The 57,671-nt window shown below is 70.1% G+C and carries 41 protein-coding genes, 2 tRNA genes and 3 rRNA genes; 35 read left to right on the top strand and 11 right to left on the bottom strand.

Annotation, left to right across the window (positions count from 1 at the left end):
- Positions 1-139 precede the first annotated feature (139 nt).
- Positions 140-436 carry a hypothetical protein gene (locus tag ACN28A_RS05490; protein ID WP_421392993.1) on the top strand — a complete coding sequence of 99 codons (297 nt, stop codon included), beginning with the start codon at positions 140-142 and terminating at the stop codon, positions 434-436.
- 659 nt (positions 437-1,095) lie between these two features.
- On the top strand, positions 1,096-1,611 hold the full coding sequence (locus ACN28A_RS05485; protein WP_421392991.1) for a tyrosine-type recombinase/integrase: 516 nt from the start codon (positions 1,096-1,098) through the stop codon (positions 1,609-1,611).
- A 90-nt stretch (positions 1,612-1,701) separates the two neighbouring features.
- On the opposite strand, the gene ACN28A_RS05480 is transcribed toward ACN28A_RS05485, so the two are convergent.
- Positions 1,702-1,775 (bottom strand) — tRNA-Gly (locus tag ACN28A_RS05480).
- 240 nt (positions 1,776-2,015) lie between these two features.
- On the opposite strand from ACN28A_RS05480, the gene ACN28A_RS05475 reads away from it, so the two are divergent.
- From ACN28A_RS05475 to ACN28A_RS05450, 6 genes are all read left to right on the top strand, one after another.
- Positions 2,016-2,089 (top strand) — tRNA-Pro (locus ACN28A_RS05475).
- Between the two features lie 210 nt (positions 2,090-2,299).
- A complete protein-coding gene (gene tig, locus ACN28A_RS05470) occupies positions 2,300-3,658 on the top strand; it encodes a trigger factor (protein WP_421392989.1) in 1,359 nt (452 codons plus the stop codon).
- A gap of 269 nt (positions 3,659-3,927) precedes the next feature.
- Positions 3,928-4,548: an ATP-dependent Clp protease proteolytic subunit gene (locus ACN28A_RS05465; protein ID WP_421392987.1), complete on the top strand. Its 621-nt coding sequence runs from the start codon at positions 3,928-3,930 to the stop codon at positions 4,546-4,548.
- Between the two features lie 12 nt (positions 4,549-4,560).
- Entirely contained in the window at positions 4,561-5,229 is a 669-nt protein-coding gene (locus tag ACN28A_RS05460; protein WP_421392985.1) for an ATP-dependent Clp protease proteolytic subunit, read from the top strand.
- A 218-nt stretch (positions 5,230-5,447) separates the two neighbouring features.
- Entirely contained in the window at positions 5,448-6,740 is a 1,293-nt protein-coding gene (gene clpX / locus ACN28A_RS05455) for an ATP-dependent Clp protease ATP-binding subunit ClpX (RefSeq protein WP_421392982.1), read from the top strand.
- A 139-nt stretch (positions 6,741-6,879) separates the two neighbouring features.
- Positions 6,880-7,677 carry a carbon-nitrogen hydrolase family protein gene (locus ACN28A_RS05450; protein ID WP_421392980.1) on the top strand — a complete coding sequence of 266 codons (798 nt, stop codon included), beginning with the start codon at positions 6,880-6,882 and terminating at the stop codon, positions 7,675-7,677.
- Positions 7,678-7,816: 139 nt separating this feature from the next.
- Here ACN28A_RS05450 and ACN28A_RS05445 read toward each other — a convergent pair whose 3' ends face one another.
- The gene (locus ACN28A_RS05445; protein WP_421392978.1) at positions 7,817-8,041 is read right to left on the bottom strand and encodes a hypothetical protein; all 225 of its coding nucleotides are present in this window, start codon (positions 8,039-8,041) and stop codon (positions 7,817-7,819) included.
- 611 nt (positions 8,042-8,652) lie between these two features.
- On the opposite strand from ACN28A_RS05445, the gene ACN28A_RS05440 reads away from it, so the two are divergent.
- The 3 genes from ACN28A_RS05440 to rrf all read left to right on the top strand — a co-directional run bounded on the left by ACN28A_RS05440 (position 8,653) and on the right by rrf (position 13,830).
- Positions 8,653-10,169 (top strand): 16S ribosomal RNA (locus ACN28A_RS05440).
- A 337-nt stretch (positions 10,170-10,506) separates the two neighbouring features.
- Positions 10,507-13,619: ribosomal RNA gene (locus ACN28A_RS05435) — 23S ribosomal RNA — on the top strand.
- Between the two features lie 94 nt (positions 13,620-13,713).
- Positions 13,714-13,830 (top strand): 5S ribosomal RNA (gene rrf / locus ACN28A_RS05430).
- The 16S, 23S and 5S rRNA genes sit together here, the layout of an rRNA operon.
- 93 nt (positions 13,831-13,923) lie before the next feature.
- Here the strand turns inward: rrf and ACN28A_RS05425 are convergent.
- The gene (locus ACN28A_RS05425; RefSeq protein WP_421392975.1) at positions 13,924-14,706 is read right to left on the bottom strand and encodes a hypothetical protein; all 783 of its coding nucleotides are present in this window, start codon (positions 14,704-14,706) and stop codon (positions 13,924-13,926) included.
- A 69-nt stretch (positions 14,707-14,775) separates the two neighbouring features.
- Here ACN28A_RS05425 and ACN28A_RS05420 point away from each other — a divergent pair, with 69 nt between their 5' ends.
- The 3 genes from ACN28A_RS05420 to ACN28A_RS05410 all read left to right on the top strand — a co-directional run bounded on the left by ACN28A_RS05420 (position 14,776) and on the right by ACN28A_RS05410 (position 19,312).
- Positions 14,776-17,418: a valine--tRNA ligase gene (locus ACN28A_RS05420; protein WP_421392972.1), complete on the top strand. Its 2,643-nt coding sequence runs from the start codon at positions 14,776-14,778 to the stop codon at positions 17,416-17,418.
- A 215-nt stretch (positions 17,419-17,633) separates the two neighbouring features.
- Positions 17,634-18,905, top strand: a complete 1,272-nt coding sequence (locus tag ACN28A_RS05415) for a bifunctional folylpolyglutamate synthase/dihydrofolate synthase (protein ID WP_421404165.1) — start codon at positions 17,634-17,636, stop codon at positions 18,903-18,905.
- The gene (locus tag ACN28A_RS05410; RefSeq protein ID WP_421392969.1) at positions 18,902-19,312 is read left to right on the top strand and encodes a DUF4233 domain-containing protein; all 411 of its coding nucleotides are present in this window, start codon (positions 18,902-18,904) and stop codon (positions 19,310-19,312) included. Before ACN28A_RS05415 ends, ACN28A_RS05410 begins: the two co-directional genes overlap by 4 nt.
- A 23-nt stretch (positions 19,313-19,335) precedes the next feature.
- Here ACN28A_RS05410 and ACN28A_RS05405 read toward each other — a convergent pair whose 3' ends face one another.
- The gene (locus tag ACN28A_RS05405) at positions 19,336-21,036 is read right to left on the bottom strand and encodes a VOC family protein (RefSeq protein WP_421392967.1); all 1,701 of its coding nucleotides are present in this window, start codon (positions 21,034-21,036) and stop codon (positions 19,336-19,338) included.
- A 256-nt stretch (positions 21,037-21,292) separates the two neighbouring features.
- Entirely contained in the window at positions 21,293-22,078 is a 786-nt protein-coding gene (locus ACN28A_RS05400) for a hypothetical protein (protein WP_421392965.1), read from the bottom strand.
- Between the two features lie 385 nt (positions 22,079-22,463).
- On the opposite strand from ACN28A_RS05400, the gene ileS reads away from it, so the two are divergent.
- Positions 22,464-25,610, top strand: coding sequence for an isoleucine--tRNA ligase (gene ileS, locus ACN28A_RS05395; protein ID WP_421392962.1), 3,147 nt, complete (start codon positions 22,464-22,466; stop codon positions 25,608-25,610).
- A gap of 133 nt (positions 25,611-25,743) precedes the next feature.
- Positions 25,744-26,430: a lysophospholipid acyltransferase family protein gene (locus ACN28A_RS05390; protein ID WP_421392959.1), complete on the top strand. Its 687-nt coding sequence runs from the start codon at positions 25,744-25,746 to the stop codon at positions 26,428-26,430.
- Positions 26,431-26,492: 62 nt separating this feature from the next.
- Here the strand turns inward: ACN28A_RS05390 and ACN28A_RS05385 are convergent, their stop codons facing one another.
- On the bottom strand, positions 26,493-28,355 hold the full coding sequence (locus ACN28A_RS05385) for a hypothetical protein (protein WP_421392956.1): 1,863 nt from the start codon (positions 28,353-28,355) through the stop codon (positions 26,493-26,495).
- Between the two features lie 238 nt (positions 28,356-28,593).
- On the opposite strand from ACN28A_RS05385, the gene ACN28A_RS05380 reads away from it, so the two are divergent.
- The 8 genes from ACN28A_RS05380 to ACN28A_RS05345 all read left to right on the top strand — a co-directional run bounded on the left by ACN28A_RS05380 (position 28,594) and on the right by ACN28A_RS05345 (position 39,068).
- Complete coding sequence (locus ACN28A_RS05380) at positions 28,594-30,582, top strand: TIGR03960 family B12-binding radical SAM protein (protein WP_421392953.1); 1,989 nt, start codon at positions 28,594-28,596, stop codon at positions 30,580-30,582.
- Positions 30,583-30,718: 136 nt separating this feature from the next.
- On the top strand, positions 30,719-31,465 hold the full coding sequence (locus ACN28A_RS05375) for a TIGR03936 family radical SAM-associated protein (RefSeq protein WP_421404163.1): 747 nt from the start codon (positions 30,719-30,721) through the stop codon (positions 31,463-31,465).
- A gap of 109 nt (positions 31,466-31,574) precedes the next feature.
- The gene (locus tag ACN28A_RS05370) at positions 31,575-34,922 is read left to right on the top strand and encodes an Rne/Rng family ribonuclease (RefSeq protein WP_421392950.1); all 3,348 of its coding nucleotides are present in this window, start codon (positions 31,575-31,577) and stop codon (positions 34,920-34,922) included.
- 304 nt (positions 34,923-35,226) lie between these two features.
- Positions 35,227-35,760, top strand: a complete 534-nt coding sequence (locus tag ACN28A_RS05365; RefSeq protein ID WP_421392948.1) for a hypothetical protein — start codon at positions 35,227-35,229, stop codon at positions 35,758-35,760.
- Between the two features lie 330 nt (positions 35,761-36,090).
- Positions 36,091-36,405 carry a 50S ribosomal protein L21 gene (gene rplU, locus ACN28A_RS05360; RefSeq protein WP_278063662.1) on the top strand — a complete coding sequence of 105 codons (315 nt, stop codon included), beginning with the start codon at positions 36,091-36,093 and terminating at the stop codon, positions 36,403-36,405.
- A 29-nt stretch (positions 36,406-36,434) separates the two neighbouring features.
- A complete protein-coding gene (rpmA, locus tag ACN28A_RS05355) occupies positions 36,435-36,692 on the top strand; it encodes a 50S ribosomal protein L27 (protein ID WP_278063661.1) in 258 nt (85 codons plus the stop codon).
- A 183-nt stretch (positions 36,693-36,875) separates the two neighbouring features.
- Positions 36,876-38,354 carry a GTPase ObgE gene (gene obgE / locus ACN28A_RS05350; RefSeq protein ID WP_421392945.1) on the top strand — a complete coding sequence of 493 codons (1,479 nt, stop codon included), beginning with the start codon at positions 36,876-36,878 and terminating at the stop codon, positions 38,352-38,354.
- A gap of 264 nt (positions 38,355-38,618) precedes the next feature.
- Positions 38,619-39,068, top strand: a complete 450-nt coding sequence (locus ACN28A_RS05345; protein WP_421392943.1) for a GNAT family N-acetyltransferase — start codon at positions 38,619-38,621, stop codon at positions 39,066-39,068.
- Positions 39,069-39,193: 125 nt separating this feature from the next.
- Here the strand turns inward: ACN28A_RS05345 and trpS are convergent, their stop codons facing one another.
- The 4 genes from trpS to ACN28A_RS05325 form a co-directional block, all read right to left on the bottom strand.
- Positions 39,194-40,234 carry a tryptophan--tRNA ligase gene (gene trpS / locus ACN28A_RS05340; RefSeq protein ID WP_421392940.1) on the bottom strand — a complete coding sequence of 347 codons (1,041 nt, stop codon included), beginning with the start codon at positions 40,232-40,234 and terminating at the stop codon, positions 39,194-39,196.
- A gap of 263 nt (positions 40,235-40,497) precedes the next feature.
- A complete protein-coding gene (locus tag ACN28A_RS05335) occupies positions 40,498-40,881 on the bottom strand; it encodes a hypothetical protein (protein ID WP_421392937.1) in 384 nt (127 codons plus the stop codon).
- Positions 40,882-41,118: 237 nt separating this feature from the next.
- Positions 41,119-43,842: a PQQ-dependent sugar dehydrogenase gene (locus ACN28A_RS05330; RefSeq protein ID WP_421392936.1), complete on the bottom strand. Its 2,724-nt coding sequence runs from the start codon at positions 43,840-43,842 to the stop codon at positions 41,119-41,121.
- A 345-nt stretch (positions 43,843-44,187) separates the two neighbouring features.
- Positions 44,188-44,406: a DUF397 domain-containing protein gene (locus tag ACN28A_RS05325; protein WP_101371446.1), complete on the bottom strand. Its 219-nt coding sequence runs from the start codon at positions 44,404-44,406 to the stop codon at positions 44,188-44,190.
- A gap of 71 nt (positions 44,407-44,477) precedes the next feature.
- Here ACN28A_RS05325 and pepN point away from each other — a divergent pair, with 71 nt between their 5' ends.
- The 11 genes from pepN to ACN28A_RS05270 all read left to right on the top strand — a co-directional run bounded on the left by pepN (position 44,478) and on the right by ACN28A_RS05270 (position 56,167).
- Positions 44,478-47,048 (top strand): aminopeptidase N, encoded by a 2,571-nt coding sequence (gene pepN / locus ACN28A_RS05320; RefSeq protein ID WP_421392934.1) that lies wholly within the window; start codon positions 44,478-44,480, stop codon positions 47,046-47,048.
- 127 nt (positions 47,049-47,175) lie between these two features.
- Positions 47,176-47,772, top strand: a complete 597-nt coding sequence (gene nadD / locus ACN28A_RS05315) for a nicotinate-nucleotide adenylyltransferase (protein WP_421392933.1) — start codon at positions 47,176-47,178, stop codon at positions 47,770-47,772.
- A 99-nt stretch (positions 47,773-47,871) separates the two neighbouring features.
- Positions 47,872-48,270: a ribosome silencing factor gene (rsfS, locus tag ACN28A_RS05310; protein ID WP_421392931.1), complete on the top strand. Its 399-nt coding sequence runs from the start codon at positions 47,872-47,874 to the stop codon at positions 48,268-48,270.
- Positions 48,267-48,896, top strand: coding sequence for a histidine phosphatase family protein (locus ACN28A_RS05305; protein ID WP_421392928.1), 630 nt, complete (start codon positions 48,267-48,269; stop codon positions 48,894-48,896). The genes rsfS and ACN28A_RS05305 overlap by 4 nt, the downstream gene beginning before the upstream one ends.
- Before the next feature lie 70 nt (positions 48,897-48,966).
- Positions 48,967-49,827 (top strand): DegV family protein, encoded by an 861-nt coding sequence (locus ACN28A_RS05300; RefSeq protein ID WP_421392925.1) that lies wholly within the window; start codon positions 48,967-48,969, stop codon positions 49,825-49,827.
- A gap of 137 nt (positions 49,828-49,964) precedes the next feature.
- Positions 49,965-51,110 carry a PucR family transcriptional regulator gene (locus ACN28A_RS05295; RefSeq protein WP_421392923.1) on the top strand — a complete coding sequence of 382 codons (1,146 nt, stop codon included), beginning with the start codon at positions 49,965-49,967 and terminating at the stop codon, positions 51,108-51,110.
- A 70-nt stretch (positions 51,111-51,180) separates the two neighbouring features.
- Positions 51,181-51,966 (top strand): hypothetical protein, encoded by a 786-nt coding sequence (locus ACN28A_RS05290; protein ID WP_421392921.1) that lies wholly within the window; start codon positions 51,181-51,183, stop codon positions 51,964-51,966.
- Between the two features lie 312 nt (positions 51,967-52,278).
- The gene (locus tag ACN28A_RS05285) at positions 52,279-53,166 is read left to right on the top strand and encodes a helix-hairpin-helix domain-containing protein (RefSeq protein WP_421392918.1); all 888 of its coding nucleotides are present in this window, start codon (positions 52,279-52,281) and stop codon (positions 53,164-53,166) included.
- On the top strand, positions 53,163-54,032 hold the full coding sequence (locus ACN28A_RS05280; RefSeq protein WP_421392917.1) for a ComEC/Rec2 family competence protein: 870 nt from the start codon (positions 53,163-53,165) through the stop codon (positions 54,030-54,032). Before ACN28A_RS05285 ends, ACN28A_RS05280 begins: the two co-directional genes overlap by 4 nt.
- A 23-nt stretch (positions 54,033-54,055) precedes the next feature.
- Positions 54,056-55,519, top strand: coding sequence for a recombinase family protein (locus tag ACN28A_RS05275; RefSeq protein WP_421392914.1), 1,464 nt, complete (start codon positions 54,056-54,058; stop codon positions 55,517-55,519).
- Between the two features lie 84 nt (positions 55,520-55,603).
- On the top strand, positions 55,604-56,167 hold the full coding sequence (locus ACN28A_RS05270; RefSeq protein ID WP_421392912.1) for a hypothetical protein: 564 nt from the start codon (positions 55,604-55,606) through the stop codon (positions 56,165-56,167).
- Positions 56,168-56,561: 394 nt separating this feature from the next.
- On the opposite strand, the gene ACN28A_RS05265 is transcribed toward ACN28A_RS05270, so the two are convergent.
- Complete coding sequence (locus tag ACN28A_RS05265) at positions 56,562-57,239, bottom strand: hypothetical protein (protein ID WP_421392911.1); 678 nt, start codon at positions 57,237-57,239, stop codon at positions 56,562-56,564.
- Positions 57,240-57,671: the final 432 nt, after the last annotated feature.

Raw genomic sequence — 57,671 nt, 5'->3', positions numbered from 1 at the left:
CCGGCCTTCGGGCCGGGGCGGAAAGCCGTGGCGTCGGGTCACCGCGCGCCCGTACCACGCAGGTCGGTGGCAAGCGGCGAAGCGGGGCGGCCACCTCTTAAGGCTGGGTCGAGTACGGCGACCTCACTAGGCTGGTCCTGTGATCGATCTTCAGGTGCGGACCGAGGTCGGGGACATCGTGGCGCGCGGTGATCGCGGGTTCGAGTGGACGCAGGAGTTCATCGACCTCGACAGGTCCGCATATCCGCTACTGAGTGGCGTCTGTGCCTACTTGGACACCGTCTTCAATCAGCGCCAGGTCCCGATGCTGGCAGAGGAACTGGACCGGCTACCGCAGGGCCGCGTGCTGAGCGAGGCGAGTAGGACTGAGATCCGGAGGCTCTGCGCCGTGGTTAGCGAGCGTTCTCACCACTACCTGTGGTTTCTTGGGGACTGACTTACCCGCGACTGGTATGGACCGTTACCGCCGGTCGGGGCCTGCCGTGGGGGTCGGCGCCCGACGCAGCCGGACCTCGTACTGCCGCGGCGCGGCAGCGATCGCCCGCCCTCGACGGCGGCCAACCACCCTCGCGATCGGCACGGCCCCACTCGGGACGTGCCCCATCGTCCCCGACGCCGTGCGACCATGGGCAAATGCCGACCATCAGAAAAGGCCGTGGCTCGTAGATCAGCAGGTCAGGTCCGGGCGGGCCTTCGGCGCCGCCAGCGACCAAGAGAACTTATCGCCGTGGTCCCCGGTATTCCTGCCCGGGGTCAGGCCGAGATAGCCCGGTTAGAGCGGTCACGCCTACACCCTGGCTCGATCGCAGAGGCCCTACGTGGCTGGAAGCTGTTCGTTCGCGCGTCTCGGCAACAGCGGTCGGAGATGATCGGTTGTGGGGTGCCCTCCTGCTGCCCGGACCCGCTCGATCACCGCAGGATTCTGAACCTTGCCATACATGCCCTACCGCCGGTTGCTGCCAGAGTGCTCCGACGACGTACACAAGAGCTGGATGCCCTCATCGACGACTGGGATGAGACACCAGATCTGTAGCTCGTGCCGGCCGCGCCGGCCGATGCCGGACGGAGGCCGCCAGCAGGCCGAGCGCGGCGGCGGTGCGCCGCGGCGCTTCGCAACCGGATGGAGTTCGGCGCTCCCAAGTCGGAGGCCAGCAACCGGACTGTCACGCTCCCGTCGGCTCCCCGCGCCGCACTCGCCGCGCATCTAACCGACTACGTGGGAAGGGGCTGGACGCGATCGTCTTCACCGGCGAGAAGGGTGCCGTCCTGCGTACCGGGAACTTCCGTCGGGCGGTCGACTGGTCGGCGGCCCTGCGGGCGGCCGGCATGCCCGCCGGCTTTCACTTCCACGATCTCCGGCACACGGGCAACAACCGGGCGGCGGCAACCGGCGCCAGCACCCGGGACCTGATGCACCGGATGGGCCACGCCAGCATGCGAGCCGCGCTCATCTACCAACACGCGAACAGCGAGCGGGACCGCGAGATCGCCGCCGGCATGGACCGCCGGATCGCCAAGGCCCAACCGAAGCCCAAGAAGGCGACCCGCAGGCGCCGTAACGGCACCGACCCGGACGACGGGCCAGCCGCTGTACCGGCCCGCGCCGGCTAATGGCCCGCGACTGGCCCGCAAGATCGATCAGAGCCGGAAACAGAACGGCCCAGACTCGGCGATCATGCCGCTGACCTGGGCCGGAAGGTGTGGAGCGGGCGACGGGAATCGAACCCGCACCGTCAGTTTGGAAGACTGAAGCTCTGCCATTGAGCTACGCCCGCGCTCGGCCCCGATCATCTCGGGACGCGACCGACAGCCTAACGGGTCGCCCCGCCCACTGGATACCGGTATCCCGCCGGACGCCCCCGCACCCCCTGCAACCCGCCAGCCGAGCAGCCATCCGACCGGGAGCACCGCTCCCTTCGTACCCAAGATCAAGCTGGATCGGGACGACACGGCGGCCGGCGGCGGAGACCGGGCGGGCGGGACCCGGACCGGACGGCATAGACTCTTCACCGCCACGGGGTGTGGCGCAGCTTGGTAGCGCACTCGCTTTGGGAGCGAGGGGCCGTGGGTTCAAATCCCGCCACCCCGACTGTCGCCCGCCGTTGCGGGGGAGCCCGCGTTCGCGAGCCAGCCCGCGCCGGCGGGGGCCCGCGGCGGCCGGGGCGCCCTCGGCGGTCGCGGGACGAGTCTCGACGAGGCTCGCACACCGCGCCGTCAGGCGTGTCCGCCGGCTCGCCTACACTCGATGGGCTGAATACCGGCCCAGAATCAAGATCGAGATCCGTCAAGGAGTACGCCTGTGAAGAGCACCGTCGAGACTCTGAGCCCGACGCGCGTGCGGCTCGCCATCGAGGTGCCGTTCGTCGAGCTCGAGCCGAGCCTCAAGAAGGCGTACCGGGAGATCGCCTCGCAGGTCAGCATCCCGGGCTTCCGGCGGGGCAAGGTGCCGGCGGCGGTCATCGACCAGCGGGTCGGCCGCGGCACGGTGCTCAACGAGGCCGTCCAGGAGGCGATCCCGGAGAACATCCTCGCGGCGGTACGCGAGCACGACGTGAAGACGCTGGGTCGGCCCGAGGTCGAGATCACCGAGTTCAACGACGGTGACGCGCTGAAGTTCACCGCCGAGGTGGACGTCCGCCCCGAGATCACGCTGCCGGACCTCTCCACCGTCGAGGTGACCGTCGACGAGCTCCAGATCGACGAGGCTGACATCGACACCCAGGTGGCCAGCCTGCGGGAGCGGTTCGCGACGCTGAAGACCGTCGAGCGGGCCGCCCAGGAGGGCGACTTCGTCCAGCTCGACCTGGCGGCGACCGTCGACGGCCAGGAGGTGCCGGGCGGTTCGGCCACGAACATCTCGCACGAGGTCGGCAGCAAGCAGCTGCTGCCGGGGCTGGACGAGGTGCTGGTCGGACTCTCCGCCGGCGACGCGACCACCTTCCAGACGCAGCTCGTCGGCGGCGACTTCGCCGGCCGGGACGCCGACGTCTCCGTGACGGTCCGCACCGTCAAGGAGAAGGAACTGCCCCCGCTCGACGACGACTTCGCCCAGCTCGCCAGCGAGTTCGACACCCTCGACGAGCTGCGCGGCGACCTCCGCGAGCGGGTCGGCAAGTCGAAGAAGGTCGAGCAGATCTACGCCGCCCGGGACCGCGCCCTGGAGCAGATGGTGGCGGCCGCCGACGTGCCGGCCCCGGAGGGGGTCGTGCGCGAGGAGGTCGAGCACCGCAAGCAGGCCATGGTCGACCAGCTGGAGCGGATCGGCGCCTCCCTGGAGGAATACCTCGCCTCCGAGGAGAAGACCGAGGAGCAGATCGACGCCGAGCTGAAGGACGCGGCCACCGAGGGGGTCAAGATCCAGCTTCTGCTGGACACCCTGGCCGACGCCGAGCAGGTGCAGGTCTCCGACGACGAGTTCGGGCACGAGATTGTGCACCGGGCGCAGCGCGCCGGGATGGCCCCGCAGCAGTACTACGACCAGCTCGTCCGCTCCGGCGCGGCCGGCGCGGTCTTCGGGGACGTCCGGCGCGGCAAGGCGCTGGCCATGGTGATGGAGCGGATCAAGATCACCGACTCGGCCGGCAACCCGATCAGCCTGGACGAGCTGCGCGCGGCAAGTGACGAGGAGCACGACCACCAGCACGACCACGAGCACTGAGCGGAGCGCTGGACCGCGCGGTGTCGCCACCGCCGGGCCCGGACGCGCCGCTTCCGGGCCCGCCCGGGACGAAACCCCATCGGGTACGCCCCGGGCGGTCAGCGCGCCGCCGCCGGTGACAGCGGGGGAGCACCCCCGGCGCACCGGCAACTGCGCTGTTAGCGAACAGTGCCCGGACCGGGACGTTACGACCCCGGCCAGCGGTTAATGTCGGGCGTAAGACGCACGGAGAGCGAAGGGCTGCCATGACTGGTTCAGACTTCTCAGCTATGCCCCTGCGGGTGACCCAGGCCCGCGGTGCGGACGCACTTGGTGGCAACCTCGACGACTCGGTCTACAACCGGCTGCTCAAGGAGCGGATCATCTTCCTTGGCAGCGAGGTGACCGACCAGGTCGCCAACCGCATCTGCGCACAGCTGCTGCTACTCGCCGCCGAGGACCCCGGCCGCGACATCAACCTGTGGATCAACTCGCCGGGTGGTTCGGTCTACTCCGGCATGGCGATCTACGACACCATGCAATTCATCGACAACGACGTCTCCACCGTCGCCATGGGCATGGCCGCCTCGATGGGCCAGCTCCTGCTCTGCGCCGGCACCAAGGGCAAGCGCTACGCCCTGCCGCACGCGCGGATCATGATGCACCAGCCCTCCGGCGGCATGGGCGGCACTGCCTCGGACATCGCGATCCAGGCCGAGCAGATGCTCTACACCAAGCGGATGTTCCAGGAGCGGGTGGCCCACCACACCGGCCAGGACCAGGCCCAGATCGAGGCCGACTCGGACCGGGACCGCTGGTTCACCGCCACCGAGGCCAAGGACTACGGCTTCATCGACAAGGTGATCACCGGGGCCGCGCAGGTTCCGGAAGGCGCCGGGACCCTGAGCTGAGGAGCGGAAGAGATGACTGACCCGACCCTGCTTGCCGGTGGCGGCTTCCAGCCCGTGCACAACCGGTACGTTCTCCCCTCCTTCGTCGAGCGCACCTCGTACGGCGTCAAGGAGTCGAACCCCTACAACAAGCTCTTCGAGGACCGGATCATCTTCCTCGGCGTGCAGGTGGACGACGCGTCGGCAAACGACGTGATGGCCCAGCTGCTGACGCTGGAGGGCACCGACCCGGACCGGGACATCATCATGTACATCAACTCGCCCGGCGGCTCGTTCACGGCCATGACGGCGATCTACGACACGATGCAGTACGTCCGGCCGGACATCCAGACCGTCTGCCTCGGGCAGGCGGCCAGCGCCGCCGCCGTGCTCCTCGCCGCCGGTACTCCCGGCAAGCGGATGGCGTTGCCGAACTCCCGGATCATCATCCACCAGCCGGCCACCGAGGGCGGCTACGGGCAGGGCTCGGACATCGAGATCCAGGCCCGGGAGATCCTCCGGATGCGTACCCAGCTCGAGGAGATGATTTCCCGACACGCCAACCAGCCGATCGAACGGGTCCGCCGCGACATCGACCGTGACAAGATCATGACGGCCGAGGAGTCCCGGGAGTACGGCCTGGTCGACACCATCCTGAGCAGCCGAAAGAAGGGCCTGCTCGCGGCCAACGCCTCGAGCTGATCGTCGTGGTCCGGGGGTCGGCCGACCGGTCGTACGGCGGCCGGCCCCTGACACACCCGTTTTGGGGGTCGGAGAAACCTCGGGTAGCGGGTAACGTCGGTTCTGCACCGCCCACCGCCGGTCGGGACCGGCCGGCGAACATGACCGACGGGGTGGACCGTCCGCAGGCCAGTGCCTCTGCTCAGACAGGCTGGCCGATGAGCGCAGGGAGAACGTAGGTGGCACGGATCGGTGACGGTGGCGACCTACTGAAGTGCTCCTTCTGCGGCAAGTCGCAGAAGCAGGTCAAGAAGCTCATCGCGGGCCCCGGGGTCTACATCTGCGACGAGTGCATCGACCTCTGTAACGAGATCATCGAAGAGGAGCTGGCCGAGACCGGCGAGGTGAAGTGGGAAGAGCTTCCCAAGCCGATGGAGATCTGCCAGTTCCTCGACCAGTACGTCGTGGGTCAGGACCAGGCCAAGAAGGCCCTCGCGGTGGCGGTCTACAACCACTACAAGCGGATCCAGGCCGAGGCAGCCGGTGGGCCGGGCTCCGCCGACGGGGTGGAGCTGTCGAAGTCCAACATCCTGCTTATCGGTCCGACCGGGTGTGGCAAGACACACCTGGCCCAGACCCTCGCCCGGATGCTCAACGTGCCGTTCGCGATCGCCGACGCGACCGCACTGACCGAGGCCGGCTACGTCGGCGAGGACGTCGAGAACATCCTGCTCAAGCTGATCCAGGCCGCCGACTACGACATCAAGCGGGCCGAGACCGGCATCATCTACATCGACGAGGTCGACAAGATCGCCCGTAAGTCGGAGAACCCGTCGATCACCCGGGACGTCTCCGGCGAGGGTGTGCAACAGGCGCTGCTGAAGATCCTGGAAGGCACGGTGGCGAACGTGCCGCCGCAGGGCGGCCGGAAACACCCGCACCAGGAGTTCATCCAGATCGACACCACGAACGTGCTGTTCATCTGCGGTGGCGCCTTCGCCGGCCTGGACCAGATCATCGAGGCCCGCACCGGCCAGGGCGGGCTGGGTTTCGGCGCGCACCTGCGTTCGGTCTCCGAGCGTTCGACCGACGACATCTTCGGCCGGGTCATGCCGGAGGACATGCTCAAGTTCGGTCTGATCCCCGAGTTCATCGGCCGACTGCCGGTGATCACAAACGTCCGGAGCCTCAACCGCGAGGCGCTGGTCCGGATCCTCACCGAGCCACGCAACGCGCTGGTCCGGCAATACCAGCGACTCTTCGAGCTCGACGGCGTGGAGCTGGAGTTCGAGACGGCCGCCCTGGAGGCGATCGCCGACCAGGCGATGTTGCGCGGCACCGGCGCCCGGGGCCTGCGCGCCATCCTCGAAGAGGTCCTGCTCTCGGTGATGTACGAGGTGCCCAGCAACCCCAACGCGGCCCGCGTCCTGATCACCCGGGGTGTGGTGCTGGAGAACGTCAACCCGACGATCGTGCCGCGTGAGTTCACCGGCCGCCGCGCCCGCCGCGACCGCGAGGAGCGCTCGGCCTGACCGGAGCGCTCGGCCTGATCTGCCGCCGCCGCGCGCCGGTCGGCCCGAGTGGCGACCGGCGCAGGCACCCCGGCAAGCCTGGTGTCCGGACGTCCCGGCAAGCCTGGCCACCCGGAGATCGTCGCCGTAGGCTCACCGCATGCGCGTTGCCGTCTGTCAGCTCAACGCCCGCGACGACCGGAAGGCCAACCTGACCGTCGCCGGCGAGCTGTTGGCCCGGGCCGCGGCCGCCGGAGCCGACCTGGCGATCCTTCCGGAGTACGTCGACTATCTCGGCCCGTCCCGCGGGCTTCCGTCGCCGGAGCCGGTCGACGGCGAGTTCGCCGGGTTCTTCGCCGCGGCGGCCCGGCAGCACGGCATGTGGGTGCACGCCGGCTCGTTCCACGAGATCGGCCCGGATCCGGAACACACCTACAACACCTCGCTGGTCTTCGACCGCACCGGCGCGCTCGCCGCGACGTACCGGAAGATCCATCTCTACGACGTGGAGATTCCCGGCCGGGTCTCCTACCTGGAATCCAGGACCGTCGCCGCCGGCTCCGAGCCGGTCACCGTCGACGTCGACGGCGTACGCGTCGGATTGTCGATCTGCTACGACCTGCGTTTCCCCGAGCTGTACCGGCAGCTCGCCGTTGCCGGGGAGGCCGAGGTGCTGGTGGTGCCGGCCGCCTTCATGATGCACACCGGCCGGGATCACTGGGAGGTGCTGCTGCGCGCCCGGGCGATCGAGAACCAGTGCTACGTCGCGGCGGCGGGGCAGATCGGCGACCATGATCCGGGACGCACCTGCTACGGCCGCAGCATGGTGATCGACCCCTGGGGCACCGTACTCGGCCAGGCGCCCGACATCGTCGGGATCGCGGTCACCGATCTCGACCTCGACCGGCTGCGCGAGATCCGCACCGAACTGCCCAGCCTGGCCAACCGCCGCCTCTGACGGATCGGGTGGGCCGGGAGTGCCGCCGGATCCGTCCGTCGCTGGAACTGCCAGCGCGCCTTCTGGCGGTTGGAGCTCCCAGGATCGCGCGGTCGCCGGCCGTCCCTACGGTCAGGTCACCGTCACTGCCTTGCCAGGGTCACTGCAGCAGCATGCCCAGGACGGCCAGGCCGATGATCGCCGAAGCGGTCACCAGTAGTCCCGTGGTCATCCGTGACGGGCCCCGGCGGGCCAGTCGGCGCACCGAGGCGACCACGGCCAGCAGCACGAGGCCACCGATCACGAGCTGCCAGAACGGCAGCAGGAGTGCCGTGAGGCTGTCCTGCGCGAGGGTGGTCCCGATGGAGCTCGCGAACGCGGCCATGCCTGCCACTCTGACACGCCCGCCCGGCTCTGACACGGACAACCGGGGCACGGTCGGGTCACAGCGGCACGGGCAGGAGGGGAACGTCGATTTGCGTCGGCGTGGGCCGGCGGCGTACCTTTCTCTCTGCGCGCGGCGCCCCGGACGACAGGCCGGGCCGCGAGCACCTCGATCTCCACCGGGCAGCTGTCCGAGGGGGAGACCGGGGCCGGGTGGTGCGCTCGACCGGGTGACATTCAGGTTGAGATTGCGAGACCAACCGGGTAGAGTAGCTGAGGCCGGCAGGAGCCGGGCAGATGTGCCGCGAGCGGCCATCGGCCGGTCTGCGGGCCTTCCCTCGACAGAAGCGACCACCATCCATTGGTGTGCGTGCGTACGGGGAATCCTTCGGGCCACGCGAGAAAGCCAGAAGTTGGGGCTTGACACCGCAAGGCCAGACGGGTAGGTTGGGCAAGTTGCCCCGAGGGCGATCCCCCTGGTGAGGATTGTGTTCGGTGTGTGGTTGTTCTTTGAGAACTCAACAGGGTGCTTGATAAGCCAGTGCCAAATGTTTGTTTGTTTGGCAGCAAGTGTTTTTGTTGTTGCCGGGTTATTCGGATTTTCCATGGTTTTTGTTGGAGAGTTTGATCCTGGCTCAGGACGAACGCTGGCGGCGTGCTTAACACATGCAAGTCGAGCGGAAAGGCCCTTCGGGGTACTCGAGCGGCGAACGGGTGAGTAACACGTGAGTAACCTGCCTCAGGCTTTGGGATAACCCTCGGAAACGGGGGCTAATACCGGATATGACCTTCGGCCGCATGGTTGGGGGTGGAAAGTTTTTCGGCCTGGGATGGGCTCGCGGCCTATCAGCTTGTTGGTGGGGTGATGGCCTACCAAGGCGACGACGGGTAGCCGGCCTGAGAGGGCGACCGGCCACACTGGGACTGAGACACGGCCCAGACTCCTACGGGAGGCAGCAGTGGGGAATATTGCACAATGGGCGGAAGCCTGATGCAGCGACGCCGTGTGAGGGATGACGGCCTTCGGGTTGTAAACCTCTTTCAGCAGGGACGAAGCGGAAGTGACGGTACCTGCAGAAGAAGCGCCGGCCAACTACGTGCCAGCAGCCGCGGTAAGACGTAGGGCGCGAGCGTTGTCCGGATTTATTGGGCGTAAAGAGCTCGTAGGCGGCTTGTCGCGTCGACTGTGAAAACCCACGGCTCAACTGTGGGCTTGCAGCCGATACGGGCAGGCTAGAGTTCGGTAGGGGAGACTGGAATTCCTGGTGTAGCGGTGAAATGCGCAGATATCAGGAGGAACACCGGTGGCGAAGGCGGGTCTCTGGGCCGATACTGACGCTGAGGAGCGAAAGCGTGGGGAGCGAACAGGATTAGATACCCTGGTAGTCCACGCTGTAAACGTTGGGCGCTAGGTGTGGGGGGCCTCTCCGGTTCTCTGTGCCGCAGCTAACGCATTAAGCGCCCCGCCTGGGGAGTACGGCCGCAAGGCTAAAACTCAAAGGAATTGACGGGGGCCCGCACAAGCGGCGGAGCATGCGGATTAATTCGATGCAACGCGAAGAACCTTACCTGGGTTTGACATGGCCGCAAAACCTGCAGAGATGTGGGGTCCTTCGGGGGCGGTCACAGGTGGTGCATGGCTGTCGTCAGCTCGTGTCGTGAGATGTTGGGTTAAGTCCCGCAACGAGCGCAACCCTTGTTCGATGTTGCCAGCACGTTATGGTGGGGACTCATCGAAGACTGCCGGGGTCAACTCGGAGGAAGGTGGGGATGACGTCAAGTCATCATGCCCCTTATGTCCAGGGCTTCACGCATGCTACAATGGCCGGTACAATGGGCTGCGATACCGTGAGGTGGAGCGAATCCCAAAAAGCCGGTCTCAGTTCGGATCGGGGTCTGCAACTCGACCCCGTGAAGTCGGAGTCGCTAGTAATCGCAGATCAGCAACGCTGCGGTGAATACGTTCCCGGGCCTTGTACACACCGCCCGTCACGTCACGAAAGTCGGCAACACCCGAAGCCCATGGCCTAACCCCTTGTGGGAGGGAGTGGTCGAAGGTGGGGCTGGCGATTGGGACGAAGTCGTAACAAGGTAGCCGTACCGGAAGGTGCGGCTGGATCACCTCCTTTCTAAGGAGCACCATCCGTCGAAGGACGGTATGGAGCCCGCGTCGCCCGGATGTGGTGGCGGGGTGCTCGTTGGCGGAGACACTGGCGAAGTTCACGGCTGGCAACGGCTGACCATGGCGAGTACGGCCCTTCGGGGTGTGGAAAGTTCGGGTTGGTGCGGCTGGTGGTGGGTGTAGAGCATCCTGTTGGGTCCTGAGGGAACAACCGTGTGGTTGTTGTCTTGTGCCAGGCGCGCCTGGCCCCGCATACGGTCGGACGTGGTTCCGGGTTGGTGTGGGGTGGTGGGTGTGGGTTGGTCGTTTGTTGAGAATTGCACAGTGGACGCGAGCATCTTTGTGGTCAAGTTGTCAAGGGCGGACGGTGGATGCCTTGGCACCAGGAGCCGATGAAGGACGTGGGAGGCCGCGATAGGCCTGGGGGAGCTGTCAACCGAGCTGTGATCCCAGGGTGTCCGAATGGGGTAACCTGGCACCAGTCATGTGGTGTCACCTGCACCTGAATTCATAGGGTGTGTGGAGGGAACGCGGGGAAGTGAAACATCTCAGTACCCGTAGGAAGAGAAAACAATAGTGATTCCGTGAGTAGTGGCGAGCGAAAGCGGATGTAGGCTAAACCGGTTGCGTGTGATACCTGTCAGGGGTTGCGTGGTCGGGGTTGTGGGACCTCATGGGGGAAGCTGACACTTTCCCGGAGAGTTATAAATACCAGGTGTTAGCTGAATGGTGTGGAAAAGCCAACCGTAGGCGGTGATAGTCCGGTAGGTGAAAGCATCTGGTCTTTCTTGTGGGTGTTCCCGAGTAGCGGCGGACTCCTGAAATCTGCCGTGAATCTGCCAGGACCACCTGGTAAGCCTAAATACTTCCTGGTGACCGATAGCGGACGAGTACCGTGAGGGAATGGTGAAAAGTACCCCGGGAGGGGAGTGAAATAGTACCTGAAACCGTTCGCCTACAATCCGTCGGAGCCTGCTTTTGTGGGTGACGGCGTGCCTTTTGAAGAATGAGCCTGCGAGTTAGTGGCATGTGGCGAGGTTAACCCGTGTGGGGTAGCCGTAGCGAAAGCGAGTCTTAATAGGGCGTGTAGTCGCGTGTTCTAGACCCGAAGCGGGGTGATCTAGCCATGGGCAGGCTGAAGCGTGGGTAAGACCGCGTGGAGGGCCGAACCCACCAACGTTGAAAAGTTGGGGGATGACCTGTGGTTAGGGGTGAAAGGCCAATCAAACTCCGTGATAGCTGGTTCTCCCCGAAATGCATTTAGGTGCAGCGTCGTGTGTTTCTTGCCGGAGGTAGAGCACTGGATGGTCTAGGGGCCCTACAAGGTTACTGAAATCAGCCAAACTCCGAATGCCGGTAAGTGAGAGCGCGGCAGTGAGACTGCGGGGGATAAGCTTCGTAGTCGAGAGGGAAACAGCCCAGATCGCCAGCTAAGGCCCCTAAGCGTGTGCTAAGTGGAAAAGGATGTGGGGTCGCATAGACAACCAGGAGGTTGGCTTAGAAGCAGCCATCCTTTAAAGAGTGCGTAATAGCTCACTGGTCAAGTGGTTCCGCGCCGACAATGTAGCGGGGCTCAAGTACACCGCCGAAGCTGTGGCATTCACATATTAACTCGGTGATGTCTTCGGATGTCATCCAGGTGTGTGGGTGGGTAGGGGAGCGTCGTGCCGGGGGTGAAGCAGCGGGGTGACCTAGTTGTGGACGCGGCACGAGTGAGAATGCAGGCATGAGTAGCGAAAGAAGGGTGAGAAACCCTTCCGCCGGATGACCAAGGGTTCCAGGGCCAGGTTAATCCGCCCTGGGTGAGTCGGGGCCTAAGGCGAGGCCGAGAGGCGTAGTCGATGGATAACGGGTTGATATTCCCGTACCCGTGTAGGAGCGCCCGTGATGAACCTCGTTGTGCTAACCATCCGAGCCTGTGGCGGTCTTCGGACCAAGACAGGGGAGCGTGGGAACCTGGCGGGTAGTAGTCAAGCGATGGGGTGACGCAGGAAGGTAGCTGAGCCCGGCCGGTGGTTGTGCCGGGGTAAGCGTGTAGGCCGGTGTGTAGGTAAATCCGCACACCATGTGGCTGAGACGTGATGCCGAGCCGATTCAGGTGAAGTCAGTGATCCTATGCTGCCGAGAAAAGCCTCTAGCGAGTTCCGAGCGGCCCGTACCCTAAACCGACACAGGTGGTCAGGTAGAGAATACCGAGGCGATCGGGTGAACTGTGGTTAAGGAACTCGGCAAATTGCCCCCGTAACTTAGGGAGAAGGGGGGCCGGAGACGTGAAGCCACTTGCTGGTGGAGCGTTGTATGGCCGCAGAGAGCAGGGGGAAGCGACTGTTTACTAAAAACACAGGTCCATGCGAAGAAGTAATTCGATGTATATGGACTGACGCCTGCCCGGTGCTGGAACGTTAAGGGGACCGGTTAGTTCCTTTTGGGGCGAAGCTGAGAACTTAAGCGCCAGTAAACGGCGGTGGTAACTATAACCATCCTAAGGTAGCGAAATTCCTTGTCGGGTAAGTTCCGACCTGCACGAATGGCGTAACGACTTCCCCACTGTCTCAACCACAGGCCCGGCGAAATTGCAGTACGAGTAAAGATGCTCGTTACGCGCGGCAGGACGGAAAGACCCCGGGACCTTTACTATAGCTTGACATTGGTATCTGAATTAGCTTGTGTAGGATAGGTGGGAGCCGGTGAAGCTTGCACGCCAGTGTAGGTGGAGGCAATCTTGAAATACCACTCTGGTTGGTTTGGGTATCTAACTTCGGGCCCTTATCGGGTTCAGGGACAGTGTCTGGTGGGTAGTTTAACTGGGGCGGTTGCCTCCTAAAATGTAACGGAGGCGCCCAAAGGTTCCCTCAGCCTGGTTGGCAATCAGGTGTTGAGTGTAAGTGTATAAGGGAGCTTGACTGTGAGACTGACGGGTCGAGCAGGGACGAAAGTCGGGACTAGTGATCCGGCACTTGCGTGTGGAAGCGGTGTCGCTCAACGGATAAAAGGTACCCCGGGGATAACAGGCTGATCTTCCCCAAGAGTCCATATCGACGGGATGGTTTGGCACCTCGATGTCGGCTCGTCGCATCCTGGGGCTGTAGCAGGTCCCAAGGGTTGGGCTGTTCGCCCATTAAAGCGGTACGCGAGCTGGGTTTAGAACGTCGTGAGACAGTTCGGTCCCTATCCGCCGTGCGCGTAGGATACTTGCGAAGGGCTGTCCCTAGTACGAGAGGACCGGGACGGACGAACCTCTGGTGTGCCAGTTGTCCCGCCAGGGGCACGGCTGGTTGGCTACGTTCGGGAGGGATAACCGCTGAAAGCATCTAAGCGGGAAGCCTGCTTCAAGATGAGGTATCCCACCCCGTTTGGGGGTAAGGCTCCCAGTGAGACGACTGGGTTGATAGGCCGGAGATGTAAGCCAGGTAACTGGTTGAGTTGACCGGTACTAATAGGCCGAGGACTTGACTACAAAGCTGCTACGCGTCCACTGTGTGATTCACAGCAAACGAACGACGGTTTGCCCTGCGTGTGGGTGGGGTTGTTGTTTGTGTTGTTGATAGGGTTACGGCGGTTATGGCGGAAGGGAAACGCCCGGTTACATTCCGAACCCGGAAGCTAAGCCTTCCAGCGCTGATGGTACTGCACTCGGGAGGGTGTGGGAGAGTAAGACACCGCCGGACATCTTTACAGGAGTGGCGCCACCCGGTTACGGGCGGCGCCACTCCTGTTTGTATGCCCATTTGCCGAGCAACGTCGGGCAGCGCCGTGACCCTTCAGTCGCGGCTCTGTACCGTGTCGCGGATGTCGCGGAGCAGCGCCGCGGACTCGTCGACGGAACGGCCCGCGAACATGCCCATCGTGATGCTGCCGTGGTCGGCCCAGCCGCAGAAGACCAGCTCGCCGTCCTGGATCGGCGCCGTTCCGCACTTCATGGTTCCGCCGAGCGGGCCGGCGTCCACCTTCCGGATGCCGGCGACCGGGGTGTCCTCCTCCGCCGCCAGGTCGAAAATCAGGTCCAGGTCCCGCTCCGGCTGCCAGACCAGCGCCGTACCGCCGAAGAGCAGGACGCTGCGGTCCGGGCTGGCCGGGTCGGTGTAGGCGGCGCCGAAGCTCTCGGTGAAGTCGACCTCGGCGTTGACGGCGGTCCGGAGGTACTCGATCGTCGCCTGCGCGCTCTCGCTCTCGTCCCGGGTCAGGCCGGCGACCTCGACCGGTGTGGCGAGGGTGGCGTCCTTCTGTTGCATGATGCGCCAACCCGCGGTGCCGAAGACGGCGGCGCCGGCGAGGCTGACCGCCAGGACCGAGCCGAGGACGATTTTCCGACGCCGCGACGGCCGGCCGCCACCCGGGCCCCCGGCGCCCGGACGCCCAGCGCCCGGACTGCCGCCATCGGGCTCGCCGGATCCCGGCTCGGCATCGCCCGCCGGGCTGCCGTGCACCGCCCCGGCGTCCCGCTCGCCCGACCGGTCAAGCACGATCGGCTGCGAACTGATCTCGATCGGGGAGCCGGAATCAGCCGGGGCGTGTGGGTCGGCACGGGGGGCATCGGACGACATAGCCGCCACCGTACGCGAGCCGGAGGTGGCGCACGACGGCGCCGGCGGCCAGGCTCGTAGACTTCCAGGGTGACCGAGACTCTGGATGCGAACCGCGCCCCGGCCCCGACCCTTTCCGCCCAGTACCAGCCGGGCGAGGTAGAAGGTCGGCGGTACGAGGAGTGGGTAGCGGCCGGGCGTTTCCGGGCCTCGGCCGACAGCGACAAGCCCCCGTTCACCATCGTCATCCCGCCACCGAACGTCACCGGCTCGCTGCACATGGGCCACGCCTTCGAGCACACCCTGATGGACGCCCTCACCCGGCGCCGGCGGATGCAGGGCTACGAGGCACTCTGGCTGCCCGGCATGGACCACGCCGGCATCGCCACCCAGAACCTCGTCGAGCGGCAGCTCGCCGGTGCGGGGCTGTCCCGGCACGACCTCGGCCGGGAGAAGTTCGTCGAGCGGGTCTGGCAGTGGAAGGCCGAGTCGGGCGGCAAGATCCTCGGCCAGATGCGCCGGCTCGGCGACTCGGTCGACTGGGACCGCGAACGCTTCACCATGGACGAGGGGCTGTCCCGGGCGGTACAGACGATCTTCAAGAAGCTGTACGACGACGGCCTGATCTACCGCGCCGAGCGGATCATCAACTGGTGCCCGCGCTGCCTCACCGCGCTCTCGGACATCGAGGTGGAGCACACCGACGACGACGGCGAACTCGTGTCGATCCGGTACAGCGACGACGTGGTGGTCGCCACCACCCGGGCCGAGACGATGCTCGGCGACACCGCGGTGGCGGTGCACCCGGACGACGAGCGGTACAGGCACCTGATCGGGACCGAGGTGGAGCTGCCGCTGACCGGGCGGCGGATCCCGATCGTCGGTGACGAGCACGTCGACCCGAGCTTCGGCACCGGCATGGTCAAGGTGACCCCGGCGCACGACCCGAACGACTTCGAGATCGGCCAGCGGCACGACCTGCCGTCGCTGACGGTCATGGACGAGCGGGGCGTCATCACCGCGCACGGCCCGTTCCAGGGACTCGACCGGTTCGAGGCCCGGCCGGCGATCGTCGCCGCGCTCCGCGAGCAGGGCCGGATCGTCGCGGAGAAGCGGCCGTACGTGCACGCGGTGGGGCACTGCTCGCGGTGCCGTACGACTGTGGAGCCGCGACTGTCGTTGCAGTGGTTCGTCAACACCGGACCGCTGGCCCGGGCGGCCGGCGACGCGGTGCGGGACGGCCGGGTGAAGATCGAGCCCGCCGACATGGCGAAGCGGTACTTCGGCTGGGTCGACAACATGCACGACTGGTGCATCTCCCGGCAGCTCTGGTGGGGGCACCGGATCCCGGTCTGGTACGGCCCGGACGGCGAGGTCCGCTGCGTCGGCCCGGACGAGCAGCCGCCGACCGGCGACGGCTGGACGCAGGACACGGACGTGCTGGACACCTGGTTCTCCAGCGCGCTGTGGCCGTTCTCCACCCTCGGCTGGCCCGAGTCCACCGCCGACCTGGCGAAGTTCTATCCGACGAGCGTGCTGGTGACCGGATACGACATCCTCTTCTTCTGGGTCGCCCGGATGATGATGTTCGGCCTGTACGCGATGGACGGCCGGCAACCCTTCGACGTGATCGCGCTGCACGGCATGGTGCGCGACCAGTACGGCAAGAAGATGTCGAAGTCCTTCGGCAACGTGGTCGACCCGCTGGACTGGATCGAGCGGTACGGCGCCGACGCCACCCGGTTCACCCTGGCCCGGGGCGCCAACCCCGGCCAGGACGTCCCGGTCAGCGACGAGTGGTGCCAGGGCTCCCGCAACTTCTGCAACAAGCTCTGGAACGCCACCCGGTTCGCCCTGATGAACGGCGCACACGTGGCCGGCGACCTGCCGGAGCCGGCCCGGCTCTCGACCGTGGACCGGTGGATCCTCTCCCGGTTGCAGCAGGTCACCGCCGAGGTGGACGAGCAGTTCGAGGCGTACGAATTCGCCAAGGTCTGTGACGTGCTCTACCACTTCGCCTGGGACGACGTCTGCGACTGGTACGTCGAACTGGCCAAGCCGGTGCTGGCCGGTGGCGGCGAGCCGGCCGAGGTCACCCGCCGGGTGCTCGGACATGTGCTGGACCAGCTGCTGCGGCTGCTGCACCCGGTGGTGCCGTTCGTCACCGACGAACTCTGGACCGCGCTGGCCGGCACCGAACACGCCGGCTCGGGCCCGGCCGGTCCGTCGGTGATGACCGCCGCCTGGCCGGTCGCGGTGCCGGGGCTGCGCGACGGGACGGCCGAGCGGGAGGTCGCCGAGTTGCAGCGGGTGGTCACCGAGATCCGCCGGTTCCGTTCCGACCAGGGGCTGCGGCCGGCGCAGCGGGTGGCGGCCCGGCTCGACGGGCTGACCGCCGCCGGTATCGCCGCGCACGAGCCGCTGATCCGTTCGCTGGTCCGGCTGGACGAGGCGGGACCGGACTTCGCCGCCAGCGCCACCCTCGCGGTCTCCGGAGCGGTGACGGTGGCCCTGGACACCCGGGGCTCGATCGACGTCGCCGCCGAGCGGGCCCGGCTGGCCAAGGACCGGGCCGCGGCCGTGAAGGAGATCAACCAGGCGCGGGCGAAGCTCGACAACCCGGCCTTCCTGGCCAAGGCGCCGGCACCGGTGGTCGACAAGATCAAGAGCCGGCTGGCGGGCGCCGAGGCGGACCTGGAGCGGATCGCCAGCGCCCTCGCGGCGCTGGGCTGAGCGGTGACCGGGGGCGGATCGAGGTCCCCGACGGCGGGGCGGTGCGGCATTGTCGACGGTGGAGCCGGCGGCGGTGCGGTGCGGGTTGTCGCGGTGGACCGGTGGGACAGGGGGCGTACGGTGCGGGGGCGAGGGTCGCGGTGAGTGGACGTACGGAGCGGGCGGCGGAATTCGCCCGGGTCGAGGCGGAACTGGCCGCCCGCGGGTACACCCGGATGGTCTTCGACCTCGGGCGGATCGAGGAGCTGCTGGACCTGCTGGGCAGCCCGCAGCGGGCGTACCCGGCGATCCACCTGACCGGCACCAACGGCAAGACGTCGACGGCCCGGATGATCGATTCGCTGCTCCGGGCGTTCGGGCTGCACACCGGCCGGTACACCAGTCCGCACCTGGAGACCGTGCGGGAGCGGATCAGTCTGGACGGCGAGCCGATCGGCGAGGAGCGGTTCGTCTCCGTCTACGACGAGGTGGCGCCGCTGGCCAGGCTTGTCGACGAGCGCGCCGACGAGCCGCTGACGTACTTCGACATGACCACCGCGCTCGCCTTCGCCGCCTTCGCCGACGCCCCGGTCGACGTGGCGGTGGTGGAGGTCGGGCTGGGCGGGGCGGAGGACTCCACCAACGTGCTCAGTGCCGGCGTCGCGGTGATCACCCCGATCGGGCTCGACCACACCGAGTGGCTCGGCGACACCATCACCGACATCGCGCTGCACAAGTCCGGGATCATCCACAAGGGCGCGACCGTGATCTCGGCGGTCCAGCCGGAGGAGGCCGCCGAGCCGATCCTGGAACGCTGCGCCGAGGTCGGCGCCACCATCGCCCGGGAGGGCGGGGAGTTCGGGGTACTGCGCCGGAGCATGGCCGTCGGCGGCCAGGTGCTCTCGTTGCAGGGCCTCGGCGGCGTCTACGACAACGTCTTCGTCCCGCTGCACGGGGCACACCAGGCGCAGAACGCCGCGATCGCGCTCGCCGCCGTCGAGGCGTTCCTCGGTGCGGGGGCGTCCCGCCAGCTCGACGTCGAGACCGTCCGGCAGGGCTTCGCCACCGCCGACTCGCCGGGCCGGCTGGAGCGGGTCCGGTCCGCTCCGACGATCCTGCTGGACGGGGCGCACAATCCGCAGGGCATGGCGGCCACCGTCACCGCCCTCCAGGAGGAGTTCGCGTTCAGCAAGCTGATCGCGCTGGTCGGGGTACTCGCCGACAAGGACGCGCCGAGCCTGCTCGAACTGCTCGAACCGGCGGTCGACGCGGTGGTGGTCACCCGGAACAGCTCGCCCCGGGCGATGCCGGCCGCCGAACTCGGCGAACTGGCCGTCGAGGTCTTCGGGCCGGACCGGGTCGAAGTGGCCGCTGAGCTGCCGGACGCGATCGAGGCCGCCGTGGCGCTGGCCGAGTCCGACGTGCAGGGCGAGTTGAGCGGGGTCGGCGTGCTGGTCACCGGCTCGGTGGTCACCGTGGCCGACGCCCGACGACTGCTGAAGCGATGAACGCTCCCGACGGCAGCGGCGGGACCGGCACGTCCGGCGGGGGTGCGGCGGGTACGCCCGGTGGCGGTCGGCCCTCGGGACTGCGGGACCCGAACCGGGCCGTGCGTGGCCTCGGCGCGCTGACGCTGAGCGTCGAGACGCTGGTGCTGCTGCTCGCCATCCAGCCGATCCGACTGCTCGGCGGCGAACTGGGCGGTACCGCCATCGGCGTGGTCGTCGGGCTCGCGGTGCTGGCGGTCGTACTGGCCGGCTTCCTGCGCCGGAACTGGGCCTGGCAGGCCGGCACCGTACTCCAGGGGCTCCTGCTGCTCGCCGGCTTCCTGCACTGGTCGCTCGGCGCGCTGGGGCTGATCTTCGCCGCCGTCTGGGCGTACGTGCTGCACGTCCGGCGGGCGATCCTCGGCTAGCGGGTTCGGAACGGCCGGCCGGCTCAGCCGGTGGTCCGGCTCCGCCACTGGGTGAGCGCGATGCCGTGCCCGTCCGGGTCCCGGAAGGCGGCGGCCCAGAGTTCGAGCTTGGCGCCCCGGTTCACCGCCCGGGGTGCGTAGGTGAACTTCACACCCTTGGCGAGCAGCTCCTCGTAGAACGCGGAGACGTCGTTCACCTCGAGGTTGAGGTGGACCAGCCGCCGGTTGATCGGAGCCACCTCGCGGATCGCCCGCAGCACCAGCCGGGTCGCGCCGGAGGCGAGGATCGCGTTGCCCTCGCCGCCGTCGATCTCGAAGAAGCCGAGCAGGTCCCGGTAGAACGCGATCGACCGTTCGAGATCGGTGACCAGCAGGGTGATCCCGACCCCGGCGATCGGACCGGAACCGCCGAGCCGCGCGGGCGGCTGCGTGGCGATCAGGTCGGCCAGGATCGCCTCGTCGTCCGAGGCGCCGGCGAGGCCGTCGGGGGTGTCGGCGAGGTCGTCGGGGGCCGCCGAGCCGAACGGGGTGCCGAAGCCCGGCTCGGGGTCGTCCAGCTGAATGTCGATCTCGTCGTCCGAGGTGCCGGAGCGGGCCTCCGGAACCGCCGCCGCTGGCCCCGCTGGCCCCGCCGCCGCTGGCCCGGAGTCGGCGCGGGTGCGGAGCCCGGTGTCGCCGCCCTCCGGTCTGTCCACGCCGTCCCCAGACCTGTGCGGCCGGTCGACGGCGTCTTCCGGGGCGTCCACGCCCTCCCACGGCGTTTCTCCGGCTTCTTCCGGTCCGCCCAACCCGGTCGCCGGCCGGTCGCCGGTGGCGCCGAACTCATCGTCGGAGCCGGTCGGCGGGGCGTCCGACTCGGCCGGGCGGGCGGCCGGCGGCACGTCGGTGACCGGTGCCTCGGCGGACGGGGACGGCCGTGGCCGACGCTTCCGGCCCCCCGGACCGGGGGTGGGGCGGGGCCGGCGCGGCAGTGGGGCGGTGGACGGCGGTTCCACCAGGGTGCCCTCCAGCACGATCGTCCCGCCGGGGGTCTGTCGCATCACGACCGGCTCCTCGCGGGCCGTGCCCCGGTCGTCGCGGAGCGGTTCGAGGTCGCGCCCGAGCGGGGCGAGGTCGTCCTCGGTCAGGTGCTCGTCGACCGGTCCGCCGCCGGGGGGCTGCGGGGCGTACGGGTCGTCCCGGCCGGTCCGGACCCACGGCGGCGCCTCCTGCTCGATCAGGATGTCGTCGTCGACCGGGTCGTAGTCGTGGAACTCCGGCGGCAGGTCGCCGCTGGCGGCCGCCTCGGCGTGGGTCAGCACCTCGTCCCAGAGGATCCGGACGTGCCGCTGGTCGTCGATGGCCACCATGATCGGCAGGGTGGCACCCGGATCCGGCCACTTCGACACCGGTACCCGGGGATCGCGGATCCGAACCGACCGGCCCGGCACCCCCGGAGCGTCGATCACGATCTGGAGTTCACACCGGCCGAAGGTCGACGCGGCGGGCGGCTCGGTGACACTGTGCACGTGTCCGATCCCGGTCACCCAGGCCCGCGGACCGCTGCGTACGGCGGTGAAGGCGACCAGCGCGATGGCCAGGGCGAGCAGCGCCACCCCGAGTACGGCAACCGCCCAGCTGCGCATCCCCAGCCCGAACAGGACGACGAATACGGCGAAGGTGCCCAACACGGCGGCGACCAGCTTGCGCACCGGTGCGACCTGGCGGCGACGACCATCTGCCACAGTGGACCTCCCTGGTTAAGGCCAGGCTAGGCCGGATTCGACGGGAATGGAACGACCCGGGGCCGGTGTGCGGTCCTCCCCACCGGATCAGATCGGCCGAGCTGGCCGAACGCGCCGATCAGCCCCGCTCTGACCGACGACCGACGACCGACGACCGCGACGGGTACCCGGCCGGCCGGGACGGACCGGTGGCGGGCCGGGCGGGCGGCTGGCCGACGACCGTGACGGACTGTGGCTGGCCGCGACGGGCTGGTGGTCAGGAGGGGCTGGTGGCCGGTGCGGGCGATGGGCTGTCGTTCGGCGGAAGTGCCGCGAGGGCGGCCGAGGCGACCTCCAGCGCGGTCTGCCGGGCCAGCGAGGTCACCTTCGGGCCGTTGTCGCCCGGCCCCAGCTTGAGCACCCCGACGGTGAGCAGTAGCGGCCCGTGCGCGAGGACCAGGAGCGCCTCGCCGGGCAGGTACCCCAACTCCGGGTCGGGGCGGGCGCCGGGCACCGTACCGGTGGTCAGTCGGGCCCGGACCCCGTCGACCCGTACCACGGTGCTGGCCCGGCGGGCCTTCGTGTCGGTGTAGCTGAGCGTGAAATCCGCTGGGCAGCGGGCCGACCGGGCCCGCTCGGCGGTCCGCTCCGCCACGGTCGCGCTGGCGAACCCGGTCACCGTGATCTCGATGACCGTGGTCGGCAGCGTGACCCCGGCGAACGAGGGGACCGGGTTGACCTCGACCAGTCCGGCGAAGGTCGGCTCCGGCGGCGTGAACGACTCCCCGGGGCGGGGCTCGGCGGTGAGCATCCGGCAGGGCTCGATCTGCACCGAGCCGAGATCCCGCTCGGCGAGCAGCTCCGGCGGGGCTACCTCGCCCCGGGACCGGACCGCCGTCGCGAGGGCCGCGAGCACCGCCTCGGGTCCCTCGGGCGCCGCGGGTGTGACGCTCGGCGCTGCCGTCGGGGTCGAGGTCGGGGTCGGCGGCGGGGGTGGCTGCGGCGTACAGGCGGTGAGGGCGAGCAGCGCGGTCACGCCGGCCAGCAGTCTTCTGCTACGCATCCGATCCCCGTTCCGTGTGTCGTCGCGGCAGGCTAACCCGGGCGGCCCGAGCCACGCTTCCCGATTCCCGTCGGGCCAGCACCTCCGCCGGAGGTGTCCGGGCCGGGGATATCGGGTGGGGGCGGGTTGGCAGGTCGAGTATCGTTGACGGGCACAGGCGTCGACCCGGCCATCACCGGCGAGCCTCCGGAAGAACAGGTGGAAACACCCCAGTAGAACCGGACGGGACCGGCCCGTCACAGCCGGCCAACGAGCGGGTGGTCGATCTCCGGCCGCCAAGCGGGGTGGTACCGCGGGTCCACGCGGCGCGCCGGTTCCCGGCGTACCGGAGGGCTCGTCCTCGCAGACCACGAACGGTGAGCTGCGACGAGGAGAACGACCCGCGATGGCGTACCCGAAGAACGCCCCCGCCGGCACGGGCGTGCCGGCCAGTCCCGACCTGCCGGCGGTCGAGCAGCGCGTGCTCGAACACTGGGCGGCCGACAAGACCTTCGAAGCCAGCGTCGAGGCCCGCGACCCGGGCCCGGACGGCGGCAACGAGTACGTCTTCTACGACGGCCCGCCGTTCGCCAACGGGCTGCCGCACTACGGCCACCTGCTGACCGGCTACGTCAAGGACCTGGTGCCGAGATACCAGACGATGCGAGGCCGGCGGGTGGAACGCCGCTTCGGCTGGGACTGCCACGGCCTGCCGGCCGAGGTGGAGGCGGAGAAGCAGCTCGGCATCACCACCAAGGCGGAGATCCTCGACCTCGGCGTCGGTCGGTTCAACGACGCCTGCCGCAGCTCGGTGCTGGCCTACACCCGGGACTGGGAGCGGTACGTCAACCGGCAGGCCCGCTGGGTCGACTTCGGCAACGACTACAAGACGCTCGACCTCAGCTACATGGAGAGCGTCATGTGGGCGTTCCGCCAGCTCCACGACAAGGGGCTGGTCTACGAGGGGTTCAGCGTGCTGGCGTACTGCTGGCGTTGCGAGACCCCGCTGTCGAACACCGAGACCCGGATGGACGACGTCTACCGGGACCGGCACGACCCGACCCTGACGCTCTGGTTCGAACTGACCCCGGACGAGAACGCCCCGGAGCCGCTGCGCGGGCCGGTCCGGGTCGGCGTCTGGACCACCACCCCGTGGACGCTGCCGTCCAACCTGGCGCTCGCGGTCGGCCCGGACATCGAGTACGCGGTACTGGAGCGGGACGGCCGGCACCACGTCGTCGGCGCCGCCCGGCTCGGGGCGTACGCGAAGGAGCTGGACGGGTACACGCAGGTCGGCACCGTGCACGGCCGGGACCTGGTCGGCCGCCGCTACACGCCGCTCTACGACTTCCTGGTCGAGCGGGGCGGGCCGAACGCCTACCAGGTGCTCGGCGCGGAGTTCGTCACCACCGAGGACGGCACCGGGGTGGTGCACCTGGCCCCGGCCTTCGGCGAGGACGACCAGAAGGCGTGCAACGCGGCCGGCATCCCGACCGTGGTGACCGTGGACGACCACACCCGGTTCACCGCGCTGGTCCCGCCGTATGTCGGCGAGCAGGTCTTCGACGTGAACAAGTCGGTGATCAGGGAGCTGAAGGAGCGCGGGGTGGTGCTCCGGCAGGACACCTACACGCACGCGTACCCGCACTGCTGGCGCTGTGACACCCCGCTGGTCTACAAGGCGGTCTCCTCCTGGTTCGTGGCCGTGACCAAGGTCAAGGACCGGATGCTGGAGCTGAACCAGCAGATCAACTGGACGCCGGGACACGTCCGGGACGGCTCGTTCGGCAAGTGGCTGGCGAACGCCCGGGACTGGTCGATCAGCCGCAACCGGTTCTGGGGCTCGCCGATCCCGGTCTGGAAGTCGGACGACCCGCAGTACCCGAGGGTCGACGTCTACGGCTCGCTCGCCGAGCTGGAGGCCGACTTCGGGGTCAGGGTCACCGACCTGCACCGGCCCGGCATCGACGAGCTGACCCGGCCCAACCCGGACGACCCGACCGGGCGTTCCACCATGCGCCGGGTGCCGGAGGTGCTGGACTGCTGGTTCGAGTCCGGTTCGATGCCGTTCGCCCAGGTGCACTATCCGTTCGAGAACCGGGAGTGGTTCGAGCACCACTACCCGGGGGACTTCATCGTCGAGTACGTCCCGCAGGTGCGGGGCTGGTTCTACACCATGCACGTACTGGCGACCGCGCTCTTCGACCGGCCGGCGTTCCGGAACAGCGTGGTGCACGGCATCGTGCTCGGCTCGGACGGGCGCAAGATGTCCAAGAGCCTGCGCAACTATCCGGACGTCTACGAGATGTTCGACAGCTACGGCTCGGACGCGATGCGCTGGACGCTGATGTCCTCGCCGGTGCTGCGCGGCGGCGACGTGGTGGTCAGCGAGACGACGATCCGGGACTCGGTACGCCAGGTCCTGCTGCCGTACTGGAACGTCTGGTACTTCTTCTCGCTCTACGCCAACGCGGAGGGCTACCAGGCGAGGCGGCGGACGGACTCGGCGCACCTGCTCGACCGGTACGTGCTGGCCAAGACCCGGGAGCTGGTCGAGACGACCCAGGCGCAGCTGGACGGCTACGACATCTCCGGCGCCTGCGGCACGGTCCGGTCCTTCCTGGACGCGCTGACCAACTGGTACGTCCGGCGGTCCCGGGACCGGTTCTGGTCCGGCGACCGCGACGCCTTCGACACCCTCTACACGGTGCTGGAGACGGTCAGCCGGGTGCTCGCCCCGCTGGCCCCGCTCACCGCCGAGGAGGTCTGGCGCGGGCTGACCGGGGAACGGTCGGTGCACCTGGCCGACTGGCCGGACGCCGCCGAGTTCCCGGCCGACCACGAGCTGGTCGCCGCGATGGACGCCATCCGGTCGGTCGCCTCGGCGGCGCTGTCGCTGCGCAAGGCGAAGGGCCTGCGGGTACGGCTGCCGCTGTCGTCGCTGACCGTGGCCACCCCGGCCGCGGCCACCCTGCGCCCCTTCGCCGACCTGGTCGCCGACGAGGTGAACGTCAAGGCGGTCACGTTCAGCGAGGAGCTGGCCAGCTACTGCGAGCAGGTGCTCACGGTGGTGCCCCGGGCACTCGGCCCCCGGGTCGGCAAGCAGGTGCAGGCTGTGATCAAGGCGGTCAAGTCCGGCGACTGGGCGCTTGTCGACGGCGTACCGGAGGCGGCCGGGGTGCGGCTGGAGCCGGGCGAGTACGAGCTGAAGCTGGTGCCCGCCGACGCCGAGCACTCGGCTCCGCTGCCCGGCGCGGAGGGGGTGGTGGTGCTGGACACCACGGTCACCCCGGAACTCGCCGCCGAGGGGCTGGCCCGGGACGTCGTACGGGTGGTGCAGCAGGCGCGTCGGGACGCCGGGCTGGACGTCTCGGACCGGGTCGAGGTGCGGCTGGCCGCCGGGGCGGAGGTGGTCGCGGCGGTCGGCGCGTACCGGGACTTCGTGGCCCGGGAGGTGCTGGCCGACTCGGTCGACTTCGCCGACCAGCTCGACGGCTTCGCCGGTGAGGTCGGCGACGGCGACCGGGTGACGGTGACGGTACGCCGCAGCTGAGCCGGCCCGGGGGCGGGGCCGTCGGGGCATTGTCCGGCCGGTCCGGGTGGGTGATCGAGACGGTCAGCTACGCGGACCGGCCGGGCGTCGGTTAACGTGACACCGCCCGATCACCTCGACCGCCGGAGGTCCCGTGCCGCTGCTCTACACCATCGGCCAGTACACCGTGGGCACCGCGATGCGGGTTGGCTGGCGTCCGACAGTGGATGGCCTGGAGAACGTCCCGGCGACCGGCGGGGCGATCTTCGCGGGCAACCACCTCTCGGTCGCCGACGAGTTGTTCCTCGGTTCGGTGGTGCCCAGGCACATCGCCTTCTGGGCCAAGTCCGAGTACTTCACCGGCACCGGACTGCGGGGCTGGTTCACCCGTTCCGTGATAAGCGGGCTGGGCGCGATCCGGGTGGAGCGGGCCGGCGGCCGGGCCGCGCTCTCCGCGTTCGACGGGGCGATCCCGGTGCTGCGCGCCGGTGACCTGGTGGCGATCTATCCCGAGGGCACCCGGTCGCCGGACGGGCGCCTCTACCGGGGACGTACCGGGGTGGCCAGGCTGGCGTTGGCCGCCGAGGTGCCGGTGATCCCGGTCGGGATGATCGGCACCGAGCGGGTGCAGCCGATAGGTGTCCGGGTGCCCCGGCTCGGCACCGGCAAGGTGACGGTCCGGTTCGGCAAGCCGATGGACTTCACCGGCCGCCCCAGCGACCGGACGTCGCTGCGGCAGATCACCGACGAGATCATGACGGGGATCCAGGAGCTGACCGGGCAGGAGTACGTGCCCCGGTACGCTCCGGCCCGCAACGCGGCCGAGAACGGCGGCTCCTAGCCGCTCGGAGCGGGCGGCCTCCTGACCGTCCCGGGGCGGGGCCGTGCGGACGGCCCCGCCGGTCAGCTCGTGCCGGCGTTGTCGGTCCCCGAGCCGACCGGGTCCCGGACGATGATGTTGTCCCGCAGCGTGCTCAGCAGCTCGGAGCTGTCCGCGATCGACAGCCGGGTGAACAGGGCGGTGGCCAGGCTGCCGTGGTCGGCCCAGGTGCAGATCACCACCTCGTCGCCGTTGACGGTGCCGGTGCCGCAGCTGCGGTACTCGCCGCGTACCCCGGTCGGCACCGGCTCGACCGAGGTGACCGCGTACTCGTCCTGGAGCCGGGTGAGTTCGTCCTGCACCGCCGACTCGGGACTGAGCTGGAAGCCGGTGCTGCCGAAGATCACCACCCGCTTGCCGTTCGAGGCCCGGTAGACCCCGGCGAACGCCTCGCCACCGCTGAGCCAGTTCCGTGCCCGAACCTCCTGCTTCAACTGCTCGGCGGTCTGCCGGCCGTCCGCGTTGTCCAACAGCCGCAGGTCGAGTACCTCGCTCGGCAGCGGATCCACGGGTGAGGCGGGGTACTGGTCCCAGATCGGCTTGGCGTAGTACGCCGGGATGCCACAGCAGCAGACGATGGTGAGCAGGGTCAGCGTGAACATCACCCGGGGCCAGCGCCGCCGACGGCGTACCGGCGGAGCGGGAGCGGGCGGCGCCTTGCGGACCGGCGGCGCCTCCGGCCGGCGCCGCTGCTTCGCCGGTCGGGGCGGGGCGGCCGGTGGTGGCGGCTTCCGAGGCGCGGGCGGTGCCGGGGGCCGGGCCGACTGTGCGGGCGGCCGGGCCGACTGTGCGGGCGGCCGGGCCGGCGGGGGAGGAGGTGGTGGTGCCGGCTGCGCCGCGGGTCCCGGGCGCGGCGCCGGGCCACCGTGCGGTCGTGGTCCTGGATGCGACGGTGGCGGCGGCGGTGGGACGGGTGGCGCGGGGAAGCGGCGGGTCACCGGCAGTTGCCGGGCCGGGGGCGGGCTGACCGGCGCGTCGTAGCCGACCGGCGGGTGCTGGGGGACCGGCTGTGCATGACCACCGACCGGCGGGTGGGGTGCCGGCTGCGGATGGCCGTGCCCACCGGGCGGCGGGTACGGCTGGTGCGCCTCCCACGGGTCGTCGGCGGCGCCCGCCCACGGGTCGACCGGGGTGGGAATCTCGTCCTCGTCCAGCTCGACCTCTGGCATCCGCAGGGTCGGGTCCACCGGTTGGGTCCGGGCCGTCGGTGCCGCCGGAGCCTCGACCTCCTCGGCCTCGCCCCGGAGCCAGCGACGCTTACCCGGCGGCCGGGGCGGTGGTACGGCCGCCGAGCCGGTCCAGCGCGGCGCGGCCACCCGGGTCGGCGCCGGCCCCTCGTCGTCGGCGGACGGTGCCGGTGTCTCCGTTCCGGTGGGCGGTGCCGGTGTCTCCGTTCCGGCGGACGGTGCCGGTGTCTCCGTTCCGGTGGGCGGTGCGGGCGTTCCGGTCCCGGACGGATCCAGGGCGGCGGTGGCCCCGGGCGGCGGGGTGGGCCGGGTCGGCAGGTCGAGGTCGACGTCGGAATTCTCGGCGAGGTCGGTGTCGGTGTCGGTGCGCGGGGAAGCGTCCGGTTCCGCCGGTGCCACGTCCACGGTCCGCGCCGAAACCTCTGCGGACTTCGGAGGGACCGGCACGGCCGGATCGGCCGGCTCGGCCGGCTCACCGACCCGGGCCTCCGGCTGCTCGCCGCCCTGGTCGTCCGGCTGCTCGCCGCTCCGGTCGTCCGGCTCGACGGCTCGGCCGTCCGGCCGGTCACCTGTCCGGGCGGGCTGGTCGCCGGCCGCCAGCGTCGCCGTTCCGTCGGCCGGGGGTGGACCGGCCGGAGCTGGACCGGCCGACGTGGCTCGGCCCGCCGGTGCGGTCTCCTCCGGCTGCGGTTGGGGCATCGTGCGGATCTCCTCTCGCGCCCGTCCGAGGTTAGTACCGCCCGACCAATCGGTCGTTGCCCGCCGGATCGTACGAGGGTCGGCGACGGCGGGGAAATTCCGGCGAGCCGGCGAGCGGGGAGGTGCCCGGCGAAACCACGCAACCGGCCACCGGCGGGGACTACCGCAGCGGGTCGCGAGCGTGCCGCGTACTCTGGATGGTTGGTCGGTGTTCCAGCACATTGTCCCGGGAGGTTCCATGAGCGCCGCGTCGTCCGCCGCGGGGAAGTCTGCGGCGATGACGGTCTGGCCGCAGCTCGAGCAGCTGCTGCCCCAGGTCAGCAAGCCGATCCAGTACGTCGGCGGTGAGCTGGGCGCGGTGGTCAAGGACTGGGACTCGGCCGTCGTCCGATGGGCGCTGATGTATCCGGACGCCTACGAGGTGGGGCTGCCGAACCAGGGCGTGCAGATCCTCTACGAGGTGCTCAACGAGCAGCCGGACGTACTCGCCGAGCGGACGTACGCGGTCTGGCCGGACCTGGAGCGGCTGATGCGGGCGCACCGCGTGCCGCAGTTCACCGTCGAGGCGCACCGGCCGGTCGGCGCGTTCGACCTGTTCGGGATCTCGTTCGCCACCGAACTCGGCTACACCAACCTGCTCACCGCGATCGACCTGGCCGGCATCCCGCTGCTGTCGGCCGACCGCACCGACGCGGACCCGGTGATCGTGGCCGGCGGGCACGCCGCGTTCAACCCCGAGCCGATCGCCGACTTCGTCGACGCGGCGGTGCTCGGCGACGGCGAGGAAGCCGTACTGGAGATCACCGAGATCGTCCGGGGCTGGAAGGCCGAGGGCAGCCCCGGCGGGCGGGACGAGCTGCTGCTCCGGCTGGCCCGGACCGAGAGCGTCTACGTGCCGCGCTTCTACGACGTCGACTACCTGCCCGACGGCCGGATCCAGCGGGTCGTGCCGAACCGGGCGGACGTGCCGTTCCGGGTACACAAGCGGACGACAATGGACCTGGACGCCTGGCCGTACCCGAAGAAGCCGATCGTGCCGCTCGCCGAGACGGTGCACGAGCGGTACGCGGTGGAGATCTTCCGGGGCTGCACCCGGGGCTGCCGGTTCTGCCAGGCCGGCATGATCACCCGTCCGGTACGGGAGCGTTCGATCACCACTGTCGGGCAGATGGTGCGGGACGGGCTGGAGTACTCCGGCTTCTCCGAGGTGGGGCTCCTGTCGCTCTCGTCGGCCGACCACTCGGAGATCGGCGACATGTGCTCCGGCCTGGCCCAGCAGTACGAGGGCACGAACGTCTCGCTCTCGCTGCCGTCCACCCGGGTCGACGCCTTCAACATCGACCTGGCCCAGGAGCTGTCCCGCAACGGCCGGCGTACCGGGCTCACCTTCGCCCCGGAGGGCGGCTCGGAGCGGATCCGCAAGGTGATCAACAAGATGGTGTCGGAGGAGGACCTCATCCGCACCGTGGTCACCGCCTACACCAACGGCTGGCGGCAGGTGAAGCTCTACTTCATGTGCGGGTTGCCGACGGAGGAGGACGAAGACGTCCTGCAGATCGCCCGGCTCGCGCACGAGGTGATCAAGGCCGGACGGGCGGCCACCGGCTCCAGGGACATCCGTTGCACGGTGTCGATCGGCGGCTTCGTACCCAAGCCGCACACCCCGTTCCAGTGGGCCCGGATGGAGCGGCCCGAGGTGATCGACAACCGGCTCAAGCTGCTCAAGCAGGCGATCAACTCCGACCGGTCGCTCGGCCGGGCGATCGGCTACCGCTACCACGACGGCGAGCCGTCGCTGATCGAGGGACTGCTCAGCCGGGGCGACCGGCGGGTCGGTGCGGTCATCCGGCGGGTCTGGGAGAACGGCGGCCGGTTCGACGGCTGGAGCGAGCACTTCTCCTACCAGCGCTGGGTGGACGCCGCCGCCGAGGTGCTGCCGGCCCTCGGGGTGGACCTCGACTGGTACACCGTCCGGGAGCGGGAGCAGGCCGAGGTGCTGCCCTGGGACCACCTCGACTCCGGGCTGGACAAGGACTGGCTCTGGCAGGACTGGCAGGACGCCCTGACCGGCTACGAGCAGGACGACTGCCGGTGGACCCCGTGCTTCGACTGCGGTGTCTGCCCGTCCATGGACACCGAGATCCAGATCGGCCCGACCGGCAGGAAACTGCTGCCGGTGACGCCGGTGAACACCGGCCTGCGGATGCCCGCCGGCGCCGGACACTGACCCAGGCCGTCCGGCGGAACACCCGGTTCCGCCTCGGACGGCCCACCCCCTGCACCTTCGGTACCCGAGGAGCGGCACGATCAGCAGGAAACCACAGCCCGAGGGCGGCCAGGCGCCGGTCGTACAGCGGATCCGGATCAGGTACGCCAAGCGTGGGCCGCTGCGGTTCACCTCACACCGGGACTTCGCCCGGGCCTTCGAGCGCGCGTTGCGCCGGGCCGGCGTACCGGTGGCGTTCTCCCAGGGCTTCACCCCGCACCCGAAGATCTCCTACGCCAGCGCCGCCCCGACCGGGGTGGCCAGCGAGGCGGAGTACCTCGAAATCGGGCTCCAGCAGCCGGTCGAGCCGCACGTGTTGCTCACCGCCCTGGACGCCGGGCTGTCGCCCGGACTCGACGTACTCGATGCGGTGGTGGCCGGCAGCGGCAGCCTGGCCGACCGGATCGACGCGTCCCGCTGGCGGATTGAACTGTCCGGTATCGAGCCGGATGTCCTCCGCATCGCTGTCTCGTCCTTTATGGCCGCCCCGGAAGTGCTGGTCGAGCGGATGACCAAGCAGGGGCGACGGGTCTTCGACACGCGGGCCGCCGTGGCGACCATCGATGTGATCGAGAGGACCGAGGCACCTTCCGGGGTCGCGGGCGTACCGTGTGCGATACTCGAGGTGGTCGTGCGGCAGGTCACCCCGTCCGTACGACCCGATGACGTCCTTTCCGGCCTCCGCGTGGTGGCCGACCTGGAGCCGCCGGTGCCGCCGCAGGCGACCCGGCTGGCGCAGGGCACGCTGACCGCGCAGGGGGAGATCGTGGATCCGTTGGAGGCGGATCGCGACGGGACCGCCATCGACGAACGCCAGCCGGAAGTCCGGCCGGCGGTCAGGTAGGCAGACTTCGGCGACCCGGTCTCCTTGACGCGTCACCGGAAACACTTTGCGGCAACCCTGCGTGGCAGCGCTCACCCGCGCCCGGGGACGCCAGAACTGGAGAACGTCCATGCTCGAGAACGAGCCAGAGGGCGGAGAACGGACCGGCGCGGAGCCGACCGTCGACGCCACCACCGCAAGCGACAGCACCGAGCGCACGAACCCGCCGGACGCCCCGGCGCAGGCCGGCACCGCGCAGGGCGGTGCCGCGCAGAGCGCCTCCGCACAAGGTGCGACCGCGGAGGACGGTGCCGCGCAGAGCGGCACCGCACAGGACGGTGCCGTGCCGGGGGCGACCGCGCAGGACGGTGTCGCGGAGGCGCCGGCGCGGCGGCGTACCACCCGGCGCCGAACCGCCAGCACGGCGAGCGAGCCGGCGCCGACCGGGATACCGGCCGAGGCGCCCAGCAGCACCCGGGCGACCAGCGGCGAGGCCACCGACGCCGAGGTACTGGCACCGATGGCCGCCGGCATCGAGCCGGCGCCGAAGGCGACCCGGCGGCGGCGCAAGGCCACCACGGCGGACAGGAAGGACGACACCGGACTTCCGGCCACCGGGACCGCTCCGATCGGTGGGACGGCTCCGGCCGCCGAGACGACTGCGGGGGCGACCCCGGCCGCCGAGCCGGCCCCAGTTGGTGGGACCGGCGCGACTCCGACCGGCGCGGCCGCTGGTCCGGGCAGCTCCGCTGCGGGTGTCGAGGACGCGGCGGCCGGCGAGCCCGTACCGCCGGTGAAGGTGACCCGGACCCGGCGGAAGAAGGCGGCGTCGCCCGCCGCGCCGACCGAGGCCGCCGGCAACCCGCCGACGGCTGCCGAGAGTGTCCCGGCGGTGGCCGAGAGCTCCTCGGTGGCTGCCGAGGGTGTTCCGGCGATGGCCGGCGAGATGCCGGTGACCCGCGCCGATGCCGATGCCGATGCCGATGCTGGCACTGGTGCCGGTGTGTCCGGCCGGTCTGAGCTGACCGGCGGGGCCGGCCTGCCGGCGACCGCCGAGGCGGCCGAGGACGAGCCCGGGGCAGCGGTGGTGCCCCGGGGGCGTCGACGCCGCGCCGCGCTCTCCGCGCCCACGGTGCTGTTCATGGCCCCCGAGGCGGAGACGGAGACCGCGCCGGCCCGGGTCGCCCCGGTCGCCGAACCCGTTCCGACGGCCCGGCCGGCCGAGGCAGAGGCCGAGGGCGAGCCGGTGGAGCCGGTCGAGGGCACCCGGCGGCGCCGCCGGGGACGGCGCGGGGCCGAACCGGCCGTGCCGGACGCCGAGGCCGAGGCCGGGACGGCGGCAGTCGTCGCCGACCAGGAGGCCCCGGACCTGACGGACTCCGAGGCGGAGATTGACTCGGACGCCGACCTCGACTCGGACGACGAGAGTGCGGCGGCCCGGCGCCGGCGTCGACGCGGTCGCCGGGGACGCGGCCGGGGCAAGGGCGGCGCGGACGACGTCGACGACGCCGAGGAGAGCGACGAGCCGGCGGCACAGGTCGAGACCGCTGCCGACGATGACGAGGACGACGAAGGCGAGAACGGTGACGGGGTGACCCGGCGCCGCCGTCGACGTCGGCGCAAGGGTGCCGGCGACACCGACGGCACGGCCGAGGACGGCGTACACACCGTCATCAAGATCCGCGAGCCTCGCAAGAGCGCGGACGAGGTGCAGGGCGTCTCCGGCTCGACCCGACTGGAGGCCAAGCGGCAGCGCCGCCGGGACGGTCGCGAGCAGCGGCGTACCCGCCCGCCGATCCTCAGCGAGTCGGAGTTCCTGGCCCGCCGGGAGGCGGTCGACCGGGTGATGGCGGTACGCCAGCGCGGCGACCGCACCCAGATCGCCGTACTGGAGGACGGGGTGCTGGTCGAGCACTACGTCACCCGGGCCTCCGCCGGCACGATGGCCGGCAACGTCTATCTGGGCAAGGTGCAGAACGTGCTGCCCAGCATGGAGGCGGCCTTCGTCGACGTCGGGCGGGGCCGCAACGCGGTGCTCTACGCCGGCGAGGTCAACTGGGACAGCAGTGGCCTGGAGGGGCGGGCCCGCTCGATCGAGCAGGCGCTGCGCTCCGGCGACTCGGTGCTGGTGCAGGTCACCAAGGACCCGATCGGGCACAAGGGCGCCCGGCTGACCAGCCACATCGCGCTCTCCGGGCGGCACCTGGTCTACGTACCCCACGGCAACGCCTCCGGGATCAGCCGCAAGCTGCCGGACACCGAGCGCAAGCGGCTGCGCGACATCCTGAAGAAGCTGGTGCCGGACGGTGCCGGCGTGATCGTCCGGACCGCGGCCGAGGGAGCCAGCGAGGACGAGCTGGCCCGGGACGTGAAGCGGCTCCAGGCGCAGTGGGAGGACATCCAGGCCAAGGCGGCCGAGGGTGGCGCCCCGGTACTGCTCTACGAGGAGCCCGACCTGGTGATCCGGGTGGTCCGGGACCTGTTCAACGAGGACTTCCGCGAGCTGGTCGTGCAGGGTGACGAGTCGTACGAGATGGTCGAGTCCTACCTCTCGCACGTCTCGCCGGACCTGGTGCCCCGGCTGCGCCGGCACACCGGTGCCGGGGACGTCTTCGCCGAGCGGCGGATCGACGAGCAGATCCTCAAGGGGCTGGACCGGAAGGTCTTCCTGCCCTCCGGCGGTCACCTGGTGATCGACCGTACCGAGGCGATGACGGTGATCGACGTCAACACCGGCAAGTACACCGGTGCCGGCGGCAACCTGGAGGAGACGGTCACCCGGAACAACCTGGAGGCGGCCGAGGAGATCGTCCGGCAGCTCCGGCTCCGCGACCTCGGCGGCATCGTCGTGATCGACTTCATCGACATGGTGCTGGAGTCGAACCGCGAGCTGGTGCTGCGCCGGCTCACCGAGTGCCTGGGCCGGGACCGGACCAAGCACCAGGTGACCGAGATCACCTCGCTCGGCCTGGTCCAGATGACCCGGAAGCGGATCGGTGCCGGGCTGCTGGAGGCGTTCAGCGAGACCTGCGACTGCTGCAAGGGCCGCGGCCTGATCATCCACACCGAGCCGGTGCCGGAGAAGTCCCGGCCGGGCGGCGGTGACAAGGTCAAGGCGGTCGCCTCGGCCACCGGTACCCCGACGTCGGCCGGGAACGCCACCCCGGAGGCGCCGGCCGGTGGCGGTCGACGCCGGGGCCGCAAGGCGGCCGCACCGGAGCGGGTCGTCGTCGAGGTCTCGGAGTACGAGGACACCATGGGGTACGACCTGTCCCGCTACGAGGTGGACAGCGACGGCCCCGGGGCCGGAGACGTCGCCGAGGCCGGGCCGGCCGAGTCGATGCGGCTGGCCGGTGCCGGTGACCCGGACGGTATCGAGGACGGCGGTGACCCGGACGCGGAGGCCGACGGTGCGGAGGTCGGCGGCGGCCGTCGCCGGGCCCGGCGCGGTGGCACCCGCCGCCGTACCCGCCCCTGACGGCGTGCTGTGGCCCGTCCGCGCCGTACCCGGCCCTGACGCCGTACTGATCCTTCCGCGTCGTACCCGGCCTGCACGCTGACGCCCGCCCGGACCTGACGTTGTCGTCAGGTCCGGGCGTTGCCGGGTACGGGATGGTGGCGGGTACGGGATGGTGGCGGGCCTTGGACTTGGGTTTCTGGCGCCGGGGCTGGCTAGGCTGGTCACTCCCTCGCGATCCCCCGATCGAGCCCTGACCGGTCGCCGGCCACCGCCGGTACCTCCTCGCGGGGGACCAGCCGCACCCCCGGAGGAGACGAAGACGATGCGACGCCTGCTGGTGACCGCCGCTATCACCGCCGCGCTGTTCGCGGCGGCCGGCTGCTCGGGTGAGCGCGACGGCGCCGCGCCCGGCCCGTCCGGCACCCCGTCGAGCGGGACGGCACCGTCCCCGGGTGCCGGGACGCCGGGCAGCAGCCCGGGGGGCCCGTCCGGATCGCCGGCGGTGGCGGACACCAGGCCGGCGGTCGGCAATGGTAAGGAGGTCTGCGAGGCCGCCACCAAGGCCGCCACCTCCTCGGTGCAGACCTTCGTCTCGGAGCTGGGCAAGTCGCTCCAGGCGGCCGGGGCCGGTGACACCGCCGGAGCGCAGACGGCGCAGCGCAAGGCTGAGGCGGCCCTGCGGACCTGGGGCGACGCGATGCGGGAGCAGTCCGCCCGGGCCACCGACGAGCGGCTCAAGACGGTACTCGCCGAGATCGCGACCGAGGTCGGCACGATGAAGGCCACCGTCGAGTCCGTGGACGAGAACAGGCTCGAACAGTTGCAGCAGCGGCTCGACCAGCTCTGCGCGACCTGACCCGACCCAGCCGGCATGCCGGGAGCCGGCACGGCGGTGCGGCGGTGCGGCGGTGCGAGGGCATGACGGCACGGCGGTGCGAGGGCACGACGGCACGGCGGTGCGAGGGCACGACGGTGCTCCGGGCGGCGGGCGGCGGGGCTGGTCACCGGCTCACGCAGCGACCCCGGGCGTGGGGCCGGTTTGGGTGACGGGCCCGCCATGGCGTACGCTAGCCTGCGGCGCAGATTACGCGCCACGTTCTCGCGTGCCCGTCCCCGCACCCCGTGCGGTCGAGCGGGCCGTCGCGAACAACCACCCGCAGCCTCAACGACAGGGAGTCCGCGTCCGATGTACGCGATCGTCAAGACCGGCGGCAAGCAGTACAAGGTCGCCGAGGGCGACGTGATCGAGGTCGAGAAGCTGGTCGGCCAGCCGGGCGACGCGGTCAAGCTCGCCGCCGTCCTCCTCGTCGACGGGGACAACCTGGTGACCGACGCCGGGCAGCTGGCCAAGGTCGCGGTGTCCGGCGAGATCGCCGAGCACACCAAGGGTCCGAAGATCCGGATCCACAAGTTCAAGAACAAGACCGGCTACCACAAGCGCCAGGGTCACCGCCAGCCGTTGACCAAGGTCAAGGTGACCGGCATCTCCAACGGCAAGTAAGCCCCAGCGGAAAGACAGGTCGTCCTCAGATGGCTCACAAAAAGGGTGCGTCCAGCTCGCGGAACGGTCGCGACTCCGCGGCACAGCGGCTCGGCGTCAAGCGGTTCGGTGGGCAGGTCGTCAACGCCGGCGAGATCCTGATCCGGCAGCGGGGCACCAAGTTCCACCCCGGTGACCTGGTCGGTCGCGGCGGCGACGACACGTTGTTCGCGCTGGCCGCCGGTGCGGTCCAGTTCGGCACCAGGCGCGGCCGCAAGGTCGTCAGCATCGTGCCGTCCGAGCGGTAACGTCAGCTTTCCGGCGGAGCGGGCCGCGGACCTGGTGTCCGGGCCCGCTCCGCCGTTTCTCGTCCGTACCCGTCGACCGGACCCGGCCTCCTCGGCCGGCTGGCGGGGGGCGGGCCCGGGCCGGCGGGCGGACCTGGGTCGTATCCGGTGCCGACGACCGGCACCGATGAAAGGATTGGCAGCGTGACCACGTTCGTTGACCGGGTCGTACTGCACCTGCAGGCCGGTGACGGCGGGCACGGTTGCGTCTCGATCCATCGGGAGAAGTTCAAGCCGTTCGGCGGGCCGGACGGCGGCAACGGCGGGCACGGCGGAAGCGTCTCCCTGGTGGTCGACCCCCAGGTGCACACCCTGCTCGACTTCCACTTCCGGCCGCACGTCAAGGCCGAGAACGGCAAGGGCGGCGCCGGTTCCAACCGGGACGGCGCGAACGGGCAGCACCTGGTGCTCAAGGTCCCGGACGGCACGGTCGTGCACGCCATGGACGGTACGGTGCTGGCCGACCTGACCGGCGCCGGCACCACCTTCGAGGTGGCCCGGGGCGGTCGTGGCGGCCGGGGCAACGCCTCCTTGGCCAACGCCCGTCGCAAGGCGCCAGGCTTCGCCGAGCTGGGCGAGCCCGGGGACCGGCTGGACGTCGTACTCGAACTCAAGAGCGTGGCCGACGTCGGCCTGGTGGGTTTCCCGTCTGCCGGCAAGTCCTCGCTGATCTCGGTGCTCTCGGCGGCCAAGCCGAAGATCGCCGACTATCCGTTCACCACGCTGGTGCCGAATCTCGGTGTGGTCCGGATCGACGAGCACACCTTCACGGTCGCCGACGTACCGGGGTTGATCCCGGGGGCGGCCAGCGGCAAGGGGCTCGGGCTGGCGTTCCTGCGGCACATCGAGCGCTGTGCGGTGCTGGTGCACGTGGTGGACGCGGCCACCCTGGAGCCGGGGCGCGACCCGCTGGCCGACATCGACGCCATCGAAGCCGAGTTGTCCGAGTACGGCGGGTTGACCGACCGGCCCCGGCTGGTCGTACTCAACAAGATCGACGTACCGGACGGGCGGGACCTGGCCGAGATCGTCCGGCCTGACATCGAGGCGCGTGGCCTGCGGGTCTTCGAGGTCTCGGCGGTGACCCGGGAAGGGCTGCGCGAGTTGACCTTCGCACTGGCGGAGCTGGTCGAGCAGTCCCGGGCGGTGGCGCCGGACCTGGAACCGACCCGGATCGTGATCCGGCCGACAGCTGTCGACGACGCCGGCTTCACCGTCGAGGCGGCACCGGACGGCGCGTACGTGGTGCGTGGGCAGCGGCCGGAGCGCTGGGTCAAGCAGACGAACTTCGACAACGACGAGGCGGTCGGCTATCTGGCGGACCGGCTGGCCCGGCTCGGCGTCGAGGACCAGCTCGCCAAGGCCGGTGCCGAGCCGGGCAGCCTGGTCCGGATCGGCGAGCGGGAGTTCGACTGGCAACCGACGCTGTACGCCGGTGCGGAGTACGTGCCGAGCGCCCGGGGCACCGACAGCCGGTTGGCCGAGCAGGTGACCCGGCCGACCGCGGCGGAGCGGCTCGCCGCCCGCAAGGCCCGGCGGCAGCGTCCGTCCGGCGAGCCGGTCGAGGAGTCGGGGCCGGACGGCAGCGTCCCGCCGCCGGTCGACCGCCTCGACGAGGACTGACCGCGCCAGACCGTCATCTCCCTGCGGAGCGGCGTCATCTGTCCACGGGGCGGCGTCACCTGCCCCGTGCAGAGGCGTCGTCTCCGCACGGGGGGCGTCATCTGTCCACGGGGCGGGCGGCGTCGTCTCCGCACGGGGCGGCGTCACCTGCCCGCGACAGTCGTCGGCGATTACGACAGGTGCGGATGATTGGTCCTCTACGCTCCGTGTCGGGGCCACCTGGCCGAAACCTTGCCGCAACGGCCGGTGGTTAGCGTCCGTGCTGTGCTGATCGAGTCGCGTGCGTCGTCGGATCCCGAGCTGGCCGCCCTGGTGGTGGCCCAGCAGCGTGAGCTTCGGGAGGCCGACGGCAGTCCGGGCGGGCACGTGTTCGTACCGCACGACGACGCCCGCTATCTGGTCGGGGTGCTCGGCGGCCGGGCGGTCGTCTGTGGGGCGATCCGGGCGCTGGACCGGGACACCGCGGAGATCAGGCGGATGTACGTGCGGCCGGCGTACCGGGGTCAGGGCCTCGCCCGGCAGCTGCTAGGCGCGCTGGAGGAACTCGCTCTGCGCTCCGGGCACACCGTGCTGCGGCTGGAGACCGGCAGCCACCTACCCGGTGCGATCCAGCTCTATCTCTCGTCCGGCTACGCGGAGATCCCGGTCTACGGCGACTACGCCGGCAACCCCTACAGCGTCTGCTTCGAAAAGCGACTCCCGGTCCCGGCCTGACCCCGCCCCGCCCCGCTCCGCCCCGCAGGGGAAGATCGCGCTCTTTCCCTGGAAGAGTGGTCTCGGGACGGGCCGAGGCCACTCCTTCGCCGAAGTAGTGCGATCTTCCCCGAGGGCGGCGCTCTTCAATGGCTGAGCAGGCCGATCGCGTGTCTGGCCCGGTGCACCGTGTCGGCGGCGTTGTCCCGGGCGCGTTCGGCGCCGTCGGCGAGTACCCGCCGGACGTAGCCAGGATCCCGGGCCAGCTCGGTGTGGCGGAGCCGGATCGGCCGGAGCATCGCCTCGACCGCCTCGGCGACCGCGTTCTTGAGTTGGGCGTACGAGCCGTAGTCGGCGGCCAGGACGTCGGGCGGGCTGCCCAGGCAGGAGGCCAGGATCTCCAGCAGGTTCGCCACGCCGGGGCGGCGGATCGGGTCGTAGCCGACGGTGCGCGCCGGATCGGTCACCGCCCGCAGCACCTTGCGGCGGATCACCTCGGGCGGGTCGAGCAGGAAGATCGTCCCCGCTCCGCTCGCGTTGGTCTTGCCCATCTTCGCGGTCGGGTCGGCCAGGTCCATCACCCTGGCCGAGACCGCCGGTAGGACGCCCCGGGGCACCGTGAAGGTCTCGCCGTACCGGGCGTTGAACCGGGTCGCCACGGTCCGGGTGAGTTCGAGATGCTGGCTCTGGTCCTCGCCGACCGGCACCTCGTGCACGTCGTGCAGCAGGATGTCGGCGGCCATCAGCACCGGATAGCTGAGCAGGCTCAGCCGGACGCGGTCCCGCTGCGCCGACTTCTCCCGGAACTGGATCATCCGGTGCGCCTCGCCGTAGCCGGTGGCGCACTCCAGCAGGTAGTGCAGCTCGGTGTGCTGCGGCACCTGGGACTGCACGTAGAGCAGTGCCCGGTCCGGGTCGAGGCCGGCGGCGAGCAGCACGGTGGCCTGTTCCAGGGTGAGCTCGCGGATCCGTGCCGGTTGGTGGCTGACGGTGAGCGCGTGCAGGTCGGCCAGGAAGACGATCGTCTCCGTCCGGTACTGGCCGGCGACCATCGGCCGGATCGCACCGACCAGGTTGCCCAGGTGCAGGTGACCGGTCGGCTTGAGCCCGGTGATCCGGCGTACCACCGGGGTGCTCGGGGTGGCGAGTGCGCTGGGTGCCGGGAGTGGTGTGCTGCTCGGGGGCATGGCAGGTGCTCCTTACCGGTTCGGCCGCCGCCTCCGGGAGCACATCCGAAACGGCCGCCCGGAGGCGGCCGCTGGCTGTTGATCGGGTACGCGGATGCGTGGGCCGCCCGTCAGGGCAGCCACCAACCGTTCGAGGTCATCCGCACGCGTCCACGGTAGCAGGACCGGCAGCCGACGGAGCGTGCCGAAGAGGGTCGGTTGTCGTCGGGGCCATCGGGGGCCGGTCCTTCGTCGCCGTCGCAGCCGCAGTCGGTCGGGGGTGATCAGGTCAACCAGTCGACGAGGAGCTGTACCGGAATCGAGGCGAGCACACCGAGTGCGAAGAACAGCAACTGGTCGCGTCGGCTGACCCGTCGCAGCCGGTTGTGCCGTACGTCGATCGCCGAGGCGACGAGGCGGGTGATCACGCGTACGTCCGCCGTGCTCACCGCGGCGATCCGCTCCTGGCTCGCGATCCGGGCCTGCAGCGATTCCAGGGTCTGTGACTGCCGGCGTACCTCCGCGTCGAGCTGTGTGGCCAACTCGGCCGCCTGTCGGAGGGCGTCGAGCACCTGGGCGACGGAGTTGGCACTGGGCGGCGGGACGACCGGCACGGCCGCGCGGTCGGAGGAGCGGACGTTTCGCACCGGAAACCCGAAACGGGGCACGGGCACTCCTCAAGAGAGAGGGTGCCCGTGATGACGACACAGCCATTTGGGGCGACTCCCCCCAAGGTTCTGGGGTCTTGCCCACCTTGCCGGTGGATCGGCAGAGGTTGACCGTGCCGGGACAACGCTAAGTACCTTCATGGTAACTCCGCGATGCTCGTCCCGGCAAGCGGCGGTGGGCGTTGGCGCTCCCGCGACCGGCGGTGGCAGGGCCCCGCCGGTCGCGGGATCTCCGGATCAGCCGTTCGGCACCACGCCGACGTTGAGTTCGGCCACCGAGGTCCACCGGTTGCCGCCGACCTCACCGAGGGCGCGGAGCCGGACGTACCGGCCGCTTGTCGGCGGGATCGTCACCGTCTGTTCGGCCGCGCTGTTCGGGAAGGTGCCGGTGGCGACCGGCGTGCCCCAACTGCTCCGGCTGTTCGAGACGTACACCTCGTAGCCGGTGATCCGACCGCCGGTGTTCGAGCCCTGCCGGGGCAGGTAGTACAGCCGGTTGACCGTCCGGGCGCTGCCCAGGTCGAGGTCGATCCAGTGCGGGTGCGCCGGGTTGGAGAGCAGCCGCTGGGTGTGCCAGATCGACGAGCTGTTGCCGTCGCGTACGTTGTTGCCCCGGCCGTTGACCAGCAGTGTCTCCTGGCTGTCCACCCCGGCGACGCTCCACGCCGACTGCGGCAGCCGGACGCTGCCCGCCTGCGGGTTGAAGGTCGCGGTGTAGCTGACCGGGGTGGCCGGTGCGGTGACGACGTGGGTCTGCGCGCCACCGTCGGACCAGGAGCCGAAGACGTACGTCACGCCGCCCTGGCTCTGCGGGGTGACCGCGCTTATCGTGTTGCTCGACCCCTGGATGACGGTACGGGTGAACGGCGCCGCCTGTGCCGTGCCGCCGAAGACCAGTTGCAGGCCCGCCGGGCTGGAGTTGAAGGTCAGGTCGACGGTCTTCGGGTCGAGCCGCACGCTCGTGCTGTGCGACAGCCCGCCGTTGTCCGTGGCGGTGAGCACCAGCTCCAGGTAGGACGGATACTCGTGGTCCGGCCCGAGCATGCTGCCGCTGCTGCCGGTGAAGTCCTGCAACGTGTGGGTGTGGCAGTTGTCCAGCGTGTAGCAGTGGTGCAGCAGCATCCGCCAGTGCAGCGCACTGGCCGGCAGGGTGCCCTGGTCGGGGTCGGTGGCGTGCCCGGTGAAGCTGATCGGGTCGTTCACCGCCCAGGTGAAGTCGTCGCCCGGGGTGTCGATCACCGCGGTCGGCATGCTGTTGCCGGTCTGGATCGGCACCGTCTGGGTGCCGGAGGCGTTCAGCGTGTCGTAGACGGTGAGCCGGGCGGTGTAGGGGCCACCGGCCGGATAGGTGTGCGTCGCCGTCGCCGTGGTGGCGTCCACGGTGCCGTCGTCGGTGAAGTCCCACTCGTAGCGCAGCCGGCCGGCGTCGGCCGGGTCGGCGTCGGTGGAGCCGGTGCCGTCGAAGTTCACCGTCAACGGCGCGCTCCCCGAGGTGGGGGAGGCGGCGATCGACGCGACCGGCGGCTGGTTGCCGGGGAAGTAGCGGATCCGGCGTACCGAACCGGCGTGGTCGACGTAGTAGAGGTCGCCACCGGGCCCCGTCGCCAGGTCGACCGGGTTCGCCGCCGCGCTGCCGAAGGTACGCCGGTTGGCCGCCACCGGCACCCCGCCGGGTGCGCTGGGCAGCATCGCCCAGATGCAGTCCCGGGAGTAGTCGGAGAAGAAGAGCGCACCCGCGTACTCGCCCGGATAGCTGCCGCCGGCCGCCGGGTAGAACGCGGCACCGGAGACCGAGGAACCGCCGGTCGGGCACGCCTCGTTGGCCACCACCCGCTCCGCGTGGTCGTACGCGTAGAACGGCGCCGTCTGCCCGGCACCTGAGTAGAGGCTCTCGCACAGGTCGAGGTTGGCGCTGTCGTAGCCGCTCTGCCGGCCGGTCCCCTCGAAGCAGGGCCAGCCGAAGTTCGTCACCCCGGCGGTCGGGTCGACCACCCGGTTGACCTCCTCCCAGCGGTTCCAGCCGACGTCGCCGGCCCACACCTCGTTGGTACCGGGCCGGATGGCGAACCGGAACGGGTTGCGCAGCCCCTGCGCGACGATCCGCCGGACGTTCGGGTCGGGGCTGGCCGCCGACGGGTTGCCCGGGGCGGCGGCGCCGGTCAGCGGGTCGAGCCGGAGCACGGTGCCGTCCAGGCTGGTCGGGTCGGCCGTGGTCCGGGAGTCCTGCGAGCGCAGCGCGCCGCCCTCGGCGGTCGGCGGGCTCATCGTGCCGCCGGGCGGGTCGGCGCAGGGGTTCGGCGGGCTGCCGAGCTGTCCGTAGTCGACCCGGTCGTAACTGGCGCCGTCCCCGGCGGTGGCGTAGAGCATGCCGTCGGCACCGAACCGCAGGTCGCCGGTGGCGTGGCTGGCATACTGCTGGCACCAGTCGTCGATGAAGACCTGTTCGGTGCCGGTCATCGTGTTGCCGGCGGCGGTCAGCCGGGAGAGCCGGCCGGTGATGATGCACCGCCCGCTGTTGGTGCCGCCGACCGAGGCGCAGTTGTCGTTCCAGTACGGCGCGGTCTCGCCCGGTGGCGCGTCGTAGGCGTAGAGCACGTAGACGTACGGCTGGGTCGGGAAGTTCGGGTGCAGGGCCAGCCCGAGCAGTCCCCGGTCGTGCTGGTTGTGCACGTTCGCGGAGAGGTCGGCGAAGACGGTCGCGGTGGTGTCGGCGAGGTCGTCGTACACCTTGATCCGGCCGCCCTTCTCGGCGACGAAGACCCGGCCGTCCGCGGCGAACTCGATGTTCGTCGGCTGGTTCAGTCCGGTGAAGACGACCTGTTCCTGGAAACCGGTCGGCAGCACCACCGCGGCGGCGGGTGCCGTACCGGAGATCGGCGCCGCCAGCGCGGCGACCAGGCCGACCGCGACTCCTGTCCTCAGTAGACGGCTCAGCGGTGACGGTCGTGCGGATGATGGCATTCGTTCCCCCAACTTGGCGCAGCTCCAAGTAGTGCACTGTGCGACCCGCGCACCGGTCCGGGACCGGTGCACAAAGGATCTGTCACGCTAGGGGGCAAGGCGGGGGCCGGCAGCTCGACCCCGCCCGTACTGAACATCTCGTGACTACGGGCTAACCGTACGTCGTCTCATGTTTGCGGATGATGCCGCCCGGATCATGACGCAGCGCCTCGCCGGTTCATCGGAGAGTGCCCGGCCGGTCGGGCGAACCGGTCCCGTCCGACCGGCCGGGCACCGGCACCGCGCCGGTCGGGTCGCCGGCACCGCGCCGGTGGGCTCAGGGCGCCGGCTCCGTGGTCAGTACAGCTAGTCGAGGTCGAACTCGCCGTCCTGGGCGCCGGCCACGAAGGCGTCCCACTCCGCCTGGGTGAAGACCAGCACCGGACCGTCCGGCTCGGCGGAGTTGCGCATGCCGATCAGGTCGTCGACGAACGCGATCTCGACCGCGCCCTCGGAGTCGTCGCCCTCGGCCCGCTGCCACACGGCACGCGAGAGGTCGAAGTCGCCCTTGGGGTGCTGCGCCATCGTCGGTTCCTCCATCGGTGGAATCTGCCTGGGACCGAGCCGCCTGCGGGCTCATCGTGCAGGATAAGCGGATGCCGAGCCTGACCCGGGTAGCGGCGGCGGAACGCGCCGCCCTGCTCACCGTCGAGTCGTACGACGTCGAACTCGATCTCACCGGCCCGGCGGAGCGGTTCCGTTCGGTCAGCACCGTCCGGTTCCGCGCGGCCATCCCGGGGGCCGCCACCTTCGTCGAGGTCCGGCCGGCCCGACTGCTCGGCGTACGCTGCAACGGCGTCGACCTCGACCCGGCCGCGCTGGCCGACAACCAGTACCCGCTGACCGGGCTGGCCGCCGAGAACATCCTGGTGGTCGAGGCGGAGATGGCGTACTCGAACAGCGGGGAGGGGCTGCACCGGTTCGTCGACCCGGCCGACGGCGAGACCTACCTCTACGCGATGTCGGGGATGGACAACGCCCAGCGGATCTTCGCCTGCTTCGACCAGCCCGACCTGAAGGCGCCGGTGAGCCTGACCGTCGTCGCTCCGGAGGGGTGGACCGTGGCCGGCAACGGTCGGCTGGCCGCCGGCCCGACGTCCGGATCGACGTCCGGATCGACGTCCGGATCGACGTCCGGATCGAGCTGCGGCCGGTGGGTCTTCGCCCCGACCCCGCCGCTGGCCACCTACTTCGTGACCCTGGTCGCCGGGCCGTACGCGGTGCTCCGGGCCGAGCACGACGGCATCCCGCTCGGCCTCTACTGCCGGCGTTCGATCGCCGAGGTCCTCGACCGGGACGCCGACGAGATCCTCACGGTCACCCGGCAGTGCCTGGACCGGCTGCACGAGCTCTTCGGGGTGCGTTACCCGTTCGACAAGTACGACCAGGCGTTCGTGCCGGAGTTCAACATGGGCGCGATGGAGAATCCTGGCCTGGTCACCTTCCGGGACGAGTTCCTGCACCGCTCGGCGGTGACCGACGGCCAGCGGGAACACCGGGCGAACGTGATCGCGCACGAGATGGCGCACATGTGGTTCGGCGACCTGGTCACCCTGCGCTGGTGGGACGACCTGTGGCTGAACGAGTCGTTCGCCGAGTACTTCGGCAGCCGGGTCACCGCCGAGGCGACCCGGTTCGACCGGGCGTGGACCACCTTCGCGTTGCAGCGCAAAGCCTGGGGGTACGCCGCCGACCAGCGCCCCTCCACCCACCCGGTCGCCCCGGCCGAGGTGGTCGACGCCGCCGAGGCGCTGGCGAACCTGGACGGCATCTCGTACGCCAAGGGTGCCGCCGTGCTCCGCCAGCTCGTCGCCTGGGTCGGCGACGACGCGTTCCTGGCCGGGCTGCGCGGCTATTTCGCCGCACACCGGTTCGGCAACGCCACCCTCGCCGACCTGCTGGCGGCGCTCGCCACCAGCAGCGGTCGGGATCTGACCGGCTGGGCCGAGGTGTGGCTGCGCCGGCCGCGGACCAACACCCTGCGCGTCGAGGTGCGGCGCGACGACGCCGGGCGGTACGCCGAGGTGGCCCTGGTGCAGAGCGCGCCACCGGAGCATCCGGTGCTCCGCCCGCACCGGATCGGGGTCGGACTCTACGATCCCGACCCGGCCGGCGCCGGGACCGCGCTGCGGTTGCGGCAGCGGATCGAGGTGGACGTCGACCCGGCGACCGACGGGGGTCGTACCGTGCTGGACGGCTTGACCGGGCTGCCGGCGGCCCGGTTGCTGCTGCCCAACGACGGCGACCTGACCTTCGCCAAGGTGCGCTTCGACCCGGACTCGGTCGCCGCCGTACCGGCGATCCTGCCCGAGTTGGCCGACCCGCTGGCCCGGGCGCTGGTCTGGGCCGAGGCGCTGGACGCGGTGACCGACGGCGAGCGGCCGGTGGCCGGCCTGGTGGCACTGGTGGTGGCCGCCCTGCCGGCCGAGACCGAGGTGGTCGTGGTGCAGGACGTGCTGAACCGGGCCCGTGACCTGGTCGACCGCTACCTGGACCCGCAGGTGCGCGGCGCAGCCCTCGAGCAGCTTGCCGGGGCCTGTGCCCGGCTGCTCGCGGTGGCGCCGTCCGGCGGTTCGGGGCAGCTCGCCGCGGCGCGCGGGTGGATCGGGTCGACCGTGGACGCCGCCGGACTGGCCGGCTGGCTGGCCGGCAAGGAGGTGCCGGACGGGCTGGCCGTCGACGCCGAGCTGCGCTGGGCGGTACTGCACCGGCTGGTCGTACTCGGCGAGGCGGGGGAGCCGGAGATCGCCGCCGAGCAGGAGACGGACCGCAGTGCCAGCGGGGCGGAGTGGGCGGCGACCTGCCGGGCGGCGCTGCCGGACCCGGCCGCGAAGGAGCGCGCCTGGGCACTGCTGGTCGGCGAGACCGGCCTGTCGAACCGGCTGCTGGAGGGGAGTGCGCGCGGGTTCTGGCAGCCGGAGCAGGCGGAACTGGTCGACTCCTACGTGGAGCGGTACTTCGCCGAGATGCCGGCGGCGGCGCTGCGGCGTACCCCCTGGGTGGCCGACCGGGTCGCCGGGCTGGCCTATCCGCGGTACGCCGTCTCGGCGCGGACCCGGGAGCTGGCGGCGGCGCTGCTGGATCGGGCGGAGCTGCCGCCCGGCCTGCGTCGGGTGGTCGTCGACGCCGACGACGACCTGCGCCGGGCACTCGCCGCCCGGCGCTGACCGCCGCCCCTGGCCGGTGCGCCCGGCTCCGGATGCCTGGCGGGCCGGTCCGGCAGGGCGGGTGGGGAAAGTGCGATCTGGCTCATGCTCCCGGATCGGGTGGCGGTTCCGGGCCTACCATCAGGTGGTGGAGGCAGACATCCGGCGGATCGGGATCATGGGAGGCACCTTCGACCCGATCCACCACGGGCACCTCGTGGCCGCCAGCGAGGTGGCCGACCGGTTCGAGCTGGACGAGGTGGTCTTCGTGCCGACCGGCCAGCCCTGGCAGAAGGCCGACGAGCCGGTGAGCGCCGCCGAGGACCGCTACCTGATGACGGTGATCGCGACGGCCTCGAACCCGCGCTTCCAGGTCAGCCGGGCCGACATCGACCGGGGTGGCCCGACCTACACCGTCGACACCCTGCGCGACCTGCACTCGGAGTACGGCCCGAAGGTGCAGCTCTTCTTCATCACCGGTGCCGACGCGCTGGAGAAGATCCTCTCCTGGAAGGATCTCGACCAGATGTTCGAGTTGGCCCACTTCATCGGGGTCACCCGGCCCGGTTTCGTACTCTCCGACGCACACCTGCCGGCCGACACGGTCAGCCTGGTCGAGGTGCCCGCGATGGCCATCTCCTCGACCGACTGCCGCGCCCGGGTGGCCGCCGGTGGGCCGCTCTGGTATCTGGTCCCGGACGGTGTGGTGCAGTACATCGCCAAACGACGACTCTACTGCGGGTGATTTCGACCTGTTTCGTGCTCACCGTTCGTTAACCGCCAGGCCGTACCGCCGCACGGTGTGAGAGGCTAGGAGGGTCCGACGGTTGATCGAAGGAGAACGGTGACAGCTTCCGACCGCGCCCGTGAGCTGGCGACGGCCGCCGCGCAGGCCGCTGCCGACAAGAAGGCGCAGGACATCGTCATCATCGACGTGGCGGACCAGCTGGTGATCACCGACGCGTTCCTGCTCGCCTCCGCGCCGAACGAGCGCCAGGTGACCGCGATCGTGGACGCGATCGAGGAGGCACTTGTCGGGCTGCCCGAGAAGGCCAAGCCGGTCCGCCGCGAGGGCGAGCGGGCGGGCCGCTGGGTGCTGCTCGACTACGTCGACTTGGTGGTGCACGTCCAGCACAGCGAGGAGCGCGAGTTCTACGCGCTGGACCGGCTGTGGAAGGACTGTCCGACGATCCCGTTCGTCGACCGGGACCTGGTGGAGGCCGAGGCGGGCATCGCCGAATGACCCGGCTGATCGTCTGGCGGCACGGCAACACCGACTGGAACGCCGCCAACCGGGTGCAGGGGCAGACCGACGTACCGCTCAACGACCTCGGCCGGGAGCAGGCCGCGGCGGCCGCTCCGCTGCTCGCCGCGCTGCGCCCGGACGCGATCGTCGCCAGCGACCTGCGCCGGGCCGCCGACACCGCCGCCGCGCTGGCGGCACTGACCGGCCTGCCGGTCCGCACCGACGCCCGGCTGCGCGAGCGCTTCTACGGGCTGTGGCAGGGGCTGCTGATGACCGAGGTGGCGCAGCGGTTCCCCGCCGAGTACGCCCGCTGGCGGACCGGCGACCCCGATCCCGGCAGCGAGGTGGAGAGCCTCGACGACCTCGGCAAGCGGGTCGGCACGGCGTTGCAGGACGCCGCCGACGCCGTACCGGGCGGCACGATAGTGGTCGCCACGCACGGCGGCGGCGCCCGGCAGGGCTGCGGCTACCTGATCGGCTGGGACTCCACCGTGCTGCGCTCGGTCGGCCCGTTGAACAACTGCCACTGGACCGAGCTGCGGCACGACGGGGTACGCGGCTGGCAGTTGCGGGGGCACAACGTCGGTCTGGTCGCCCAGGGCCCGGCACCGGCGCCGGTCTGAGCCACCCGCCCGGGGCACCGACCCGGGCCGTCCGGTCGTCGCGGCGCCGGTGATCGGCTAACGTGCCGGAATGCCTGTCGCGGTCGTCACCGACTCCACCGCCTACCTGCCGGCCGAGCTGGCCGGCCGGTACCCGCTCACCGTGGTGCCGTTGATCGTCGTGCTGGACGGTGTGCAGGGGCGGGAGGGCGTCGACGTCGGTCCGGCGGACGCCGCCCAGGCGCTGAGCGCGCGACGGTTCGCGATGAGCACGTCCCGGCCGGCCCCGGAGGAGTTCGTCGGGACGTACCGCCGGCTGCTCGCCGAGGGGGCCGACGGGGTCGTCTCGGTACACCTGTCGGCGGAACTCTCCGGGACGGTGGAGGCGGCCCGGCTGGCCGCCGCCGAGCTGGGTCCCCGGGTCAGCGTGGTCGACGCCCGGTCGACCGGGATGGGTCTGGGCTTCCCGGCGCTCGCCGCCGCCGAGGCCGCCGCACGGGGTGCGGAACTGACCGGGGTACGCCGGGCGGCGCTGGACGCGATCACCCGGACCAGCACCTTCTTCTACGTGGACACCCTGGAGTTCCTCCGGCGCGGTGGCCGGATCAACGCCGCGGAGGCGCTGCTCGGCACCGCCCTGTCGGTGAAGCCGATCCTGCACGTGGCGGACGGCGGCATCGCACTGCGGGACCGGGTCCGCACCGCCGGGCGGGGACTGGCCCGGCTGGGCGACCTCGCGGTGCAGGCGGCCGGAACGGGCGAGGTCGAGGTGGCGCTGCACCATCTCGCCGTACCCGACCGGGTGGCCGGGCTGGCGGAGCAGCTGCGTGAACGTCTCGGCGACCGGCTGCGGGCCAGCTATGTCAGCGAGGCCGGTGCGGTGATCGCCGCGCACGCCGGTCCGGGGCTGGTCTGCGTCGTGGTGCACCGATCGGAGTCGCCCGCGAACTGACCGGCGCCGGGCGGCCCGGCACTCACGGAGATCGATTACACCTGCACCGGGGACAAGGGTGTTACGGTACGACGACGTAGCGAACCATCCGCAACCGTCACTGCTCGCGGGCCCTGGGACGGGGAGGAAGCGCATCGATGAGTGCCCTGTTCAACGCCCTGCGCGAGCGGGTCGAGGTCAACGCGCGGCTCGCGGTCGAGACGTACACCAACGAGGTCAGCGAGTACCAGGCGATGGCGCCCGAGGTCGACGACCGCATCGGGATGTACGACTTCGCGGTCTTCATCCGGCGCCGGTCACTCGAACTCGCTTCGGCCGAACTGCCGCTGGACCACAAGGACCTGGCGGGCATCTCCGCGGTCGGCCGCCAGCGGGCCGAGGCGGGGCTGTCCGTCCCGTCGCAGCAGCAGGTGCTCGGCCTGCACACCGCGATGATGGTGCGCGAGGTGCACGACCTGGCCCGCCCCGAGGACGTCACCGACCTGTTGCGACTGGTCGGTTGGCTCGGCGCGCAGGGCGTCCGGGCCCGGAGCGCCTACCTGCGCGGCTACACCCGAGGGGTGGGTACCGCCCAGGTGCTGTCGACGCGGCTGGAGATCCTGGCCCGTGCCCTGCTCGCCGACGAGCCGGTGGAGCCGTTCGTCGCGGATCTGCGGATCGCCGGGCAGTACCGGATCTCGATCGTGCGGATCCCGTCCCCGGCGACGCCGGAGACGCGGTCCGAGGTGGTGGCCGCGTTCGCCGCGGACCGGTTCCCGGTGACCTGGCTGGCCCCCGACGAACTCGCCGTGCTCACGCCCGGCAACGTCCCGCCGGCGAAGACGCTGCACCGGGTACGCCATGCGGCGGCGCTGATCGGGCAGCCCTGTGCTGTGGGGTCGGCCCAGGGGGCGGTGGGCCGGCTGGCCGAGACGCTGTCCTGGGCCCGGGAGGCGAGCCGGGTGGCCCCGCCGCAGGATCGTCCGGAGCGGCTGCCGGAACTCGCGGACCTCTTCGTGGAGATGGCGGTGGCCCGCACGCCGGCTATCGACGACTGGCTGCGCGGCTACGCGAAGGCGCTGGTCGGCGGCCCGGATCTGGTGGCGACGCTGCGCGCCTACTATGCCAACGACATGAACCGCACCAGCGCCGCCGCCGCGCTGCACATCCACCCGCGGACGCTGGACTACCGGCTGCGCCGCGTCCGTGAGATCACCGGTGTCGATCCCGGCTCGACCGTCGGGGTCCGGCTGCTGAGCACGACGGTGGCGCGGACCCTCGCCGTGCCGCACTACGCGGACTGACAAAGAGCGGCCCGGAGTTGCGCCCCGGTCACGAAGACGTGCGCCGTCCGGTGTCGGGAAACTCTCCGGCATGTGCAGGAGACTTCTACGGAGCATCGCGGCGTCGGCCGTCGCGCTGACGATGCTGCTGACCGGGGCGGCACAACCGGCCCGGGCCAACGCCGACGGCATCAGCAGCCCGATCGTGGACCTGTCCCTGATCGCCTGGAACGTCTACCGGTCCGGCGGCGCGACACCGGAGCAGATCGTCGAGTTCGTCCGGCTGGTGACCGGAGCGCTCACCGGTCTACAGAACGAGGTGGTCGGGCACGCCGACGGGCTGGAGGCGGCCGAGGTGCTGGGCCAGGCCACCTCGGTACAAGTCGACATGCTCGACTACCACAACTTCCGGGACAACGAGATCCTCCTGGAGTCCTTCGCCATGGAGGTCGGCCGGTACGCCCAGAACGCCAACAACAAGTACCAGGCGGTGGATCCGGACTCGAAGCGGGCCAAGGACCAGATCGGGCTCGGCGCGCAGGTGTTGTATCCGATCACGCTGACCGCGCGCATCGACGCGGGTTGGACCGGCGGGCTCAGCACCATCGAGGCCACGTACCGGGAACTCAACCGGAAGATCGTGGCCGACCTCGAGCCGAGCTGTACCCGGTGGAGTGACCCCGAGCCCATCCCGGGCCGGATCTACGTCCGGCACGAGTGCGTGGCGGCCAACGGCGAGAAGGCGGTCGGCGTCGACCACAAGGTCGGCGACAAATGGCACAGCGGACCGGTCAACCTGGACAACCTCAAGCTCGAAGCCGCCCGGAACTCCAGCTGGGCGGCGGCCAAACGCATCCTGGCCGGACAGGCACAGTAGGAGAGCGGATGAGAAACCGACTGCGAAACCTGTCCGCGCCCAGGCGGAGAACTCGGCCACCCGCAACACCAGCCGCCCGGCAGCCCGGTCCGGCCTGCCGATACTCCGCTCGTTGAGAGTCTGACCGCTCGTTGGAGTCTGACCAGTTCGTCCCGGCCGCACGGTGTCGATCGACACCGCGCGGCCGGGACGCTCGGGATTTCGCTTAGCACACTTTCGCTTGATCAGGGCGTTGTGCACAGCGCCATCGGTTGTCCACAACTGCCGGTGTACGGCCGATGCGTGGTGCTGGGCGTTGCCTACGTTCGCGGGATGTCCCACGACGACGAAATCCTGGTGCGGCAACGGCTCTCCCGGCTGCTCGGCTGGCGTGCCACTCGGGCGGAGCAGATGTCCGCCGGTTCCGGCCGTGCCGGCATCGGGTCGGGCCTGTCGCCGGAGACTCCGGTGGGTCCGGGCCTGGAAACGCCGACACATCCGGACCCGGAAGCGTCGGCGCTCCCGGACCCGGAAACGGCGCCGCACCCGGACCCGGAAACGGCGCCACATCGGGGGTCGCTGACCGGTCCGGGCGCCTTCGACCCGGGAAGACGTGGGGTCAGGGCTCTCGCCGTGCTGGCGGTGGTCGTGGTGCTCGGAGCGGCCGGCTGGGCCTGGATGTCCCGGCCCCGGACCGAGCCGGTCGGGTCCCTGCCGGCCCCGGCGACCGTGCTCGCGCCGACACCGCCGTCCCCGGGGTCGGTGGTCGGCGGCGCCGAAGAGGTGGTGGTCGCGGTGGCCGGCAAGGTACGCCGGCCCGGCCTGGTGCGGCTGCCCGCCGGTGCGCGGGTCGCCGACGCGCTCGAATCCGCCGGAGGCGCGCTGCCCGGCGTCGACGTGGCGCTGCTCAACCTCGCTCGGAAGGTTGTCGACGGCGAACTGATCCTGGTGGGAGTGACACCAGCACCGGGAGCCGCACCTGCCGGTGCCGGTGGACCCGCAGGTGCACCGGGTGCCCAGCCGGGCGCGGGAAAGGTCAACCTCAACACCGCCACCGCGGCCCAGCTCGACGCCCTGCCCGGGGTCGGGCCGGTGCTCGCCCAGCGCATCGTGGCGCACCGGGAAGAGCACGGCGGCTTCCGTTCGGTGGCCGACCTGCGCCAGGTCACCGGCATCGGTGACGCCCGTTACGAGGACCTGAAGGACCTGGTGACGGTGTGACGGCGACCCGTCGGGTGCCAGCCGGCGCAGACGCGGCCGGGGATGACGGTCGACGGCGGCCGGATCTCCGGCTGGTCGGGCTGGCGGTGGGAGCCTGGCTGTCGGCGTTGGCCGGATTGCTGCTCGGCACGGGTCCGACCGTGCTCGTCACGGTCCTGGCCGGCGCAGCCGCGCTTGTCACGTCGGGCTGGCTGACCGTGGCGGGTCGGCCGGTCGTGTCGGCCCGGCTGGCCCGGCTGACGCGCGCCGGGCTCGACCGGCACGGCTGGGTGGTGGTGACCGTACTGCTCGGTGTGGTCTGCGGCGGCGTGGCCACCGCCGCCCGGCTCGCGGTCCGGGACGCCGAGCCGGTGAGCCAGTTGGCCGAGGCCCGCGCAAGGGTCAGCGTCGAACTGGTGGTCCGGGAGGATCCGCGCCCGATCGGTGCTGCCGCCGGCCCGCCGACCAGCTATCTGCTGCCGGCCCGGCTGGTCTGGGTCGCCGAGGAGGAGGGGCCCAGGGTCAGGGTGCCGGCCCGGATACTCGTGCTGGCCGGCGAACCCGGCTGGCGTCGACTGCTGCCCGGGCAGCGGGTGAGCGCGAGCGGGCGGCTGGCGACGCCGCGCGGTGGGGACCTCACCGCCGCCGTGCTCACCGCCGACACCGCACCCGAGCTGCGGGGCAGCCCGTCCTGGGCACAGCGGGTGGCCGGCTCGCTGCGGGCCGGTCTGCAACGTGCCTGCGCGCCGCTGCCGGCCGAACCGGGCGGGCTGCTGCCGGGACTGGTGGTCGGCGACACCAGCCGGCTGGAGACGACGGTCGAGGAGGACTTCCTGGCCACCGGCATGACCCACCTGACAGCGGTCTCCGGTACGAACGTTTCTTAGGGGTGGTGGTACTGTAGCACGTCATGGGAGGAACGAAACCAGGGCTACGCGCAGCAGTCATCGCCGTCATCTACGCCCGAGTCAGCGACGATGACAAGAGGCTGCGTCGGTCGGTCGGCGAACAAGAGCAAGAGTGCCAGCAAGAGGCAGCCGACCAGGCATGGACCGTTGCCCGGGTGTTCGTGGACAACGACCGCTCAGCGAGCCGCTACGCCCGGAAGCAGCGCGAAGAGTACGCGAAGCTACTCGATTACCTAGCCACCGAGCATGTTGACGTGCTGATCCTGTGGGAGTCATCTCGTGGCGGTCGTGAACTCGAAGGTTGGGCGGGTTTGCTCAACCTCTGTCGTCGCCGTCGGGTCCGCATCCATGTGGTGACCCATCGGCGGACGTACGACCTTGAGAACCCGCGCGACTGGCGCACCCTGGCAGAAGATGGCGTTGACTCGGCGTACGAGAGCGAGAAGACGCGGGAGCGCATCCTACGGTCGGTGCGTGCGAAGGCTGCCAGCGGCAAGCCACACGGGAAGCTGCTCTACGGCTACCGTCGGACCTACGACGACCGGGGGAACTTCATCGCCCAGGTCGTGAACGAGGACCAGGCCGAGGTGATCCGGGAAGCTGCTCGACGGGTCGCTAGCGGGGAAGCCAGCCGTTCGATCGCGCTGGACTTCAACCGCCGGGGCATCCCTACGCCGAGGGGTGGCGAGAAGGGATGGACCCTCGGCCAGATCAGCCGGACGGTTCAGAACCCCGGATACGTCGGGAAGCGCGTTCACCTCGGCAAGATCGTGGGTGATGCCGACTGGCCAGCGATTATCGATGACGAGACGTACGCGACCTGCAAGGCCATCCTGACTGATCCACGGCGCAAGACACAGCGGGACTCAAGCGTCCGTCACCTGCTGTCCGGTGCCGCTGTCTGCGACGTCTGCGATGGACGGATGCGGGTGCAGAAGAATCGAACGCACTACGCCTACCTGTGCGCAGATCGGTTCTGCGTGTCGATCAAGACAACCGTTCTTGAGCAGTTCGTGGTGGCTGTGCTCATGGCTCGCCTGTCCCGCCCCGATGCGCTCGACCTACTCGCCCCACCGCAGAACAGGGGAGGGGTTGAGCAGGCTCGGCAGGAAGCCGACGAGAAGAAGGCACAACTTGACGAGTGGTACGCCGCAGCCGCGCGCAACGAAATCAGTCCCGGCGGTATGGCTGCGATCGAGCGGAGGCTACTCGACGAGATCAAGGATGCCGAGCGGAGAGCCGAGCATGTCGAGGTGCCGCCGTTGGTGCGGGACCTGGTCGGGCCCGACGTCGAGCAGAAGTGGGAACGGCTGACCATCGGCCAGCAACGCGAGGTGGTGTCGCTCCTGCTTGACCTGCGCGTCGGCAGGACGTACCGAGGCGCACGCACGCTCGACCCTGCCCGGCTTGGGAACAGTCGGTGGCGGGGCGACTCGCAGACCTGGGCTGAGCGTGGGTTGGTGTAGGACACGACGCGACATGATCGGCTTTCTCGGCCGCCTGTTCCGGGGATCGCAGGATGGGCATGTGTTGGTAGCCTGCTCGGTTAGGTGCCAGAGCTGACGAGGGCAGGCGAAGTGACTACGGCCGAGAAGGTTGCCATAGGTGTTGCGATTGCGACTGCCCTTGGCTTGGGCACGTTGATTTCATTGTTAGTCGGTCATTTGCTTAACCGGAGGGAAAAGAAGGTCAACATAGCGGAGAAGGCGGTACAGGTTGCTGACACCATGATGACGCGCCTTACGGAGAGCCTTGATCGCGTGCAAGAAGAGTTGGCCGTAGCAAAGCGCGAGAACGAAGAGTTGCGCCTAGAGCTTGAAAAGACGAAGGCTGCCACTGTCGAGGAGAGCGAACGGCTTAGAGGTGTTGAGCGGAATGTGCACTCTACCGACAAGGCGCTTAGCGGAGCACAGGTGGAGCTATCCTCGGTTCGCGATGTCCTGGCTCGCTTTCCATTGTTGCGGTGGGAACATGATTACCAAGAACTCAATTCTCTGGTTGAGATCTTTACCGTAAACACCGACCTGATGCCCCGCCTAACAGATTCAGATCTGTCGCGCCTCACACAGCGGCCCGAGGATGATGACCCGCCAGAGGTACCCGCGAGGGTGTGAGTGGTTTCCGTGAGGTGAGGCCCCCTGGGGGTATGACCCTCTCGGCCCGGCCTTCCCGACCGCCTCGTCTTAGCCGCTCCTCAATCGCCACCGAACAGAAGTCGCCGTGACAACCTCGGAACAGGCCCGGATCAGGAAACTCGTCCCGGTGGGGTGCCAAAAAATACGGTGCCACAGATAGGAAGTCGACCAGATAACGCAGGTCAGACGGGGTGCCAGGTCGCGCCCAGCATCCCCGCTCGCCTGGTCTACCGCCGTCCGGCTCGCTTCAGTGCCCGGTGGTTCCGCTGTCGGCAGGTCGCGTTACAGAACTCCCGCAGGTAGCCGGCGTCTGCCGGCAGCGGATCGCCGCACCATCCGCAGATCGGTCCGGTGTGCCGCCGTTCTTCGCTGCTCACGCTGTCACCTCCTGGACCTCGTCGCCGACGGTCGCCATCCACAGCGCGCGGTGAACGAGCGAGATCCCGTTGATTCCCATGCGGGCCCGAGCGTTGTCCCAGCGAACATGGCACGGACGACACATCGGCACGTAGAACGCGGGAGCCATGCTGTACGGGCGACCAGCTTCCCGGCCGATCTTGTCGGCGGATTGGTCGTAGTCCGCATGGGTGTATGCCCAGTGTTCCGCCTGCTTGCCGCAGCGACAGGTGTGCCGGCTGGCACTGCCTCGCCGACTCCTGATTCGCATGTGTGCGCCGTCGTACCCGACCCGATCCCTGATCCGGCTGTCGGGATGGCTGGCTCGGTCGCCACAGTTGCTGGTGAGTCCCTGCGACACGTTGCTGATGCGCAGCTCCTTGACGTTCCCGCACTCGCAACGGAATCGAGCGAACGGCTCACCGTTGCGCGACTCGATCCGCTCGACCAAGGTCAGCGATCCGTACGTGTTGCTGGGCTTGTGCTTCTGCCGGCTCGGCATGGCCACAGCGCGGGGGGTCGGGGTGTACGTCCGCCTGTGCTTCAGCTTCGCTCGGCAGGTCCGGTCGCAGAACTCGGGAGCGGGGCCAGTCCGGTTCGGCTTGGGCGGAAGGCTCTTGCCGCACTCCCGGCAGGTTCGCTCGGTGGTGGTCATGGTCGTTGTCACTGTCTCTGTCTCCTGAGTCGCGAATCAGCGAGGGCACAGGATCAGGTAGCCCGCTCAGAGGCTTTGAGACGCGCTGAGATCCTGTGCCCTACTTGGGGTGGGTGTTGATCTGTTCGGCCGTCAGCGGGCCGCTGAGCGGGTCGCTCTGCGCTGTCTGCGCTTGAAGCGGTTCCGGTGGTACTCGACGCAGAACAGGGATGCCCTACCGGCCCGGACGGGCACGGGTGCGCCGCAGTCGAGGCAGGTCGGGGAGCGGATCTCTTGACCGATCCTCAAGACCAGGTCCCCGTACTTGCGCCATCGGGCGTAGTGCGTGCCGCACATCCCTCGGGCGAGGTGGGTCCGGGTGCAGCCGTCGACCAGGCATCCCCGGTTGGTGTGGTGGTTCGTCATGTCGTGTCCGCAGAGGGAGGGGGGAGC

It is taken from the genome of Plantactinospora sp. WMMB782 (genome assembly GCF_049179135.1).
In the GTDB taxonomy this organism is placed as follows: Bacteria; Actinomycetota; Actinomycetes; order Mycobacteriales; family Micromonosporaceae; genus Plantactinospora.
This window is presented reverse-complemented; position numbering and strand designations above follow the sequence as displayed.

Excerpts from the sequence above, each read along its gene's own strand:
- ACN28A_RS05465 (WP_421392987.1), top strand. The coding sequence starts at position 3,928 with ATGCCCCTGCGGGTGACCCAGGCCCGCGGTGCGGACGCACTTGGTGGC.
- ACN28A_RS05460 (WP_421392985.1), top strand. The coding sequence starts at position 4,561 with ATGACTGACCCGACCCTGCTTGCCGGTGGCGGCTTCCAGCCCGTGCAC.
- ACN28A_RS05450 (WP_421392980.1), top strand. The coding sequence starts at position 6,880 with ATGCGCGTTGCCGTCTGTCAGCTCAACGCCCGCGACGACCGGAAGGCC.
- ACN28A_RS05445 (WP_421392978.1), bottom strand. The coding sequence starts at position 8,041 with ATGGCCGCGTTCGCGAGCTCCATCGGGACCACCCTCGCGCAGGACAGC.
- ACN28A_RS05425 (WP_421392975.1), bottom strand. The coding sequence starts at position 14,706 with ATGTCGTCCGATGCCCCCCGTGCCGACCCACACGCCCCGGCTGATTCC.
- ACN28A_RS05415 (WP_421404165.1), top strand. The coding sequence starts at position 17,634 with ATGGTCTTCGACCTCGGGCGGATCGAGGAGCTGCTGGACCTGCTGGGC.
- ACN28A_RS05410 (WP_421392969.1), top strand. The coding sequence starts at position 18,902 with ATGAACGCTCCCGACGGCAGCGGCGGGACCGGCACGTCCGGCGGGGGT.
- ACN28A_RS05400 (WP_421392965.1), bottom strand. The coding sequence starts at position 22,078 with ATGCGTAGCAGAAGACTGCTGGCCGGCGTGACCGCGCTGCTCGCCCTC.
- ileS (WP_421392962.1), top strand. The coding sequence starts at position 22,464 with ATGGCGTACCCGAAGAACGCCCCCGCCGGCACGGGCGTGCCGGCCAGT.
- ACN28A_RS05385 (WP_421392956.1), bottom strand. The coding sequence starts at position 28,355 with ATGCCCCAACCGCAGCCGGAGGAGACCGCACCGGCGGGCCGAGCCACG.
- ACN28A_RS05380 (WP_421392953.1), top strand. The coding sequence starts at position 28,594 with ATGAGCGCCGCGTCGTCCGCCGCGGGGAAGTCTGCGGCGATGACGGTC.
- ACN28A_RS05370 (WP_421392950.1), top strand. The coding sequence starts at position 31,575 with ATGCTCGAGAACGAGCCAGAGGGCGGAGAACGGACCGGCGCGGAGCCG.
- ACN28A_RS05365 (WP_421392948.1), top strand. The coding sequence starts at position 35,227 with ATGCGACGCCTGCTGGTGACCGCCGCTATCACCGCCGCGCTGTTCGCG.
- rplU (WP_278063662.1), top strand. The coding sequence starts at position 36,091 with ATGTACGCGATCGTCAAGACCGGCGGCAAGCAGTACAAGGTCGCCGAG.
- rpmA (WP_278063661.1), top strand. The coding sequence starts at position 36,435 with ATGGCTCACAAAAAGGGTGCGTCCAGCTCGCGGAACGGTCGCGACTCC.
- trpS (WP_421392940.1), bottom strand. The coding sequence starts at position 40,234 with ATGCCCCCGAGCAGCACACCACTCCCGGCACCCAGCGCACTCGCCACC.
- ACN28A_RS05330 (WP_421392936.1), bottom strand. The coding sequence starts at position 43,842 with ATGCCATCATCCGCACGACCGTCACCGCTGAGCCGTCTACTGAGGACA.
- ACN28A_RS05325 (WP_101371446.1), bottom strand. The coding sequence starts at position 44,406 with ATGGCGCAGCACCCCAAGGGCGACTTCGACCTCTCGCGTGCCGTGTGG.
- pepN (WP_421392934.1), top strand. The coding sequence starts at position 44,478 with ATGCCGAGCCTGACCCGGGTAGCGGCGGCGGAACGCGCCGCCCTGCTC.
- ACN28A_RS05305 (WP_421392928.1), top strand. The coding sequence starts at position 48,267 with ATGACCCGGCTGATCGTCTGGCGGCACGGCAACACCGACTGGAACGCC.
- ACN28A_RS05300 (WP_421392925.1), top strand. The coding sequence starts at position 48,967 with ATGCCTGTCGCGGTCGTCACCGACTCCACCGCCTACCTGCCGGCCGAG.
- ACN28A_RS05295 (WP_421392923.1), top strand. The coding sequence starts at position 49,965 with ATGAGTGCCCTGTTCAACGCCCTGCGCGAGCGGGTCGAGGTCAACGCG.
- ACN28A_RS05290 (WP_421392921.1), top strand. The coding sequence starts at position 51,181 with ATGTGCAGGAGACTTCTACGGAGCATCGCGGCGTCGGCCGTCGCGCTG.
- ACN28A_RS05285 (WP_421392918.1), top strand. The coding sequence starts at position 52,279 with ATGTCCCACGACGACGAAATCCTGGTGCGGCAACGGCTCTCCCGGCTG.
- ACN28A_RS05275 (WP_421392914.1), top strand. The coding sequence starts at position 54,056 with ATGGGAGGAACGAAACCAGGGCTACGCGCAGCAGTCATCGCCGTCATC.
- ACN28A_RS05265 (WP_421392911.1), bottom strand. The coding sequence starts at position 57,239 with ATGACCACCACCGAGCGAACCTGCCGGGAGTGCGGCAAGAGCCTTCCG.